Consider the following 57,671-nt stretch of genomic DNA (forward strand, 5'->3'; position numbering starts at 1 on the left):
AGGCGGAACGGCGAATAGTTGGTCATGCCATGGGTCGCGGTCCGCAGATCGCGGTAGCCCTTGGCGCGCACCGACACCTCGGTCTCGTCCAGCACAAACCATTCGAACTCGGCGCCCACCTGGGCCGAATAGCCGAGCGCGTCGGCCTTGGCCAGCACCCGTTTCAGCACCTGGCGCGGGCAGATCGGCAACGGCGTGCCGTCGGCGCGGGTGTGCTCGCCGATGATCAGCCAGCAGTTGTCGTCCCACGGCAGTTGGCGCGCGGTGGCCGGGTCCAGCACCAGGCCCATGTCGGGAAAGCCGGTGTGGAAACCGGTGAAGCTGACCTGCTCATACAACTGGTCCTGGATATCCCAGCCGAAAACGGCGCTGGCGATGGTGCCGCCGCCGTCCAGCATGCTGGCGATCTTTTCGCCGGACAGGTGCTTGCCGCGGCTGACGCCGTCGATATCGGTGACCAGGAAACGGGCATAGGGCTGGCCTGCCAGCGAGTCTTTGGAAAAAGTTGGGTTCATGAATGCTCTCGATGCGATAGGTCCTGCGGATGCGCAGGCGCACGCCACCGGCGCGAACGCCAGTGGCCGGATGGAACAGCAGTAGGGGCGGCGAGAACTTAGGTGACGTCGGGCGGCGCTTCAGGACGTGGCTTGGCCAGGCGCCCCTGTTCGTTCAACAGCATCATGTGGCTGGCCAGCGCGTGATGACAGATCAGGCGGTGGCTCTCGAACAGCTCGGCATGCGCCGGATCGCGCATGATCGATTCGATCAGGATATGGTGGTCGAGGATGGTCATGGTGCGCGCCATGACGCCGCAGTGATCCTTGTCGACATACGGCACCAGGAACTGGATGGCATCGGTCAGCAGGGCTTTCACCTGCAGGTCGATCTCGTGTTCCAGCGCCTTCAGCGCCGGCACCGACGACAGCAGCGTGATCAGCTCGCTCACTCCCGGCACCTGCTGGTACAAGGGCTTGACGGCGGCGTAGACCATGCCGAGATAACGGATCAGATCGGTACAACCGGTTTTGGACGGATGGATGGCGGCCACCGCGTCCTTGACTTGTTGCAGCCACTGGCTGGCCAGCGCGTGCACGACAGCTTCCTTGTTGGGGAAGTATTCGTACAGGCCGCCCACCGACAGGCCCGCCGCCTCGGCGATGCGCTTGGTGGTGAGCTTGCCCAGGCCGCCGCGCGCGATTTCCTGCCCGGCCGCCTTGAGGATGACCTCGATCGTCTTGATGCCGCGCTCCTGCTGCGGAACGCGCCGCTTGGCGGCAGGCTTGACGGCGGCCTTGGCGCTGGCCGGCGCCACCTGGGCGAGGGATTCTTTTTTTTGCATACGTTTCAATGACTGTTCGAATTGCGGCGCAGAGCGCCGATTATGCCACAGCAGTTCAAGCCGCCGGGCCCATGGTGGGAAAGCGTTCGATGAACAGTTTCGACGTGCCGGCCCGCGCGTGGTTGGCGCCGACCCGGAACACCGTCTCGTCGTCGTAGGCGTTGGCGACGATTTGCATGCCGGTCGGCACGCCGAGCTCGGACAGGCCGGTCGGCACCGCCATCACCGGATAACGGTTGAGCAGGTTGAACGGCGGCGTCAGGCACCAGCCCAGGTAGGCGTCGATCTGGTGGCCGTTGATGTCGAGCATGGGCTCGGCCACCGGGTCCTGGTTGGCGGCCAAGTCGGTGGTCAACATCGAGGCGCAGATGAAGGCGCTATAGCCTTTGCCCCACACCTTGTCCTGCATCTCGCGCTGCAAGCGCTGGCCCAGCGCGGCGCTCGGCATGATCGAGGCGCGCGGTCCGCCGGCCTTTTCGTACAGATCGGCGGTGTAGCTGTTGAGCTTGTGCGCCTCGGCGCGCGGGATGTCGCGCATGAACTCGTCCACGAACAGCGCGCGCAAGCCTTCCAGCAGGACGTTGTTGATTTCTTCCAAGTCCCAGTTCAACGTCACTTCCTCGATCACCGCGCCGCGCTCGCGCAGGCCGTCCAGCGCCGCCATCATATTGCTGCGGATATCGTCCGCCAGCGCAGGATGGCCGAACGCCGGGCTGTAGGCGATGCGCATGCCCTTCAGGTCGCCGTATTCGGTCGGCAACGGCGTGAATGGCAACGTGGTGTAGGAGTTCGGATGCGGGCCGCCCAGCACGTTCTGCATCAGCACCAGGTCGTCGAAGGTGCGCGTCATCGGGCCCTCCACCGCCTGCGTCATGTATTCGTCGCCGGGCGCGCAGGCCAGGCGGCCGAATGGCGGCTTGTAGCCGTACACGCCGCACAGCGATGCCGGCAGGCGGATCGAGCCGGCCATGTCGCTGCCGGTGGCCAACGGCGCCACGCCGGCCGCCAGCGCCGCGCCGGAGCCGCCGCTGGAACCGCCGCAGGAATACGCGGTCGCCCAGGGATTTCCGGTCACGCCATACAACTTGCTCCAGGTATGGCCGAGCACGCAGAACTCTGGATTGGAGGCCTGGAAGTACGGAATCGCGCCCGCTTCCAGCAGCTTGTCGACGATGGGATGGTTCTCGGTGGCGATCTTATCGCGGTAAACCAGCGAGGCCAGCGGACGCGGCCAGCCCTTGACGCTGGTCTCTTCCTTGATGATCACCGGCACGCCTTCCAGCGGACGAGCCGTGCCCTCCGCATAACGACGGCGCGCCTCCAGCGCCATCGCGCGGGCCGCGTCCAGGTGCAGGCTGGCGGCGCAGTTCACCGTCTCTTGTTGACGGTGGGCCGCTTCGATCAGCGTTTCCAGGTAGTCGGCCGGGTCCAGCGTTCCGGTGCGGAATTGCGCCAGCAGTTCGGTGGCGGGCAGGTAGTTTGCGTGTTGCATGAAATATCCAGTCTTTATTCGTCAGTTGCAGCCGCTTGGGCCGGGTAAAACGCTGCGTCCGGGCGGGGCAGCCACCAGTCGTGGATGCGCGGCTGGTGATCGAGGATGACCATCTTGCTGCGGCGGAAGGCGTCCAGTCCCTGCCGGCCCAGCTCGCAACCCAGGCCGGACATCTTGCTGCCGCTGAAAGGCAGCGCATCGTTGTCGATCAGCGGGTTGTTGATCCAGACCATGCCCGACTCCAGCCGGTTGGCCGCTTCCATGGCCTCGGCCAGGTCGGTGGTGAAGACCGAGGCGCCCAGGCCGAATTCGGAATCGTTGGCCAGCCGCAGCGCCTCGTCGAAATCGGCCACGCGGCAAATCGCCGCCACCGGGCCGAAGCATTCTTCGCGCATGATGGCCATCTGCGGCGTGACGCCGGTGAGGATGGTCGGCTCGTAGAACCAGCCGGGCGGGCCGTCCGGCGGTATGCGGCCGCCGCAGACGATCTGGGCACCCTGCTCCACCGCCTGCTGCACCAGCCGCGCCACCTTGTCGCGCGCGGCCTGGCTGACCAGCGGGCCGATCTCTGCCCTGCCCATGCCGTCGCCCACGCGCAGCTGCACCGTGCGACGGGCGAACTCGGCGACAAACGCATCGTGGATCTGGTCGACCACGAAGAAACGTTCGGACGAGGTGCACACTTGCCCCGTCAACAGGAAGGCTGAGTTGACGCAACCGGCCGCCGCCACTTCCAGCGGCGCGTGGCGCGAGATGATCATCGGATCGCTGCCGCCAGCTTCCAGCACGCAGGGCTTCATGCGCTCGGCGCAGGCCACGCCGACCGCACGCGCCGCCGCCACGCTGCCGGTGAAAGCCACCGCGTGGGTGCCGTCCGATTGAATCAGCAATTGCGCGGTGTGGGCGTCGCCGGGCAGGCAGGACACCAGGCCGGCCGGCAAGGCGGCGAAGTACTCCATGAAGCGCAGCGTGCACAGCGCGGTCGCCTCGGCCGGCTTGATGATGCAGGCGTTGCCGGCGGCCAGCGAGGCGGCCACGGTCCAGCACAGCAGCAGGATCGGATAGTTGAACGGCAGGATGTGCACGCTGACGCCGTAGGGCTCGTAGCGCATGTGCTGGAATGAGCCGGCCTGGTTGGTGCCGGCCACCTTGCCGCCGTCGTCACGCGCCATTTCGGCGTAGTAGCGGAACACCGAGGCGCAGATCGACAACTCGCCAACTGCGTCAGGATAAGGCTTGCCCATCTCGCGGCAGATCAGCTTGGCGACCTCGCTACGGATGGGGGCGTTTTCCAGCGCGTGGGCGATGGCGTGCAGCAGCGCGGCGCGGCTGGCGGTGTCGGTCTGCTTCCACAGCTTTTGCGCGCGGTTGGCCGAGGCCACCGCCCGCTCGACATCGGCTTCCGCGCACACCGGGTGGCGCCCCACGGACGCCAGCGTGGCCGGATTGACGGCCTGCTTGGCCTGCCCGGTCAGCGGCTCGACATAGCCGCCGTCCAGGTAGACCTGCGCGCGCAGCGGGGTGAAACAGGAAAAATTCACATGCATCTTGGTTCCAATTGATAAAGTTTAGTGTCCCTGCACTGCACGGGCGATGACCTTGGCGCAGCGCTGGCCGGTTTCCACCGCGCCGTTTAGGAAGCCCGAATGCAGCACCGATGCGTGCTCGCCGGCGAAATGGCAATTCCCTTGCCGCACGCCGGCATAGCCGTACCATGTGGTGTAGCTGCCCTTCGGATGCGCGGTGTACGCGCCCTTGGTCCACTGATAGCCGGGCCAGTAGTTCAGCACCACGCGGCCATTCCACAGAGGCTTGATGCCGGGGAAGGTCAGGTTCAGGCCATCCAGCATGTCGACCGCCTTGACGTTGATCGGCTTGTCGTTCATCGCCAGCGCCACAGCGTCGCCCGAGAAGCAGGTCAGGATGCCGGCCGTGCCGGGTTGGGCACGGGTGACTTCCCAACTGATCTGATAGCCGGTGTCGTTGTCGCTCAGGCCGGTGTAGCCCTGCTCGCGCCAGATGCGGCGTTCGAACTGCATCTGGAACTTCGCGTGCATGCCCATGCGGAAGTTACGGATGGTGTCGACCTTGCGCGCGTCGAAACCGGCGCCGCTGTAGTCCACGGCGCTTTGCAGGATGGAGAACGGCAAGGCCAGCACCACGTGGTCGGCCTGCACCTGGACCGTGTTGGCGCCGTTCTTGAAGGTCAGGCTGTAGCTGTTGTCGGCGTTCTTGGCGATGCGGGTCAGCGCATGGTTCTTGACGATCTGCCCGCTATTCAGTGTGGCCGCCATACGGCTGACCAGCTGGTCGTTGCCGCCACGGATGTGGAAACGCTCGTCCGACGCCTTGGGCGCGAAGAAACCCACCAGGTCGAGCGCGCTGGTCTCCGTCGCGGCGATGCCGGACGAGGCGTCCATGAGCAGCTTCAACAGCTTGCCCTGGCGCGAATCGAGGCCGCCGGGGACGTAGGCAGTGATGTAGTCGGTGACCGACATATTGTCCAGCTCCGCACCGCGCACGCTGTGGTTGTCGTAAGTCTGCGGCCAGGGCGCCGCCTTGTTGTCGGCGTCGATCTGCCCGACGAAGGCGTCGAAGTCGACCACTTGCTCATCCCAGGTGTAGCGCGAGCCGTCGATCCAGAAGGTGAGCTCACCGCCCTGCGCTTCGTCGTAGGCGTTCAGGTCATCGAGTGTCAGGCCCAGTTCGGCGGCCAGCAGGCGCAGTTCCATATGGCCGGTGTCGATCAGCTCGCCGCCGTTCTCCGCCACCTGGCCGGGGAAGCTGGTGGTGTTGGACGAGCAACGTCCACCCAGATGGTCCGACCCCTCGTACACCGTGGCGCAGACGCCCGCCTTCTTCAATTCATAGGCGCAGGCCAGGCCGCCCAGGCCGGCGCCGACGATGACCACGCGCACATCGGTGCTATTGCGATGAACGCGGTGTGCCGCCATCAGCGGGCCGCTGGCCAGCATGGCGGCCGAGCCAACGGCCGACAGCTTGAGCAGCGCGCGCCGCTCGCGCAGCATCGCCAGCGCCGCCTCACTCGACAAGCCGTGCCGCTTGCGCAGGCGGGCCACCTCCATGACGGAGGCCAGGATACGCTTCAAAGGAGAATGTGCCATGTTGTCTCTTTCTGATTGTTATGGGTTGGTCTGCTGGAACACGTCGCGGGGAGCTTCCTGGCTGCGTCGCGAAAACAGCCAGTAACCCAAACCGGCCACGAACCAGCAGCCACCCACGGTCAGCGCCGTGGCGTTCAGGTTGATGAGGATAATCAGCACGGCGGACAGCCCGCACAGCGGCACGATCACATGCGCCCACCAGCGGCGTCCGTCATGCCGGCCGAAATGCGTCAGCACCGACAGATGTACGAACAGGAAGCCGACCAGCGCACCAACGCTGATGAAGATCGCCAGGTCGCTGATGTTGTTGCGCATCAGCAGGGCGATGCCCAGCGAAATGGTGGTCGACACGATCATGGCGACATAAGGGTTGCCATGCCGGCGATGCACTTTGGCCAGCACTGACGGCAGGCTGCGGTCGCGGCCCATGGCGAACAGCACCCGCGCCACGCCCACCTGCATCGGCAGCACGTTCGGCACGCCGACCACCAGGATCAGGAACCACGCCAGCGCCAGCGAAGCCTTGTGGCCGCCGATAGAGGCCAGCAGTTCGTAGATCACCGTGGCCGGGTCCTGAATCGGGAAACCCACCAGCAGATTGCCCACCACCCACGAGGTCAGCACGAAGATGCCGCTGGTGATGGCCAGGTTGGTCATGATGGCCTTGCCGACCACGCGGGTGTTGCCATCCTTGACTTCCTCGGCCAAGGTCGACACCGCGTCGAAGCCCAGGTAGGACATCACGCAGATCGAGGTGGCGGCCAGCACGCTGGCGCCGTGGAACTTGCCGGCGTCGATCAGCGGCGCCAGCGTCAGCGCCCCGCTGCCATGGCCGCCGAATAGCGCGAACACACACATCCCGACGATGACCAGCACCGCCGCCAGTTGCAGCACCACCGACAGGAAGCTGACACGCGAGGTCACGCTGATGCCGAACCAGTTCACCGCAAACGTCGCCGCCACCGTCGCCACGATCCAGGTGGCGCGGTCGCCGTGCGGCACCAGCTCCTCCAGGCTCACCGCGCACAGGGCGTAGGTGAAGGCCGGCACCAGCAGGTAGTCCAGCAAGATCATCCAGCCGGCGATGAAGCCGGCGAAGCGGCCCATGGTCTGGCTGGCGAAGCCATACACCGAGCCGGCGCTGGGCATGGCCGAGGTCATCACGGCGTAGCTGCTGGCCGTGAAGTACACGCACAGCGCGCCCAGCAGGTAGGCCAGCATCGGCAGGCCGCCGGACACGGTCCAGACGAAGCCGGCCATGGTCAGCGGCGCCACCGGCGCGGTATAGGCCAGGCCGTAGAACACCAGGTCGCCGTAGCCGAGGGCGCGCTTCAGCTTGCCATTTTGAGTGGCGTCAGACATATCAGCTGGCTCCTAGTGGATGGCGGGCCGTCATGGCCGGATCGGGACGCTTGCCTTGCCACACGCCCGCCTCCACCGCCGCGCCGATGCGGAACACGGTGGTCTCGTCGAAGGTGCGGCCGACCACCTGCACGCCGGTGGGGATGCCGTTGCTGGCGATGCCCGACGGCACGCTCAGCACCGGGTGCCGGCTCAGCAGGTTGAACGGGTAGGTCAGCGCGTCGTTACGCAACACCGCCATGCTGTCGCGCTCGCCTTCGGCCAGGCCGCCGATGGCGCCCATGGTTGGGCAGATCAGCGCGTCGTAGCGGCTCATCACCTCGGCCAGCGAGTCGTACATCCGGCCGGTGGTGACGTCGGCGGCCAGGTACTGCTCGCCCGTCATGCACAGGCCGGCGGCGGCGAAATGGCGGATGTAGTCGCTGGTCTCCAGCTCCTGCTCCAGGATGCGGACGGCGAACGCGCGGCCGGTCTCGTAGCCCAGGCGGTGTTCCAAGGCATCGGCGGCGCTGCGGTCCCAGCCTAGCGACACCTGCTCGACGATGGCGCCCTGCGCGCGCAGCGCCTGCACCACCCGGTCCATCGATTGGCGCACATCGGCGTGGACCTGGCAGAAGTCCAGGTCGTAGGACAACGCGATGCGCAAGCCCTTCACCGGCAGGAAGTCCAGCGGCACCTCCAGCTTGGGGCTGATGGTGGCCGGGTCGCGCACGTGCGGACCGTTCATGATATTGAACATCAGCGCGCAATCGGCCACGGTGCGCGCCATCGGGCCGATGTGGTTCATCGGATGCAGCGCGTAGGCGATCGGCGAAACCGGAACGCGGCCGTAGCTGGGCTTGAGGCCGACCACGCCGCAATAGCTGGCGGGAATGCGGATCGAGCCGCCGATGTCGGAACCGGACGCCAACGCCGTCAAGCCGGCCGCCAGCGCGGCGCCGCTGCCGCCGCTGGAGCCGCCGGGCGTCATCTCGGGATTCCACGGGTTGCGCGTCACGCCGTGGCGCACCGAGCGGGTGAAGCCGGCCATGTAGAACTCCGGCACGTTGGTCTGCGCGTGAATCACGGCGCCGGCGTCGAGCAGGCGCTGGCTGACCGGGGCGTTGACCGTGTCCGGCGTGTTCCCTTGCAGCCAGGAGCCCTTGGTGGTGACCCAGCCGACCAGCGTGTGCTCGTTCTTCAGCGAGACCGGGATACCTTCCAGCGGACGCGGCATGGCGCCACGGCCGCCGTAGGCCTGCTCGGCGTCGCGCGCGGCGGCCTTGGCTTCCTCGCGGCGCTGGGCGCTGAAGGTGTTCAGCACGGGTTCGAGCCGGTCGGCGCGGGCCAGGCAGGCGTCCAGCAGTTCCACCGGCGACAGGTCGCGCGAGCGGAACAGCTGCAGGGCCTCGGTAGCGGGCAGGTAGCAGAGTTCATCGGATTTATGCATGTTCGTGTGTCCTTGTGAGGTCGATCTATTTGTGGTCCGCCGGGGCCGGGCCGCGGGCGGACATCATGGGTGGGGTGCCGCCGGCCAACGGCAAGGCGGCCGACAGCGGCAGGCGACCGGTCCGGTAGCTGGCCTGCACGCTGGCGCCGTCGTCGGCGCTGCGCAGGATCAGGCCGTCCTGGCCCACGGCGAGCACATCGTGTCCGTTGCCGGTGCGCACCACGCTGGTGATCGAGGCGGTGCTGCCGGTGGCGATGCGGGTCCAGCTTAGTCCGGCGTCGCCGCTGCGGTACAGCGCGCCGCGCAGGCCGCCGACCAGCAGTCCGCCGTCCCGCAATGCGGTGCCGGTCCAGAACGAACCTTTGTAGCCGGTGGGCAGGTAGTTCCAGCTGACACCTTGGTCGGCCGAGTGCAGCACATAGCCTTTTTCTGCGGCCGCATACAACGCCCCACCCTGGCCGGCAAACAGGCCCAGCAGGTTCAAGTCGGCGCGACGGGCGCCGGCGGGGGCTTCAAGTTCACGGGTGGTCCAGTGAATGCCGCCGTCGGCGGTGGTCAACACCAGCGACCACAGGCCGACTGCCACGCCGTGCTGCGCATCGAAGAAATGCACGGCGAACAATGGGCGGTCCTGCTCCGGCTGGCTGCGCTGCACTGTCCATTCCTCGCCGCCGTCGCTGGTATGCAGGATCACGCCGGCATGGCCGACCGCCCAACCTTCCTGGTCGCTGGCGAAGGATACGGACGTCAGCGTGACGTCCAGCGGCGCCTTGCCGGCCTGGCGCCATTGCTTGCCCTGGTCGTCCGACAGCAGCACGACGCCATGCGCGCCGACCGCGACGATGCGCTTGCCGGCCCAGGCGGTGGCCAGCATGCCGGCCTGGGCCGCATGGGCAACATTGGCGGCCGCACGCAATCCCACCGGCCAGGCGGTCGGTTCGGCGCCAACGGCGAGCGGCAACAGCGCGGCGGCCCCCAGCAGTCCGACCCAGATATGTTTCAAGTTACGGTTCATAATTCCCCCGTCGGTTCAATGCTGGAGCAGACCCGGCGCGCGGGCCGGAGTCTTGCGTGGAAATAAACGTTCCAACCACACGGCAAAGGCAGGCAGCGCGGTCATGGCCATGATCATGTTGACCATAAACATGAAGGCTAACAGCTTGCCCATGTCGGCCTGGAATTTCAGGGCCGAGAAGGACCAGGTCGCCACACCCACCGCCAGCGTGACGGCGGTGAAGATGGTCGCCGTGCCCACTTCCAGAATGGCCTGCTCCACCGCCTTCACAATCGGCAGTCCGTTCGCCAGGTGCATCTGCAAGCGGTTGTAGATGTAGAACGCGTAGTCGACGCCGATACCCACCGCCAGCACCATCACCGGCAGCGTGGCCACCGTCAGGCCGATGTTGAGCTCCTTCATGAACCAGTAGCCGATGAAGGTGCCCACCGTCAGCGGCAGGCAGCAGGCCAGCACGGCCCGCAAGTCGCGGTAGGTGACCAGCACCAGCAGCACGATGGCTGCATACACCCACAACATCATCGGCAGCTCGCTGCGCTCCAGCGTCTGATTGACCGCCGCCAGCACGCCGGCGTTGCCGGACGCGAGGCGGATGCTGATGCCAGGCGCCGACTGGCTCGCAGCGAACGCTTCGACGGCCGCGATCACGCGATTGATGGAGACGGCCTTGTGGTCGGTCAGGTACAGGTGCACCGCCGTCATGCTGCAATCCTTGCGCATGGTGCCGCGGGTGCGGGCGATCTCGGTGGCCAGCGCCGCGAAGTTGGCCGAGTCCAGCGGGATCGCCTCCATCTTCGGGTTGCCTTCGTTGTAGCCGCGGTTGTACTGTTTCATCTGGTCCGAGAACGAGGCGATCGACAACACGCCCGGCACCGGCTGCATGGCCCAGGTAAAGCGATCCTGGAACAGGCCGATGTTGGAATTGCCGCAGAAGCCCACGCCCTGCCCGTCCGTCGGCGCCGATCCGCCGCCAGCCGCGCCGGCGATGACCTTCGCTTCAAAGATCACGGTCAGCCAGTCGAGGCCGGTGTCATAGTTGCTGGCGATGGAGACGGCATCGCGGTTGAAGCGGGCGTCCGGCCGCAGTTCCGGCGCGCCCGGCTCCACCGTGCCGACCACCCGGCCCTGGCTTTGCCATACAGCCAGGCTGAAGAGGGCGCCTACCACGGCCAGGCAGATCGCCGCGTTGCGCGGCTTGGCCACGCGGGCCAGCACACGCAGCCAGCCGGCCCGCTTTTCGCGCAGCACCATCGCCGCGTCGGCATAGGACTGGTCGATGCGGCAGTAGGAGGCCGCCACCGGCAGCATCACCAGGTTGGTGATGATCTTGAAGCCCACGCCCAGCGAAGCGGCGATCGCCAGTTCGCGCACCATAGGAATCGGAATCATCAGCAGCGTGACGAAGGACACGAGGGCGGTCGCCAGCGCCAGCGTGCCCGGTATCAGCAAGCCGGAGAAGCTGGCGCGGCAAGCGTCCATGCAGCTCTTGCCGAGCGAGACTTCACGCACGATGTAGTTGATCTGCTGAACGCCGTGCGAGACGCCGATGGCAAACACCAGGAACGGCACCAGCACCGCCAGCGGGTCCAGCCCGAAGCCCAGCAGATGCAAGGCGCCGAACTGCCACACCAGCGAACTGAGTGAACAAACTATCGGCAGCAGCGTGAACCGCACTGAGCGGCAATACCAGTACACCGCGCCGGCCGTCAGCAGCAGGGCCAGCCCGAAGAAACGCAGCACCGACTTGGCCGAATCGGCGATCTCGCCCACCTGCTTGGCGAAGCCGATGATCTCGATACTGAAGTTCTGGTCCTCGAACCGCTGGCGCAATTGCTCAAGAATAGCGTTATAGGCGACGTAGTCCAGCTTGTGGCCGTCCTTGTCGGTCTCCAGCAATTCGGCGCTAATCATGGCGCTGTCCTGGCCGCGCGACACCAGCGTGCCGACGAAGCCGCCCTGCACCGCCGCCGCCTGGATGCCAGCGATGGCGGCCGCGTCCAGCCGGTCCGGCGTGATGCTGCCGTCGATCAGCGGATCGGCGCGGAAGCCCTCCTCGGTGATTTCGTTGACGAAGGTGTTGGGCGTCCACAGCGACTGCACGCCCAGCCGCTCCACGTTCGGCAGGAAGGTGACGGCCTGGGTGACCGCGTACAGCCGCTTGAGGCCGGCGGCGCTCCAGATGGTGCCGGTGCGCGCCCGCACCACGATGTTGAGGCGGTTGGCGCCCATCACATCGTCGCGGTAGGTATGGAAGGTCTCGACATACGGATGGTTGGTCGGCATCTGTTTCTCGAAGCCGGCCTCCATCCGCAGGCGCCAACCCAGGCAGCCCATGAGCACGGTCAGCCCCAGCAGCGCAACCATCAACCAGTTGCGCCGCTTGAAGCAGACCGTTACAAAGCGCGCCAATAAACGGGCGGGGGAAAATGTCATTGTTACGTTCCGGTCAGAAGTTGCGCGCAAGGGTCAGGCCGACGAAACTGCGGTCGCGGTAAGGCTGGTCGAACACCGAGTTGCCGCCCATGAAGCGGCCATAGTTGATGGCCGCCTGCCAGTTGGCCGGGTTCTGGATGAAGCTGACCGTGAAGTTGACCGACTGCGCGCCCTTCATGAAGGTCGCCGCGCCGTTGGGCGTGCGGCCGCTGAGTGCGCGGAAGTAGTACACCTCCGGCACCACCTGCCAGCCGGGGATCAGCGTGCCGTCGTAGACCCAGCTGAAGTCGAAGTTCACGCCCGACGAATTGCGCGTGCCCACCGCCTTCGGCATGCCAGCGGCCGAATACTCCTGGCCCCAGCCCCAACCGCCGGCCGACACCAGGTCGTCGCCATACTGGCTTTGCAGGTCCGGGAAGCGGATCGCCACGGCCTCGGCCATGAAGTTGCCGGAATCGGCGTGCAACAGGCCCAGCAGGGTCGATGCGGTGTCAGGCGTCAGGCTGAACATGCCGGTGACGGCCGCCTGCATGCGGGTGGTGTCGACCCAGCATTTTCCGCCTTGCGAGGCGCAGCCGGTGGTGGCCGCGTTGATCGTCACGGCGTCTTTCGGACGGTAGGAGAATTCGCCGCCGACCGCCCAGTTACCGACCGGGAAGTTGGCCGACACGCCGTACAGCTTGCGGTCCTCGCCGTACACCCAGCCCATCGCGCCGTTCGGATTGTTGAAGGTGAACGACGGCGACTTGTCGTGATAGTTGATGGCGTAGGCGCCCAGGTTGAGCTGCGTGCCGGGCGGCTGGTAGCGCAGCGACAAGCCCCACTGGCCACCGTTCCTAGCTTTGGTCTCTTGCAGGAAGTAGTCGTCGTGACCGGCGCCGATGCCGTTGTAGTTCGACCAGAAGCTGCCGGTTGGCGGCATGTAGTTGGCGTTCCAGCCCAGCTGCACATAAGCCTCGGCGTTGAAGCCGTTGCCCAGACCGGCGGCCACGCTGACGATGGGCGCCGGCAGGATGGCTTCCTTCAGCTGCGTGCCAGGCTGCGACAAGCGCATCAGGTCGACAGCGTTGGTGACGTTGATGCCGCCGGGGATGAACAGGCTCTCGCCCCAGCTGATCACCTGGTTGCCGGCGCGGATGCGCAGCATGTGGCCGTCGATGTCGAAGCGCTTGCTGACCCACAGGTCCAGCACACGGGCCTTGAAACGCAGGTCCTTGCGGGCCTCGTCGGACAGGTTGCCGTCCAGGCCGGGCGGCGTGCCAACGCTGGTCCAGCCAGTGGTGTGGGTGGATGTAAAGTCGCGCAGCCAGCTGACCCGGCCCATCGCCGTCATGCCTTCCGGGAAGCTGAGCAGCAGCTCGTGCGAGCCCTTCAGGTAGGTGGTGAAGGCGTCGCCCTTGCCGTAGTTCAGATCGCCCTGGTCGCCGAGGCCGCTCGTTGGCGACAGCTGGCCTTCTGGGCCGCCGGTGTTGCCGGCGCTGACCAGGGTCGGATTCGGACCGCGGGTGCGAATGCCGGTGCCGATGCTGATGGTGGAATCGAAACTGCCCTTGACGTACGCGTTGCTAAAGGTTTCGGCGCGCACGCCCAGGCTGGCGACGGACGTGCCGATCGCGCAGGCCATGATAAATGGCTTGTTCATTGTATGCTCCAGAATGTGGTGGACGGATCAGCGGTCGCTGATGGCGCGCAGGTTTTCCGATGTGTAGAAGGATGCCTTGGTGCGTTCGCCACGGCTTTCCGTCAGCCACTTGACATCGACGCCAGCGCCGACGGTGGTGAAATCGAACACATAGCGGCCTTCCGGCAGGTTGTACTGGCTGAAGGCCAGCACATCGCAGGTGCCCGTCTCGTAGACCGGTACCAGGTAGCCTTCACGGACCTTCCACAGCGCGCCCTGGACGTCATAGTCCTCGGCCAGTACTGCATTCCAGCTGTCTTCATCAAGGTAGTAGGTGCGCTTGGGCGACACGTGGCGCGCGCCCTGCTTCACCGTCGCTTCCACCACCCACACGCGGTGCAGCTCGTAGCGGCGGGCGCTGGCGACCAGCGCGTTGCGGCCGACCACATCGGCGATCTTGGCCTTGAAGTCATATGCGCCGAAGGTGTTGTACGGCACCAGCACTTCTTTCTTGCCGATGATCTTCCAGTCGAAGCGGTCCAGCGTGCCGGTGAACATGGCGGTCTCGTCGAGCAGGTACTGGTTCTCGAAGCCGATTTGCGGCGCATCGTAGGCATAGGCCGGCAGGCGGCGCACGCGGCGTTGGCCGGGGAAGTAGTAGAAGGTTTCGTTGCTCGCGCTGTCGAACAGGATGTTGGCGGCCAGCGCCTGGCCGGCCAGCGCGGCCGGCGACTTGTAGGTGAAGTAGGTGAAGTATTCGACGTTGCCGACATCGCTCAGGTTGAACGAGCCCTTCTTCCCGGTCGGGAAGAAATAGTTCTGCTCGTAGCCGGCCGTGATCCAGTCCTCGCTGCCACGGCGTGGCGACACCATCGTGTAGCCGTTCTGGTATTCGACGCCGACGCCGCGATAGCGCAGCTTCATGTTCATCATCGCTTGCGCGCCGGTGGTCGGCAGCGGGAATGGAATGCCGGGCACGACGGCGGTCTTCAGGCTCCAGCCGTCGGCGCCCATCTTGGCGGTGGCGACGTTCTTGCGGGTGTTGTCGGCGACAAAGTCCGGCACGCCGCAGCTGCGGCGGGTTGGGTAGACTTCCATCTGGAAGCCGGGATTCTGTTTCAGCAGCGCCATCTGGCCGGGCGTCAGCACATCGGCGTGCTGAGCCATGTTGGCGGCGTTGATGGTGTATTGGGAGGCGTCGTTCTTGTACTTCCAGAATTCCTTGCGCGGCTTGCCCCAGGTCCAGCCGTCGGTGGACTGGACTTCATTTTTCCATGCCGGGATGCGGCCGTCCTTGCTGCCTGCCATTTCCGCGCCCAGCGGGGTCAGCGTGGTGCCGAGCTGGCTCGCGTCGGCGGCCATGGCCGCGCCGCTGGCGCCGGCCAGCCACAAGCCGCCGAGTATCAAGCGGCGCATGACGCCGTAAGGTGTTTGCTTAGCCATCTTCTTGTCTCCGATTTGATTATTTTTATGTGCAGACTATAACCGAATAAATATTCAGTTTTCTACACGTTTTTTTGTACAGCGTTGTAAATTGGACTATTTGCTTTCCACTGCCGCCGGCTGGTACCAGTTCCAGTCGGCGTTGGCGTCGAAGCGGGTGATCTGCTTCACCTCCAGATAGGCCTCATACCCGTGCCGCCCCAGCTCGCGGCCGATGCCGGAGGCTTTGTAGCCGCCCCACGGCAGTTGGGTAAAGGTGGGCTGCGAGCAGTTGATCCACACCACGCCTGCCCGCAGTGCTTTCGCCACCCGCTCGCACCGCTCCAGGTCGGCCGACATCACCGCTCCGGCCAGGCCGAAGCGGCTGTCGTTGGCGACGGCGACCGCTTCAGCTTCGGTGTCGAACGGCCGCACGCACAGAACCGGCCCGAACACTTCTTCACGCCAGATCCAGCTGTCGAGCGGGACGTCGGCGAAGATGGTCGGTTGCACGAAATAGCCGCGCATCAGTTGCGGTGGGCTGCAACCGCCGCTGACCAGCCGGGCGCCATCGGCCCGGCCGCGCTCGATACCTTCCAGTACCCGGCGCCGCTGCGCGTCCGACACGATGGGCCCCATCTGCACGCCATCCAGATCGCCGGGGCCGATCAGGATGCGCTGCGCCGCCGCGACCAGCCGCGCCAGCAAGGCCTCGTAGATCGGACGTTCCACCAGCAGGCGCGAGGTGGCGGAGCAAATCTGCCCCTGGTTCCAGAACACGCCGAACTGTATCCACTCGACCGCCTTGTCGAGATCGCAGTCGGCAAACACGATGAACGGCGACTTGCCGCCCAGCTCCAGGCTGACGTTGCGGATGTCCGGCGCGGCCGCCTGCATCACCCGCGTGCCGGTCGCCTGCGAGCCGGTGAAGGCCAGCTTGTCGACGCCGGCATGCATGCTCAACGGGACGCCGGCGTCCGGCCCGGTTCCCGTCAGCAGGTTGAACGCGCCCGCCGGCAGGCCGGCCTCGTGCAGGTAGTGCGCCAGCGCGCCGCAAGTCAGCGGACACAACTCGGACGGCTTGAGCACCACGCAACAACCGGCCGCCAGCGCCGGCGCCACCTTCCACGCCGCCATCAGCAGCGGGAAGTTCCACGGGGTGATGGCGCCCACCACGCCCAGCGGCTCCTTGCGCACCCGGCAATGGAAACGCTCGTCGCCGACATCGTGGGTTGCTTCGCCTTCGGCCTCGACCTGTTCGGCAAGGTCGGCGTAGTAGTCGAAGCAGTAGGCGGCGTCGGCGATGTCGCCGCGCGCTTCCTTCAACGGCTTGCCGTTGTCGCGCATTTCCAGGTTCGCCAGTTCTTCCAGGTCGGTGCGGATGGCGCCAGCCACGCGGCGCAACACGACGGCGCGCTGTGCGGCCGGCATACGTGGCCACGGGCCATGGTCGAAGGCGTGACGGGCGGCGGCCACGGCGGCATCGACATCGGCCTCGGTCGCGGCGGCGGCCAGCGCGAAGCAATCGCCGGTGGCCGGATCGTTCACCGCCAGGAAACCGCCGCGGGCCGGTTCGACCAGGGCGCCGTCGATATAAAGCAGGTTGCGCATCATTGCTCTCCGTCCCCTCAGCCGATGTCGCGCGTCATGGTGATGTCGAACTCGCGCTTCTCCGCTTCGCGGAAATAGCTGACCGCGTTGAAGTACGCTTCCGGCGCGTACACGCCGGGACGGCGCTGCTCGCTCAGCATCAGTTGCACCGCGATCGACGCGTTCATCGACGTGGCCGCGTCCACATAACCTTCGTACATCGCGTTGGGACGGACGATGACCTGGCAACGCGCCATTGCGGGCTTGCCGCCGACGCGGCCACGGCCGACGGCGAAGTGGATCTCGTGACTTTTCTGTTGCGGAATACGCTCCTGGTTCTCGGCGATGTTGCGCTGGATGACGGCGTTGAGCACATCGAGCGGACGCACCGCCACGCCGTTGATATCCACCGTGCGATCGAAGTCGCCGAAGCCGGCCTTGACCAGCCCGACCCACGCCTCATGCTCGCGATTTGGCAGGTGCAGCTTCCAGGTGAATTCCTTGATGCCTTTTTCGCGGATGCCGTCGGCCAGCGGCACGGTCAGCTGCTCGGAATGAATCGAGTACATGAATTCGCAGCGGCCCCACGGCGGCGGCAGGTCGATGGTTTCGGTGCCGGTCTGCGGCGCGCATTCGACGTGGCGGCCGTCGAGGAATTGCAGGCACGGGTGGGCATACTCGGCCAGCACGGTCGACACGCTGTACGGCGGCACCAGTATCGGATTTTCATCGCCGGTCAGGGTCGCGGCCCAGTACAGGTTGATGCTGTCGATCTCGTCGAGCTCGTCGGCCACGGCGCGGCAGATCACGTTCGACATGCCGGGATCGGCGCCCACGCCCAGCACCGCCACCACGCCGGCGTCACGGAAGCGCTGCTGCCATTGCAGCTGCTTGACGGTGTAGGTGCCCAGGCCGCCCAGGTCCACATAGTCGACGCGGGCGCCAAGCGCGGCTTCGAAGATCGCCATCTGGTGCCCGGCCAAGGTCGGCACGGAGTTGACGCAGATGTCGGAACCGGTCAGCGCGCGCGCCAATGCGGCCGGATCGGCCACATCCAGGTCGTGCAAGGTCAGACGGACATCGCCCAGTTCGTCGCGCAGCGCGGTCATGCGGCTGCGGTCGCTGTCGAATACCCGTACTTCGCCGATCTCGACGATGCTGCGGTCGGACAGCAGGTCACGGATGACGCCCTGCCCCATCATGCCGCCGCCGCCCAGGATGGAGATGATTGCCTTCTTTGCCATTGGTAGTGCTCCTTTATCGTTTTCTCTATAAACCGAACAATTAGTCGGCTTTTGAAAAATAGTACCTGAAAAGCGGATCAAGTCCGCAAATACTTTTGTAAAAACTGATCTTTTATTCGCTTTTTTACGACAGCCGCGGCTGCCATTCGAATGGACGAGCGGAAGCACGACCATCGCTGGCCGTGCTTGCTTCTGGAGGGATTACCTTACTGGTTCGACGGGAAGCTAAACACCGCTGCTTCACGCAGGCCGGCGGAAGGCCAGCGCTGGGTGATCGTCTTGCGCCGGGTGTAGAAGCGCACGCCGTCCGGGCCATACGCGCCGAGATCACCGAACAGCGAACGCTTCCAGCCGCCAAAGGAGTGATAGGCCACCGGCACCGGCAACGGCACGTTGACGCCCACCATGCCGACCTGGATGCCGTCGCTGAAGTAGCGCGCCGCCTCGCCGTCGCGGGTGAAGATGCAGGTGCCGTTGCCGTACTCATGCGCGTCGATCAGGTCCATCGCCGCCTGCAGCGAGGACACCCGCACCACGCCCAGCACCGGGCCGAAAATCTCTTCCTGGTAGATGCGCATGTTTGGCGTCACGTGGTCGAACAGACACGGGCCGAGGTAATAGCCGTCCTCGTAACCCTTGGGCAGTTCGATCTCGCGGCCGTCGACCAGCAGCGTCGCGCCTTCGGCCACGCCATTCGCCACATAGGCGCGCACCTTGTCGTAGTGCTGGCGCGTGACCAGCGGCCCCATGTCGCTGCGCGCATCGTCGCCGGGGCCGACGCGCATCTTGGCTATCTCGGTGCGCAGGCCGGTGATCAGGGCCTCGGCCGTGGCATCGCCGACTGCCACCAGCAACGGAATCGCCATGCAACGTTCGCCGCACGAACCGTAGGCCGCGCCCATCAAGGCGCTGACCGCTTGGGGTATGTCGGCGTCGGGCATGACGACAGCGTGATTCTTGGCGCCCCCGAGCGCCTGCATGCGCTTGCCCTGCGCGGTGCCGGTGGCGTAGATGTATTGGGCTATCGGGGTCGAGCCGACGAAGCTGACCGCCTGTACGCGAGTATCCAGCAACAGCGCATCGACCGCCTCCTTGTCGCCATTGACGACGTTGAGCACACCCGGCGGCAAGCCCGCCTCCAGCGCCAGACGGGCGATCAGCAAGGTCGACGACGGATCGCGCTCCGACGGCTTGAGCACGAAGGTGTTGCCGCAAGCGATGGCCAGCGGCCACATCCACAACGGCACCATCGCCGGGAAGTTGAACGGCGTGATGCCGGCCACCACGCCCAGCGGCTGCATCTCGCTCCAGGAATCGATGGACGGGCCGGCGTTCTTGCTGTGCTCGCCCTTCAGCAGCTCCGGCGCATAGCTGGCGTATTCAATGTTCTCAATGCCGCGCTGCAGCTCGCCCATGGCGTCGCTGAGCACTTTGCCGTGTTCGGCCGTGATGAGCTGGCAGATCTCGTCGGCATGCTGTTCCAGCAACTGCTTCAGATTGCTCATGACGCGTGCGCGCTTCAGCGCCGGCGTGTTGCGCCAGGCTGGAAATGCGGCCTGCGCCGAGGCGATGGCGGCTTCGACGGTCTGGCGGTCGGCCAGCAGCACGCGCTTTTCCGCCGCGCCGGTGGCCGGGTTGTAGACGTATTGCGAACGGCCGGTGCCGTAGACGTCCTGGCCGTCGATCAAGTGGCCGATGAGGTTGTTCGTTTCCATATTCGATGTTCCTGAGTTGCTTGCTTCAAGCGGTTTCATGAATGGCTTCGCCTAGCGCGGAAACCAGGCTGTCGATCTCGGCGGGTGTGGAAATGAACGGCGGCGCCAATTGGATGGTGTCGCCGCCGTAGCGCACGTAAAAGCCTTTGCGCCAGCACTTCATAGCGATCTCGTAAGGCCGGCGCGCCGGCTCGCCCGGCAGCGCGGCGATGGTCAGGCCGGCGGCCAGGCCGATGTTGCGGATGTCGGTGACGTGCTTGCTGCCCTTGAGGCTGTGCACGGCGTCTTCGAAACGCGGCGCCAGTCCCTGCACCCGTTCGATCATCTGCTCGCCGACCAGCACATCCAGCGCCGCCAGGCCGGCAGCACAAGCGACCGGGTGCGCCGAGTAGGTGTAGCCATGCGCAAATTCGACCATGTATTCCGGGCCGCCGTTGGCCATGAAGGTGTCGTAGATCTCCTTCGAGGCCAGTACGGCGCCGAGCGGCTGGGAGCCGTTGGTTACTTGCTTGGCAAGGTTCATGATGTCCGGCGTGACGCCGAACGCCTGCGCGGCGGTGTAGGCGCCAACGCGGCCGAAGCCGGTAATGACTTCGTCGAAAATGAGCAGGATGTTGTGGGCGGTGCAAATCTCGCGCAGGCGCTGCAAATAGCCTTGCGGCGGTATCACCACGCCGGCCGAACCGGAGAACGGTTCGACGATGACGGCGGCGATATTCGACGCGTCGTGCAGCGCGATCAGGTCCAGCAACTGGTCCGCCAGCTCGATGCCGTGCTCGGGCAAGCCGCGCGAGAAGGCGTTCTGCTTCAGTTGAGTGTGCGGCAGGTGGTCGGCCTGGATGCCCTGGCCGAACATCTTGCGGTTGCCGGCGATGCCGCCGACGGAAATGCCGCCGAAATTGACGCCGTGGTAGCCCTTCTCGCGGCCGATCAGCACGGTCTTGCTGGCCTGCCCTTTGGCGCGCCAGTAGGCACGCGCCATCTTCAGCGAGGTGTCCGCCGCCTCCGAGCCGGAGCCGGTGAAGAAGACGTAATCGAGTCCGTCGGGTGTCAGCTCCTTCAGGCGGTTGGCCAGCGCGAACGATTGCGGGTGGCCGAACTGGAAGGCCGGCGCGTAGTCCAGCGTCGCCATCTGGCGGCTGACGGCTTCGGTGATTTTTGGATGGCCGTGGCCGAGGCCGCTGCACCACAGACCCGACAGGCCGTCGAAGATGCGGCGGCCGTCGGCGTCGGTGTAGTAGCCGCCTTGCGCGCCGACGATGATGCGCGGGTCGGCCTTGAAATTGCGGTTGCCGGAGAACGGCATCCAGTGTGCCTCCAGCCAAGCGGCGTCGGTGCGGGTATCGCCTTGCTTCATGTTTGTCTCCTGATAAAAAGCGTTGATGGCGTCGATTTTAGGGTAAGATTTCACTTCCATATTTATCAATCTATCAATGCTTAGTTAGCGTTTTATGCAACCAAAGACCAAGGCGGTACTGGGACAGCTGAGCGACATGGATTTTCGCTTGCTACAGGTGTTTAAAAGCGTGGCCGATTGCGGCGGCATGGCTGCGGCCGGGCTGGAGCTCAACATCGGCATCTCCACCGTCAGCCGGCATGTGAAGGATCTGGAAGAGCGGCTGAAGCTGCGCCTGTGCAGCCGTGGCCGGGCCGGCTTTGCGCTGACCGCCGAGGGGGAGCGCATCTACGAAGAGACCCAGCGCCTACTCGCTTCCGCCGACATCTTTCGCGCCAGCGTGGACGACATCCATCGCCGCATGGGCGGCCAGCTGCATGTGGCGGTGTTCGATAAGACGGCCAGCAATCCGGCCTGCAAGATCCGCCAGGCGATTGCCTTGTTTGCCGAATTGGCGCCGGATGTGGCGCTGAACTTCCATGTCGCGACGATCAACATGATCGAACGCGGCGTCATCGACGGCCAGTTCCAGGTCGGGATTATTCCGGCCCACCGCAGTTCGGAGAGCCTGACCTACGATACGCTGTTCGGCGAGACGATGCTGTTGCACTGCGGAGCGGATCACCCGCTGTTTCCGCGGGTCGACGCGGGCCTGGATTGGCACGGCATCCGCAGCTATCAATTCGCGGGTCTGGGCTATCATTCGCCCAACATGGAAATCAGCCAGCAGGTACGGCTGCCGCGCAAGGCAACTGGCTTCGACCAGGAATCGATCGCCACGCTGATCTTGTCCGGCAAGTACCTGGGCTTCTTGCCGGACCATTATGCGCGGGGCTTTGTTGCGGACGGCAAGATGCGCGCCGTGCATCCGGCGCTATTCCGCTATGAGTGCGATTTTGTCGCGATACTGCGCGGCTCGCCCCGTCCGTCGCGCGTTGCGCTCGCGTTCCAGCAATGCCTGCTGGATGCGCACGCTCGTTAAAGTCCGCCCAGGCAGACGTACTTCATCACCAGATAGTCGTCGATGCCGTGGCGCGATCCTTCGCGGCCCAGGCCAGATTGCTTGACGCCGCCGAACGGTGCGATCTCGTTGGAGATCAAGCCGGTGTTGACGCCGACCATGCCGCTCTCCAGCCCCTCCGCCACGCGCCAGATGCGGCCGATGTCGCGCGAATAGAAGTAGCTGGCCAGGCCAAACTCGGTGTCGTTGGCCAGCGCGATGACTTCCTCGTCGGTTTTGAAGCGGAACAGCGGCGCCAGCGGGCCGAAGGTTTCCTCGGTCGCGACGAGCATGTCGCTGGTGACGTCGGCGATCACGGTCGGCTGGAAGAAGCTGTGGCCCAGCGCGTGCCGTTTGCCGCCAGCCAGCAGGCGGCCACCCTTGGCCAGCGCGTCGGCCACATGCTGTTCAACCTTCTGCACCGCCTTCTCGTCAATCAGAGGGCCCTGGGTCACGCCCTCGTCGGCGCCGTTTCCGACCTTGAGCTTGGCCACGGCGGCCACCAGCTTTTCAGCGAACTGTTCGTACACGCCGTCCTGCACGTAGATGCGGTTGGCACAGACGCAGGTCTGGCCGGCGTTGCGGTACTTGGAGGCCAGCGCGCCCTCCACCGCCGCATCCAGATCGGCGTCGTCGAACACGATGAACGGCGCGTTGCCGCCCAGTTCCAGCGACAGCTTCTTGATGGTCTTGGCGCTCTGCTCCATCAGCAAGCGGCCCACCGCCGTCGAGCCGGTGAAGGTCAGCTTGCGCACGGTCGGGTTGGACGTCATTTCGGCGCCGATGTCCTTCGGCGTGCCGGTCACCACGCTGAACACGCCGGCCGGCACTCCTGCGCGCTCGGCCAATACCGCCAGCGCCAGCGCGCAGTACGGTGTCGATTCGGCGGGCTTGAGCACCATCGGACAACCGGCGGCCAGCGCCGGGCCGACTTTGCGGGTGATCATCGCGATTGGGAAATTCCACGGCGTGATGGCGGCGCAGACGCCGATCGGCTCCTTGGTCACCAGCAGGCGCCGGTCGGGCCAAGGCGAGGCCAAAGTCTCGCCGGCGATGCGCTTGGCTTCCTCGCCGAACCATTCGATGAACGAAGCGCCATACGCCACCTCGCCGCGCGACTCGGCCAGCGGCTTGCCCTGTTCGGCCGTCATCAGCTGCGCCAGGTCTTCGGCGTTTTCCAGGATCAGGTCATTCCACTTGCGCAGGACGGCGGCGCGCGCCTTGGCGCTCTTCTTGCGCCAGGCCGGCCAGGCCGCGTTGGCGGCGGCAATGGCGCGCCGCGTTTCGGCTGCGCCCGTCAGCGGCACGGTGCCGAGCTGTTCGCCGGTGGCGGGATTGGTGACGGCCAGCTTGGCGCCGCCATCGGCATCGCTCCACTCGCCATCGATGTAAGCCTGCTGGCGCAGCAGGGATGGATCTTTTAACGTCAATTTCATGCGTTTCTCCTTATGCGCGCAGGGCTGCGTCGAGGATGTCGAGCGCCTCGTCCAGCACCGCGTCGCCTATCGTCAACGGGCACAGGAAACGTATCACCTGGCCGTAGCCGCCGCAGGTCAACAGCAGCAGGCCATTGCTCATCGCGTGCGCCTGGACCTTCTTGGTGAAGGCGGGATTCGGCGCGCCGGTCTGCGGATCGCTGAACTCCACCGCCAGCATCGCGCCGATGCCGCGCACCTCGGCGATCTCCGGCACGTCGGCGCGCGCCGCTTCCAGCCTGTCGCGCAGGCGCTGCGCCACCGTTACCGCGCGTTCGCACAGGCGCTCCTCTTCGATCACGTCCAGCACCGCGTGCGCTGCGGCCACCGCCAGCGGATTGCCGCCGTAGGTGCCGCCCAAGCCGCCCGGCCGCGGCGCGTCCATGATCTCGGCGCGGCCGCACACTGCCGACAGCGGCAGCCCGCCGGCCAGGCTTTTGGCCATCGTCATCAGGTCCGGCACCACGTCGTAATGGTCCATCGCGAACATCTTGCCGGTGCGGGCGAAGCCGGTCTGGATCTCGTCGGCGATCAGCAGGATGCCGTGGGTGTCGCACAGCGCGCGCAAGGCCCGCATGAACTCAGCTGGCGCAACGTAGAAACCGCCCTCGCCCTGCACTGGCTCGATGATGATGGCGGCCACCCGCTTCGGTTCGATATCGGCCTTGAACAGCGTGTTCAAAGCGGCCAGCGACTGCTCCACCGTCACGCCATGCAGCGCGTTGGGGAACGGCACGTGGAACACCTCGGCCGGGAATGGACCGAAGCCGGTCTTGTAGGGTTCAACCTTGCCGGTCAGCGCCATGCCCATCATGGTGCGGCCGTGGAAGCCTCCGCTGAAGGCGATCACGCCCGCGCGGCCGGTGGCGGAACGGGCGATCTTGATCGCGTTCTCGACCGCTTCGGCGCCGGTGCTGAAGAAAGCGGTCTTCTTGGCGTGGGTGCCCGGTGTGATCTGGTTGATCTTCTCGGCCAAGGCCACATACGAAGCATAAGGTACGATCTGATACGCGGTATGGCTGAAACGCTGCAACTGCTCGCTGACGGCGGCCAGTATACGCGGGTGGCTATGGCCCGTGTTGAGCACCGCGATGCCGGCGCCGAAATCGATATAGCGGCGCCCTTCGATATCCCACAGCTCCGCATTCAACGCGCGCTCCGCGTAGAAATCGCACATTACGCCCACGCCGCGCGGGGTGCTCTGGTTCTTGCGCTGCTGCCAATCGCGATTGGTATCCATGCTGCTTCCTGCCATGACGAGTTAAGAGGCCTCCATGGTCGCGCGCTTTGGCACCAGTTCATAGTGCCAATTTCGATTTTCAGATGGTACCAAGATTCCGCCCGCGCTATACTGGGCCATGCGCACCTTCACCGTCTCCGACTACCTGCTGCTCCATCTCGACAAAGCACCCGGCCAACCCCGCAATCAGCGGATCTACCAGCTGCTGCGCCAGCTCATCCTCGACCGCGTGCTGCCGGCCGACACGCGCCTGCCGTCCAGCCGCGACCTGGCGCTGCAGCTGGGTCTCTCGCGCAACACGGTCCTGTATGGCTACGAACAGCTGCTGGCCGAAGGCTATCTGGAGACGCGCGGCAGCGGCGGCACCTACGTGACCGACACCGTGCCGATGCTCGACGGCGCGCCGCCGGCCAGTGCGCGCCGCAAGCCCGTGGCGGCAAATGCGCACAGCGCCCTGTCGCGGCGCGGCCGCAAGCTGGTGGCCCATGCCGGCGCCTCCCAGCAGCAATGGGGAGCTTTCGTGCCCGGCGTGCCGGATGTGACGCAGTTTCCGCACAAGACCTGGAACGCGCTGCAATCGCGCATCTGGCGCAATCCGCCGGTCGCCAGCCTGACCTACGGCCATGGCGGCGGCCATCAGCCCTTGCGCGAGGCGCTGGCCAACTACCTGAAGGTGTCGCGCTCGGTGGACTGCACGCCGGAGCAGATCGTCATCACCGGCGGCATCCACCAGTCGATCGACCTGTGCATGCGCCTGCTCAGCGATCCGGGCGATGCGGCGTGGGTGGAGGACCCCTGCTACTGGGGCGCGCGCAACATGCTGGCGGCGGCGGGCGTGGAGATCCGCCCGGTCGGCCTGGATCAGGAAGGCCTCTGCCCGAAGCCGGGCCAGCTGGCGCGGCCGCCGCGCTTCATTTTCGTGACGCCTTCGCACCAGTATCCGCTGGGGACGGTGATGAGTTTGTCGCGCCGCCGCATGCTGCTGGAGTACGCGCAGCGCCACGGTTGCTGGATCATCGAGGACGACTATGACAGCGAGTTCCGCTACGGCGGCCGGCCGCTCGCTTCGCTGCAAGGCATGGACCGGGGCGAACGCGTGCTGTACATGGGCACCTTCAGCAAGACCATGTTTCCCGGCCTGAGGCTGGGCTACCTGGTGCTGCCGGAAGCGCTGGCGCCGGCCTTCGTGACCGGCATGGAAGAGGTGTACCGCTCCGGCCATGCGCCGCTACAGGCGACGATGGCGGCGTTCATCGAGCGCGGACACTTCAACGCCCACATCCGCCGCATGCGTCTGCTGTATGGAAGCCGGCTGGAGATTCTGCAGCGGGCCATCGCCGCCGAGTTCCCGCCGGAGCAGGTGCACGCGGCCGGCGCCGATGCCGGCCTGCACCTGACTCTGTACCTGCCGCCGGACTGCGACGACCAGGCAGTCGCGCGCACGGCGCAGCAGATGGGCATTGCGGTGCGGCCTTTGTCGGGCTACTACCATCAGCAGTCGCGCAGCCAGTCAGGGCTGGTGCTGGGCTATGCCTGCGTGGAATCGGCACATATCGCGCCGGCGTTCGCGCAGCTGGCGCAGGCGATACGCGCTCATCTTTGAGCGCGCATGCAGATTACAGCGGCTTGAACTTGCCGCTCTCGGTCAACCTGACCTTGGGAGTACCCTCTAGCATGCAGACATAGTCAAGACTCATATCGCAGCCCTGAATCTGATCGACCACTTTGCCGTCCACGATGGAAATGTAGACGCCCGCTGGAACCAGAATCCGGTCGCCGACCACGAAGAACTCCATCATCGGCCGCGAGCAATTGCCTGGCACGTCGCGCAAGCTAAAGACTTCCCTGGTTTTGGACAGCGACAGGTTCAAGTTCTTCAAGAGGAATGCATCGACCTGTTTTTCCGTTGCGCCCTACTTGGTGAGCGGCTGAAAGACCTCCGGGAACAGGTACTGTTCCGGCGCGAACCGGGCGCTGCACCCATCCGACAGAATCACTTCGTCATTGTGAATCCGTAGCATGGCGTGGCGTGGGGCCCGATTGGCCGGCGTGCGACCGGAATAGTCGATCGAACGCTCAACTTTCCAGGCGCCCTCCAAGGGCATGGCGCTGGCGCCTGCGCTCGACAATACGGCACAGATAGATAGCGAAGTCAGCAAGGATCGCATTGGGTTCCCATGGGTGGTTGCGTGTAGCTCCGGTGCGGAAATATTTATTGTATAACAACGCCAAAAAATGCAACTTTCCTGATTTCAACCGGAACCAGAGGCAGCTTGGCTGCAAGGATTGGATAGATTCCTTACGCCAACAAATGCTAAAATGATCATTAGGAAAAAAATAATCTTTCCATATCAACCGCCGGTCCAGCATTCTGGCTGTCAATCTCAAGTAAAAGGAATTCCACGTATGGCAAATGATTTAGACGAAGTCACCGGCCCGGTAGACCATGAGGGACGCGACATCAATGTGATCAACAAACAGATTCCGGTGCAAATTGGCACTGGCTCCCTGGTGTTTGAGATCGCGCTGTGGACTGTCGGGACTATTCCCGGAATCATTTCTCTGGTAACAGACGCGCTGCCAAGGCTGCAGAGCATCGGGCTGCTGGTGGCAGGCATACTCCCAGGTCTGATTTTTTTGTTCATGAAGATCAACGCCTTGGCCTACTTGCGCAAACTGCAGCAAAAAATTCAAGCCGACGCATCGCAAATTGACAACTACCTGGAACAACGGGTCGTCATCCTTAACAACGTGGTTGGCCTGGTGGCTAAAGCGATCGACCTCGACAAGGATGTGATGAAGTCAGTGGCGGCATACCGGAGCGGTCAGAATGGAAGTTCGGACGCTCAACGCAATGCGGCTTCGCAAGAGATCGATGGGATTTTCTCACGCATCAGTATGGCGTGCGAGTCGTATCCAGATCTGCAGGCACACGCCGCTCTTGCCGACGCAATGCGCCAAAACAGTTATCTCCAGAAGGAAATCACCGCTGCGCGCACGCTGTACAACGACACCGTAGCGATGTGGAATCAGGATGTGTTTGCCTGGCCCGCCAAGCAGATCGTTGCAGCCCGCGCTGGCTTTACCACCCGCATTCCGTTTACCGCTTCCGCCGAAACCAAGGCCGCCGCCAGAGGTACGTTCTTTTGATCGATGACGTCCACGAGCCGTTGGAGCAATACGCGGCCGAATTCAAGACCGCTCACATCAACAACACATCGAGCTTCTTTGAAGACCTGGTGCGCCAGTCCGGCGTTGACGAAGATGCCAATGTCAGGACTGTTCAGCAACTGCGACAACTGGAAAAGCAGGCCGGCGGAGCGAGCGCCACCAACAAATGGTGGCGCGTACTACGTGGCCTCGTCATTGCGGCGACCCTGCTGGCAATGCTGTACGTCGCTATGGAATATCCGTGGCCGTGGTTGCTGGCGCCGACGGCGATATTTTTACCTGCGATCTATAGGCTCAATCGGATCATCAACGATTCCTTGGAGCGGTTAAAAGAGCTGGAACAGGCGCGCGACGCGAAACGCGCCGAGGCATGGGGACAAATGGCGCCGTTCAACCGGCTGTTTGACTGGGACATCGCGGCCAGGTTGGTGCAAAAGACAGTGCCACGCCTGGCATTCGACCCGTACTTTTCCAACGGCCGCATGGAAGAGCTTCGCAACAGCTTTGGCTGGTCCGGTGACCTGGGTGGCGATGAGTCCATCATCGTTTCCCACAGCGGCGTGCTCAATGGCAATCCCTTCATTCTGGCGCGCACCTTGACGCATTGGATGGGAAGCAAAACCTATCATGGCTCCTTGAGCATCAGTTGGACCGAACAGGTTCGCGGCGCCGACGGCAAATACCGCACCGAGACACACCACGAGACGCTACGCGCTTCGATTGAGCAGCCGTTTCCAGAATATGCCAATCAAACATTTATCGTTTATGGCAACGAGGCCGCACCCGATCTTCTATTCAGCCGTAGTCCGTCGAAACTCTCTGAGTTGGAAGACGGCTTTTTCGACAGGATGCGGAAAAACCGCGCCATCAAGAAGCTCGAGAAGAAGTCGCGCGACGTAGGAGAGGGCAAGACTTTCACGGTGATGTCCAACCGTGAGTTCGATGCCCTGTTTGATGCAACCGACCGCAACCATGAGGTGCAGTTTCGCCTGTTGTTCACACCACTGGCCCAGCAAGAGATGTTGAAGCTGCTAAAGGACAGCCAGGTCGGCTATGGCGACGATTTCGAATTCAGCAAAAGGAACATGATCAATATCGTGGAGCCTGCGCATATGCGTCAAACCGACATTGGAGGAGAGCCGGAAAAGTTTCACGCCTATGAACTGGCTCACGCGCGTACTTTTTTCAACGCCTACCACAGTGACTTTTTCCGTTCGTTCTATTTTGGAATCGCACCGCTGCTGGCCATCCCGCTGTATCAACAACACCGCTCTCATTCCGATATTTACAAGGACACCTATGCCAGCAAATCGTGCTTCTGGGAGCATGAGGCGATTGCAAACTACCATGGCGAAGCGGCGTTCAAACACCCGGACTGCGTCACCCGGAGCATCCTCAAGACCGCTTCGGAAAGCGCCGCGGATGGATCGCAACGTGTGCGCGTCACGGCCAGTGGATACGGCAGCGTCGAACGTGTGGACCATGTCTCGGTTCGCGGCGGAGATGGCCACAGCCACCGCGTCCCTGTCCACTGGAACGAGTACTACGAAGTGCGGCATGCAGCCGACATGGTGCTGAAGGAACAAACGCCTGCCGGTGATGATGCGGCCACATTACGCAAGGTGTTCGAACAGCGAGGGGTCGAGTACCGGAAGGCCATCGTTCGCCGCTCCATCGTTTCGGCGGTGTTGCCCGGCTAGCGGGAGCGGCACGCAACAAGTCAACGGGCAGGTTCCTGTTTGGGCCGCGCAAACAGGCGCTCGATTTCTTCCAGCGACTTGCCCTTGGTTTCGGGCAGGAAGAATGCGGCGGTCACAAAGTACACGACTGTGCAGGCGGTCCAGAACAGGAACATCACATGGAAGCCATAGTTGCCGACGATAGGCAGGAAGGCGCCGGCGATCAGCGTGCCGGTGCCCTGGTTGATCAGCAGCGCCACTCCCATGCCCACCGAACGTATCCGCGTGGGCATGAGCTCCGACAGCGCCAGCCACACACACACTCCCGGCCCGATCGAGAAGAAGGCGATAAAGCCGCCTATGCACAGGGCCGCCAGCAGGCCGGTCGCGCGACTTGGCGTCGGTCCGACGCTGGCGCGCAGTATCCGCAGCGGCGCTTGCCCGGCCGCCTGCACTTGCACATGCTGGGCCACATGCACATGTCGTGCCGCATTGAGTGCCTCACGCGACGCTGGCGGCAGCGTCGCGATCAGCTGCTGCGCCGGCTCCGCCGCTGCGGCCGTACCGCGTCCGCTCCACGCCAGCTGCGCCTGCTCGATCAGCGTACGTTGTCCGGCCGGCAGCGCCTGCACCACCTCGGCCGCGCGCTTTAATACCGCTTGCGATGCCTCGGTCGGCGTGTAGGCCTCGGCCACCTGCTGGTGCTCGCCATACTGATACAGGACGCTGAGCTGTACCGCCCCTTGCCCGGCCCAGCGGGCATCCGCCAGGTTGAAGTCGAGACGGTTGTCCTTGACCAGCGTCGCCACCTCCGCGCGCACATCAACGCGCTGCGACTCAAAGCGGTGGAACAACAAAGCCAGCAGGCACAGCGACACGATAATGCCGCCTGTCCCCAACTTCAGCAGGAACACCCTGCCCTTGCGTTCGACCAGCACGATCGCCACCACGGTCATCACCGAATTGACGATCTTGATGACCGTACCGTAACCGGCCGCCGCCACAGGATCGAGGCCGGCCTTCTGCAAGATGGTGGTCATGAACTGCAACACCGAGTTGATGCCCGTCGCCTGGTTGCAGCCGAGGATGACGCAGGCCAGGATGAACGGCAGCACATAACGGCGCTCGGTCAGCATCTCCATCACTGCCGCCGCAGACGACGACTTCGGCCGCGCCCGTTCCTCCGCCAGCGCGTTACCGATCTTCGTGAATTCCATCTCGGCCGCCGCCGGCGACAGCAGGCGCGCCAGCGCGGCACGCGCCTGGTCCGGCCGCCCATGGCGCATCAGCCAGCGCGGCGATTCCGACACCAGGCAGCAGCCCAGGAAAAACAGGCCGCCCGGATACATCACTGTCAGGAACATGCTGCGCCAGGCGTGATCGGCCGCGGCGACGATACGCAGTTGATCCGTACCGGCAGCCTGTATCTCCAGTTCCGCATTACCCAGATAGTGGTTGCCGACAAAGGCCGCCAGCACAATCCCGGCGGTCAGCATGAACTGGAACACCGCCACGCCGCGTCCACGTTGAGCGGACGGCAGGCACTCCGCCAGATACAGCGGCACCACCACCGCGATGACGCCACCGCTCATGCCCTGCAGCAGACGCCCCAGCATCAGCGACAGGAACGACTGCGACAGATAGATCACCGCCACGCTGCCGACAAACATCAGCGCACTGACCACCATCATCGGTTTGCGGCCCAGCCAGTCGGCCAGGGCACCCGCCAGCACCGACCCCAGGATGGAACCGGCCAGCACCGCCGCCACCACCAGCGACAGCTGGCTCTCCGACAGGCTGGTGGCGCGGTTCAGATACGGCAGCGCCGGATCGATGATGCCGATATCTATCCCGTACAGCAGTCCGGCAAAACCGCTGACCACCGCCAGCAGCATCTGGTATTTTTTTTGTGTCGTCATGGCGTTTCTTTCAACGTGGCCAATGTGGGCCGTCAGCGGTTCGGTAGTTGACGTCTTGCGCGTCCAGGCGCTGCAAGGAAGACGGCAGGCGTTGCTGGAACTTGCCGTAGTCCTTGAGCGGCTTCGGCGTCCACAGCGCTTCCGCCATCGCCATCAAACGCGGCCAGGCCATGTATTCCACCTCGCGCGGCCCCTGCATGTATTCGGTCCATAACTGGGCCTGGCTGCCCAGCACATGCTTGGCCAGGCCCGGCGGCATAGCGGCGGGCAGCGGCTCGTAGGCGTAGACGTGGTCCAGCGTGTTGACCGCGCGCGCGCCCTGCGGCTCGCGGTAGCCCGGCGTGTCGGCGGGGACCTGGGCGTAATCGAGATAGGTGTCGCGCTCCGGCGTCATCACCACATCGTGGCCGGCGCTGGCGGCTTTCAGACCACCCTCCTCCCCGCGCCAGCTCATCACGGTGGCGCCCTGCGCCAGACCGCCTTCCAGAATTTCATCCCAGCCGATCAGGCGCCGGCCGCGTTCGGCCAGATAGACATCCATCTGGCCGATAAACCAGCTTTGCAGCTGTTGCAGGGCCGGATGCTCGACCGGCTTGCCCTGTGCGTCCCGGTAGTTCTGAATATCTTCCAGCGTGGTGGCGGCGGGCACCAACTTCAGCGTCTTCATGCGCGCCAACGCCGCCGGCGAATGGGCCCATTCGGTTTTCGGACACTCGTCGCCGCCGACGTGGATGTACTGGCCCGGGAACAGCGTCAGCACCTCGTCCATCACCTGCTGCAGAAAGCGCACGGTGCTGTCCTCGGGGCTGAACACCTGGGTGAACACGCCCCATTCACGGCCGACAGGCAGCTTCTTGCCGGGCTGGTTGCCCAGTTCAGGATAGGCGGCGATCGCGGCCAGCGCGTGGCCAGGCATCTCGATCTCCGGCACCACCGTGATGTGGCGGGCGGCGGCATACGCCACCACTTCGCGGATGTCGTCCTGCGTGTAGTAGCCGCCGTGCGGCTGGTTGTCGTAACGCAGGCCGGGCGGGTCGCCGGGACGCGGCGTCAGCTGGGTCTCGCTGCGCCATGCGCCCACCCGGGTCAGCAAGGGGAAGCGCTTGATCTCGATGCGCCAGCCCTGATCGTCGGTCAGGTGCCAGTGGAACACGTTCATCTTGTGCTGCGCCAGCAGCTCGATGTGCTTGAGCACAAAGCTCTTCGGCATGAAATGGCGCGCCGTATCCAGATGGCTGCCGCGCCAGCCAAATCGGGGCTGGTCTTCGATACTGACGGCCGGCAGCTGCCAGCGGCGGCGCACTTCCGCCTTGCGATAGATATCGGCCGGCAGCAGCTGGCGCAGGGACTGCACGCCGTAGAACAGGCCGGCCGGATCGGCAGCGGTGATAGTCACGCCGCGCCCGTCGCTGACCAGGCGATAGCCTTCCTTGCCCAGCGCGGTCGCCTTCTTGTCCAGTTTGAGACGGATGGCATTGGCGCTGTCGCGCGTGACCACCGGCAGCTCAAAGCCGGTGGCCGGACGCAGATAGTCGCGCAGCATCTGGGCCTCGGCCTGCGCCGAGCCGTCGGCAACGATGCCGGTGGCGGACGTCAGCGCAAACTCCCCTGCATTGCGCTGCAGCTGCGCAGGCAACGGAACGATGTCCTGGGCCTGCGCGGCCCCCATCAACCCCAGACAACATGACAACAAAACTTGTAAATGCATACTCACCTCAAACGTAAAATGAAAACACAGGGCTGACTATTCCTCGCGGGTCCAGACCAGCTCAATGGCGGCCGCGTTCCCACGCGGCCGGTAAAGCAAAGAAACGGCATCCAGTTCGGCATGCTCCAGCCTTATCTTGTTCTCGACCAGAAAATAGTCGCTGCGCAAGCCAATCCGCACGCCATCAAGCACCGCGCTGTCGGGTAACATTGCGCGAAGTTCCGCCATGCTGCGGAAGTAAGCCTGGCGACGGCGGTCCGCCAGCTGGCGCGCTTGCGGCAAGGGCAGTCGCGTCACCGCCGCCAGCAGTTCCGGCGCGGCGGCATCCAGATTGAGATCGGCCGGAGCCGGCAACAGCACGATAAAGTCCGCCAACGCCGCCAGTACCGGTGGCGTGTAACCCTGCACGCTGGACAGCTCATCGACGCGCCGCAGCGCCGCGTGACGCCTGCCGCCGCCCTCCCCCGTCTGGCTGGCGGCCAGCGTCTGCGCGGTGCGCAAGGCCAATGCCGGATCAAGCCGCAGGTTGGTAAGCAAGCGTTCATAGATACCGATTTCAGCCAGGTTCAAGGCGCGCCCGCTGGCCAGGTTGGCGAGGTTGTAGCGCGACTGCGCATCGACCAGGCGGCTGGCGATGCTGGCGGGCGTTCCTGCCTGTTCGCCCGGTTCGCGATCGAAAAAACGATCAAGGCGTATCGCGGCCGGCTGCGTATTCCATGCGCCATCCAGCGTCGTCAGGTCGGGAGAGCGTTCACCGTCGTCGCGAAGTATCTGCCGGCTCCAATCCAGGCCGGCGCGCTGCACCCATTGCGTCTGCAGGTGCAGGCGCTGATTTTCCAGCATGCGTACCTGTACCTGCTGACGCCAGAACAGGTTGGCAACGGCGCTTACCGCCAGGGTCGTGATCAATAACGCAGTCACCAGCGCCATGCCGCGCTGCCGCCGGATCCAGCCGCCGCGACTACGCATCAGCCGCCACCCAGCATGAACATGCGCACCAACGGCGCAACACTGCCGGCGGGATGCAGGATCACTTGCAGGCCCGAGGCCTCCGCCGCCGCCGGCCGCACGACGCGTCGCGTACGCACCCGGGCACCACCCGACGCGGCGACCGCCTGCCAGGCGCCGCCGCTCCAGGTCTGCAGCTCTACGGCCGCCACCTGCTGATCCAGCGCGACACTCGCCAATGGCGCCACACCGGATAGCGCGGCCTTCCACAACGCTTGCAGTTGTTCGAGATCGCGCGTGGCAGCCGAGACGCCGCGTGTCAGTTGCGCGCCGTCGACCTGGTACACCACCACCTGCATCTGGTCGGCGCCGCCCTCGCCTGTGACACTGCGCAGCATCACCAATCGGCTCGAAGCTGCCGATAAGGTGGGTCGGCCGTCGAACGCCGCGCTGCGCACCAGCTGCGCGCAATCGGCGCCCAGCTGCGCAAAGGCCAGCTGATGCCCGCGCATGGATTCCAGTTGCGCGGTCAGCGCCACGCGCGAGGCCAGTATGCCGTCCAGCGCGCGCCATCCCATCACCGCCATCAGCGACAACAGCAGCATCGCCACCAACAGTTCAAGCAGCGACATGCCGCGCACGTGCCGCGTATGGCTGCCTGGCCTGGTCACTGGCGTCCCTGTATGCGCTGCCACTCCAGGCCCGGACGGTCGACGCGGAACTGCAGCAACTGCTGATGTTCGACTTCAGTCACATAAACCGTGCGGCCATCCGGCCCGCCAAAACACAGATTGCTGGGACGCTGGCCCGGCAGCTGAATTTCCTGCAGCAGCTTGCCATCCGGCGCCAGCTTGACCACCGTGCCCTTGCCGAAACGGCTCACGTACAAATTGCCATCGACATCGACGCGCATGCCGTCCATGCCGAAATCCTCAAAGCGATGCAGCAAACGCTTGTGCGTCAGCGCCCCATCGGCACCGATGCTGAAAGCCCAGATATTGCGCTGCACGCTTTCATTCACATACAAGGTGCGGCCATCGGGGCTGACCTCGATGCCGTTGGCGGTGCCCATACCGTCCGCCGCCAGGGCAACCTTGCCATCGCGGGCGATGCGCCACACGCGGCCGGTATCGTGCTCCCAATCGGGATCGCTGGCGTACAGCACCCCGTCCACCGTGATGGCCAGGTCGTTGGGCTGCTTCATGCTGGCCTCGTGCGCGTACAGCTGCGGCGCGGCGCCGCCCGGCGCGATGCGGAAGACGTTGTGGCCCACATAGTCGGCCACATACAGCGCGCCCTCGCGATCGAAGCGCAGGCCGTTCGGCACCGAGGCGCCGGGCAGCGTGGCAAACTCGCGCGCCACGCCTTGCGGACTGACGATGCCAATGGTCTGCAGGCGGCCGAAATTGACGGCATAGATATTCCCTGCCGCGTCCACCGCCGGCCCTTCTATGCCGGCGGTGAAACTGCGCTCCGCTGTCAGCGGCGTGACGACAAACAAATCCTCCGCCATGACTGGCGCAGTCCAGAAAAATCCTGCCGACAGCAAAAATGCAATCAACAACCGCATGCAAACCTCCTCAAAAAATTAATGACCTAGTACTTGCAGTTCCTTGATCGAACCGCTCCACGACGAAGCACCGGTGCGTCCCGCCACCCGCACGCCGGTCACGCCGTTGATGCCGGTGCCGCTGAAGGTGTAGGTCACGCCGCCGGCCGATGTGCTGTTCGGATAGGCCGGGCTGACCGCCCATCCCGAGTCTACCCATGTCGTACCGTTCGTGGTGTACTGCAAGCTCAAGCCGGATTCAAAATATCCGTTGCCGTAGGCGTCGATGGCGCCGTTGATGAACTTGGCCGATGAAATGGTCTTAGCCGCCGCGAAGGTGACGCCGGCCGCCTGCCATTTCTGGGTTCCGCCTTCCCCCGCGCCGTTGAGGGTCAAGGTGGTGCTGGTGTTGCCGTCATTGACTGCGGCCGCCGCCGCTTTATTCGTGTTGGCGGTCGAAGTGGTATTAGCGGTCCACACATAACCGGTGCCGGTGGTGGCGATGTTGCTATCTGTTGTACCGCCGCCACCATTGCCCAGGCCAGCGCTCACCGCGCTCCAGAAAGTGCCATCCTCATAGCCCATGGCCCAGACGCTGGTGCCGCCGAGCGCATAGGTGTTCACCAGCGCGGCTTTGGCAGTGATGCTCTGCGCATCGTCATACCAGAGCACCGGCTGCTTGTTACTGGTGCTCCATGCCGTACCGTCTGCCTGCTGCACCACCGTGCCCCAGGTGGCGTACGGCGTCGCCGATGCGGTGTCGCGCTTCTTGGTTGCGCTATGGGCGGCGATGATGTCGTTGTAGCCGGACACGCCGTTGGCGCCCTTCCAGTAGGCGCTGGTGCCGGTGCTGTAATCGTAGCCATAAGTCGGCAGCCCTTGCAGCACCTTCGCCGCCGGCACGCGCGATACGGCGTAGGCCAGCTTGGCCTGCATCCAGTCCAGGCCCACTTCCGGTCCCGGCCAGGTGGCCGAGCTGGATGAGGACCAGCCCGGGCCCACTTCGTCATACGTCATCAGCTGGAAGTAATCCACCGCCGCGCCGATCGCCGCGTAGTCATAGCCGGCCAGATAGGCCGGCTGGCCGTCGCCACTCATCGGCGGAATGCTGATGATGAGTTTTTTGTTCTGATTGTGGAGCGCCGTCGCCAAGGCGCCGATAAAGGTCGACATCTGCGTCTTCATCGCCGGCTGCACCGCTTCCAGGTCGATGTCGATCCCGGCAAAGCCATTGTTCACGGCCAGGTTGACCAAGTTGGCGACGGCGGTCGCGCGGCTGGTGGCGGTGGCGAGGAAACCATTGCTCACGGATGGATCGAAGCCGCCGAAGGAATTGCTGTAGTCCGAGACGGTTGGATACAAGGGCAGGCTTTTGCTCTTGGAGAAAGTGATGATGCTGTTGGTGGTGGCGGTCAGCCCGCTGCTGTCGATGGCGCCACTGGCCAACATGGCATAGGAAGACCCCAGCCCGACCGCCGACAGGCTGCCGTAGTAGGCCTGCAGATTGGTGTAGGACTGCGCGATCTGGCCGTCGGTATAAGCCAGTACGAAAGCCGCGGCGGAAGCATCGGCGCCGACGACGGCGGCAGCCAGGGTGACAGATGCGGCGAGTGCGCGCAGCCGGGTCGAAACAAGTTTTTTAGCAATCACGAAGGTCTCCAGGTTGAGTGTTGAACAGGAAGGACTGGGCGAGTTCGCCCACGGCGGGTCGCGTACGGCCCGCCGTTTGCTGCGTTACCACGGGATCAATCAGACTGTCGGGGCGCTTACCACTCGGTGCCCAGACGGATGCCGACCATGCGCGGGTCGTTGTACGAGGCCACGGTGAAGGTCTGCTGAGGGCCGCCGATACCGGCCCAGTTCTTGGCGCGCACGTCGCCTACATTGCGCACATACAGTTCGGCGTGCCATGGATACTTGGAACCACCCGGCGCGCTCAGACGCAGCGAGGCGTCCACCTGGCTGTAGGCTTGCTGCGCGTCGGACAGGTGCGCTGTATCGAGATTACGCAGCGAGAAGTACATCTTGTCCTGCCAGCGCCACTGGATCCACGGCGTCAGCGACCAGCCCTCGTTGAAATAGAAGTCCTGCGAGAAGCTCAGGTTCATGGTCTTCGGCGGCGAGTACGGCAGATGATTGCCAACCACGTTGTAAGGGCGCAGCTGCGCCAGCGACGGATCGGTGCCGGTGTAGTAGTCCGGGCATGGCGTCACGCCTTGCGCGGCGCGGGCGGTGCAGCCGATGTCATCGCTGTAGGTCGGATAGTCCGCGATCTTCGCGCTCAGCAGCGAGGCCGAATAGCTGATGTGTGCGTCGCGCCATGGACGATACTGCCCTTCCAGCTCCAGCCCCTTGATGTCGGCGCGGCCCACGTTCTGGGTCGACCACCAGCTGATCACCGCGTCGCAGGCCGGATGGTCGGCGTCGCAGGTACGCTTGCTGCGGCCGACGGTATGCTGGCCGGTCACCTGCATATCCTTGTAGCGGCTGTAGAACACCGTGGCCGACAGCGTCAGGCGGTCATCCAGCAGCTTGCCCTTGTAGCCGAATTCCAGATTGGTGACGGTCTCCGGACGATAAGGCAGGAAGGAGTACTGCGGACCGGCGGGACCGGTGGCGCAATCGTAAGGCTTGCCGTTGGCATCAAGCTCGGAGCCGCACAGATTGAAGCGGTCGTTGAAGCCGCCGGCCTTGTAGCCGGTGGACAGCGAGGTGTACAGCATGTTGCGCGAGTTGACCTGCCAGGTCAGGCCCAGGCGACCGGTGGTCTTGCTCCACGATTCCGCATGATTGCTGATCGCCGATGCGGCCGGGTACACGCCGCTGCCATAGTAAGCGCCCATGCCCGGCTTGAGCAGGTTGGAATTGACGCCGGTGTAGCCTGGCGTGCCCGGGCCGCCCGGATTGAGGATGCCGTTGAAGTAGTCCTTGCCATACGATTCCCAGAACTGGCCGTTGTTATCGGCGCGCGAGTCCTTGCTCATGCGGACGCCGGCGGTAAAGTTCCAGGCCGGGGTGAACTGCCAGTCGGACTGCGCGAAGGCCGCCTTGGACTCGGAGCGGCGATCCGGCTGATGGTAGTAGTTGGAGTAAGGGTAGCCGCTCGGTCCCTGATTCAGGAAATCCTGGCCAAAGTCGATATTGTTCTTCTCCTTCATGTAGAACAGGCCGGCCACATAGCGCAGCGTGCCGAAGTTCTGGCGCAGCTGCAGTTCGTGAACGTCGGAGGCGAATTTCGATCCCAGCGTATAAGTGGCGTTGTCCACCACCGGCCAGTGATCGCCGCCCGCCGCCGCAGTGGCGTTGACGTCGGCCTCGATGTTCTGGTAGCCAGCGTCGCTGTCCTGCTGCTGGAAGCGGCGTTGCGTCGCATGGGCGTAGCTGTATTCGATATCGGTCTGTTGATTGACACTCCACACAATGTTGGAGCGCAGCGTTCGGATCGACATGTCGGTGATGCCAGGTACGTTGATGGCCACGTCGTACTTGCCGCCTTTGCAGGCGTATGCCGTACCGGCAGCCTGCGCACAGTCCTTGATCGCCAGGTCGCCAGCGTCGTTGTTCTGGTAATTCTCGTAGGCGACCAGCCACTGCAGATCCTTGTTCACCTTCCACAGGCCGGACAGACGGGCGGCCCACTGATTGCGGTTGCTGTAGTAATCGCTCTTGTCCAGTTGGCGGTTGCGGCGCTGGTCGGTGTCCGCAATGCCGTCGGCCGGGAAGCCTTTGGCTGGCATGTTGACGTCGTACTTGTCTTGCGTCTGATTGATCCAGCCGTCGCGCTTGACGCCCATGGCGGTGAAGCGCAGCGCCAGGTCGTCCGTGACCGGGATGTTCTGCACCAGGTTCAGCTGGCGGTGGTTGTACTTACCCAGATCCAGTTCGGCGCTGCCCTCCTTGCTGCCGATGACAGGCTTGTTGGGAATGATGTTGATGCTGCCGCCGGTGGAGTTACGGCCAAACAGCGTCCCTTGCGGGCCGCGCAAGATCTCCAGCCGGTCCAGGTCAAACAGCAAGGCCAACGCACCCTGTGGACGCGGCGAGTAGATACCGGCGACATGCAGGCCGACCGCCGGGTTGCCGATCTCGGTAAAGTCGGAATTGGAGACGCCGCGTATGGCGATCTGCACGCCGGAGCTGCCGTCCACCGCGCCGCCCAGTTGCAGGTTGGGCACTTCGCCGGACAGCGACCTGACGTTGATCGCGCCTTGGCGGGTCAGGTCTTCCTGCGTTACCGCCGTCACTGCGACCGGTGTTTTCAGCAGCGACGTGCTGTAGCGCGTTGCCGTCACCATGACCTCCTGAATGGTGTCGCTGGACTTGGGCGCGGGGGCCGCTTCCTGGCCGAAGCCCGGCGTCGCCAGTACCGTCAGCGCACCCGCAACTGCGGAACTGGTCAGGGTCTTCCTGCAATTCAAATCAAACATGCTCTTTCCTCTTATTTAAGTGCTTCGCCACGGCGTTGCGACTTGTGTTTGCGTTTATCTGCAGCCGTGTTTCAAACACTAACATCGCCTTCGCGCCCGCAACAAACCCAGGCCCCGCATCACAAAAAAGCTCATAAGCCACTGAATTTATTGAGTATTCTCGCGGACGCATAAAACTGCATTTACACTTCCTTACGCAGCTTTCCGCCCCGGCCTTGGCGCCGCCGGCATCGCTCGAATATTCTGGAAAACTCTTACAATTCATTACACAGGCGCGTACCGCGCTTGCAACACAGAAGCCTAATCACGGCACGTCGGTGCCGGTGGTGGCACGCAGCAACGCGAACCAGTCCTGGCGCTCCAACGTCACGGATGCGGCGACAGCGGCTTCGCGCAACGCTTCCACGCGGCTTGAACCGGTCAACACCACCGGTTGTGATGGATGCCGCAGCAGCCATGCGTAGGCGATGATCCCCGGCGTGACGCCATAGCGCGCGGCCAGTTCCTCCAGCAAGGCCGCGATGGCCGGGTGATCGAACAGACGGCCGCCGGCCAGTGGTGACCAGATCATCGGCCTGCGACGCAGACGCTGCGCCTGGTCAAGCGTGCCGTCGCCAAGCGGAGCAAGGCACAGCGGCGAGAACTCGATCTGGTTGGTGACCAGGGTGACCCGCTCATTCAACAACTCGAACTGCGCGGGGTTGAAATTCGACGCGCCGAAGTGACGCACCTTCCCGGCCGCGCGCAAGACGGAAAAAGCTTCCGCCACTTCGTCGGCATCCATCAGCGGATCAGGCCTGTGGATCAGCAGCAGATCGAGATAGTCCGTGTTCAGCTGGCGCAGGCTTTGTTCAACGCTGGCGACGATGTGCGCGCGGCCGGTGTTGTAGTGCGGGACGCGCGCGCCATACAAGCCGCCATAGATGCCGCATTTGCTGACGATCTCCATGCGCTGGCGCAGATGTGGCGCCGCCGCCAACGCAACGCCGAAGGGTTCTTCGCTGGTGTAGATATCGGCATGGTCGAAACTGGTGATGCCCAGTTCCAGCGCCTGTTCGATCAACGCCAGCCGCTGCTGCGGTGTCTGGCGCCAGCCGGCCATGCGCCAGCAGCCGAAAGTAATGCGTGACAAAGTTGGCCCTTCAGCGCTGAGGGCGATACGTGGAACGGGAGTGGACATGGCGAGTAAGTAGAAGTGATTGAACTAAGGACCTGCGGCGCCTTGCTGCACCATCGGTCCGATCTTGCGGGCGAACGGCCAGCCCTGGCGCTCGTCGGTCGCCAGTTCCCAATTGAAGGCGCCGCGCAAATCAGGGTGCCGGCGCCGCAGTTCGCGCCAGACTGCGGCAACCTGTGCGTCGCTCATGAAGTTGGGCGCGTTGTTGATGCCGAAGCCAACCACCACGTGGGCGGCGCCCAGCAGCTTGACCCACTCGTCGACATTGGCGACCACGTAAGCCGGATCGGCCAGATTGGGACCGTCGTAATACTGCGGTGCGCAGTAGTCGAGCGCACCAGCGCTCAGCATGTCGCGGCAAAAGCGCTGGTCGATGGCACTCCACGGCGCCGGCGGCGCGCTGATGATAAAACCCGGGTACATGTGCTTGAGTTCAAGGCTGATCCAGATCATTTCGGCGGTATCGGGACGCTGGTTGGCCTGAAAAGTGTTCCAGTCCAGTCCATCGATGCCGCCGAACTGGCGGTACAAGTCAGCGATGCTGGCGACGAAGACATTCGACTTGGCGCGGTCGGGAAAACTCATGCCATTGCCGTCGCCGCCGACGGACAAGATAATCTTGCGGCCCTGGGTCTTGCGCGCAAACTGCAGGTCCTCCTTGAAGTGCGCGGCAGCACCCCGCCCATCGCCAGGCGCTTTCCAGTAGACGGCGCCGGTGGTGCCGGGCGCTCCACCGACCGGCCGCGCGGCAAACAGATACACCAGCCCATAATGAGGATCGATGTCGCGCAGGCGTACCGGCGCGTCGTACCAACCCGGGTAGTAACCGGCGAGAACGCGCGCCGGCAAGCCACCGGGCAACGGTCCCTTCATACCCAACGTGGCGCCGACCGCCGCGACAACGGCGGTGACGCAGATGCCGGCGACCAGGTGACGCACATTCACTTGAGCACTTCCTGCATCGCGCGCGACAGCGAGAAGGCCGCATCATCCTGATCCAGCGACCAGGACATCAGGCCGCGCAGTTTTTTTGTGCGGACATAGGCGGCCTTGTCGCGGATCACGCGCGGATCGTCATAGGTCCAGAAGGTGCCTTGATCGAAGGTCCACAGCTGTTTGGTGACCGGATGATAGAAAGTGGTCAGGCCGCGCGCCGCGATGGTCGAATACTGTTCGGCGCCCTCCTCGAAGCCTTGCGCGGCGCCGGTTGCCGGCTGATACAGGCCGTTGTTGGCGGCGCTGACGCCACTCCAGCCGCGCGCGTAGAACGGCACGCCCACAACGATCTTGTCCGCCGGGACGCCGGCTTTCATAAAGCGCTTGACGCCCGCCTCCACGCTGCGCGGGGTGGCATCGGCGCTGGCTGGATCGCTGTACAGATTGGACTGGAAACCAGTCGGCCCCTGTTTGCTCCAGGCCCCGTGGAAATCGTAGGTCATCAGGTTGATCCAGTCCAGCGAGCGGCTGTAGGCGGCGGGATCGGTGTAGCGCATCTTGTCGTCGGTACTGTTGACGGCGGCGGTCAGCAGATAACGCTTGCCGCTGGCTTTACCCAGCGTGTCCAGCTGGCGGTGGAATTCTTCCAGCAGCAGCGTAAAGTTGGCCTTATCGTCCGGCCCCGGATGCTCCCAGTCCAGGTCTATGCCATCAAAGACGCCGGCCGCCGCGCCAGCGCCGCCGTGTCCATCGAGCTTGGGCAGATTGCCGCGCAGGTAGAGATCAATGCAGGACGACACCAGTGCCCTGCGTCCGGCTGGCGTGGCCGCGCCGGCCGGGAAGTGATGCGACCATTCGCCACCACCCAGCGCCACCAGCACCTTCAATGTCGGATGGCGTTTCTTTAACTGCGCCAGCTGGTTGAAGTTACCGGCCAGCGGCTGGCCCGCCTTGTCGGCGCTGCCGTCCACCGATTCGTCGGCAGTGAAACGGCGGGCATAATCCAGCGTTGCGTTCATGCCGTTGGCGACATCCTCGCTATCGCGCCCGCTGTCGCAACGGACACCACCATCGGGCATCTTGTAGACATTTTCAAAGGCATACACCAGGTAAGTGAAGCCGGCGGCGGCGCCTGACTGGTCCAGATGCTTCAGGCGGAAGCCCTTCCCTACACTCCAGCCGGTATAGTAGGAACCCACTTCGGCCGCATGTGCGCCGCCAGCCAACAGGGCCGCCGCGACGGCCAGACAAGATAAACGTGTACGCATAGTCTCCTCAGAGTTTGATATAGATATTTCGGCGATCCATCGCATAGGCGACCAGCCAGCAAGCCAGCATGTACGCCACTGCGAACAACAGCGAGGCGTTGTAAGGCGACGCCCACGATAGAAACAACAACTGGTACACGCTGCGGTACAACGTCTCCCCGGCCACCTGGAGCCGCGCCAGCACAATGACCGCGACGTCGGCCAGCAGGTAGATGAACAACGTGTTCTTGCCGAGCACCTCGAAGAAGTAGGTGCCGAAGCGCAGGCCGGCCATGTCGATGGCGCCTGTCAACACCGCCAGGATGATCAGGTCCCAGCCTACTGTGCAGGCGACGAAGGAACCGGTCCACAGCTTCTTGTTGATCGGCAGCAGCGCATCCCATCCATAGGCCAGCAACAGGCATGCCGCTCCGGCCGCAGCGAGCGTCGCCACCGTGCGCCGGCCTGGTCCTTTGTGCCGCAGCCGCTCGGCTGCCGCGTAGCCAGCCAGCACGTTGACGATGGCGGGCAAGGTACTGAGGATGCCTTCCGGATCAAAGGCGATGCCTTCGCCGTGGTACATATGCGGTGCGCCCAGTACGGCAAGATCGAGCTTGAGCACCGCATTGCCGCCCAGCGAGTAATCACCGTAGAACGCCAATATCCACCAGTAGCCCAGCAAGGCGATCACGCTGAATAGCGCGGCGCCACGCAACCCGCTGTAGCGCACGATCAGCGCCGCAAACAGATAGCACAGGCCGATGCGCTGCAACACGCCCATGACTCGGGTGTTGGCGAACGGCGCCAACGTCAAGTCCGGCGTGAAGAACGGGAACCAGTACAGCAGATAACCGCACAGGAAAATCAGCGCGCCGCGCCTGAACACACGCCCGAGAAAATAGGCCTCGTCATGGACTTCGAACTTCTTCATGCTCAGGCTCATGGCGGCGCCCACCACAAACAGGAAAGATGGGAACACCAGATCGGTCAGCGTAAAGCCATGCCAGACCGCGTGCTCCAGTGGGGCGTAGCTGATTGCGCCACCCGGTGTATTCACAATAATCATCAAGGCCAGCGTCAGGCCGCGAAAGACGTCCAGCGCCAGATAGCGTGGGGAAGCAGGATTCGACATCTCAGAGTTTCAATTTAAGGTTACAGGTGTTCAGCACAGCGACCAGCGCCATGACGACAGATGAGAACAACAGAGCGAAGGCAATGGCGGCGCCGCCGTGCATCAGCACCGGCCACCAGCGCAAGTGCAGGTAGCCCATCAGCGTTGCCAATACCACCGGCAGCAGATAGGTCACCAGGGGATTGGCCGCAGCCGGCTGCACTAGTGCGGTCCAGCGTGTGAACCGGCGCATTTCGATCAGCCAGTACAACAGCACAAACAGCGCGCTGCACAGCGCCGCGCAATACAGCGCCCACGGCGGCGTCGCGCCGATTTTGGAGATCGGGTAGAAGTGATGCAGCAGCCACGCCAACAGCGCCAGGACCAGCGCCAGCACCACACCTGCCGCCAGCCGTGGCGTTCCGCCGGCGCCGCGCGCGCCATCAAAGAACAGCAGCACGCACAAGGCGCCACACAACACGATGGAGGCATGCGTCGCGTGCATGGCTATCACTTCATTGCCATCCATCGCGTGGCTGACCATGAACCACAGCACACAGGCGACGACCGCCAGCGCCAGCACCAGCAGGCGTCCGCGCCCGGCGAGATAAATCAGGCTGGAAGTCAGGTAGGCCCAGCCTATGCAGCCCAGGATGCCCCACCACGACGTCTGCATCCAGCCCTGTCCATCCGGGTCGCTGCGATACATCAGCGCCAGCATCACGATCGCCGCCGCGCCGAACCAGCGCAGCATACGGTTGCTGCGCGTGCCCCATGCCAGCAAAGCGGCAGCGTAAAAGAACAAGGCCCACAGGTGGATCGACATACCCATCGCCGCTTCGTTGTAGCCCTCTTCCGTGTTGACCATGAACAGGCCGATGACGATCAGGCCAAACGCGCGCGTGACAACCTGCCACACGATCTGGCGCGCGCCGCCTTCCACCGCCAGCCGGTGATTCAGGCTGAAGGGAATCGAGGTGCCGACCACGAACAGAAACGCCGGGAACACCACGTCGGCCAGGCTCATGCCGTCGGCGCTGGCGGCCATGTGCTGGATGCCGTAAGGGATGCCGTTGGCCCCGGACAGGCAATTCACGAACAGCATGACGAAAAAAGTCAGGCCGCGCAAAGCATCGATGGCGAAGATCCGCTGGCGCGGCAGAACAGGAAGAGCGGTAGGCATGGAGGCAGTCTTTCAATCAGGACGGACAGACACTAGCATGTGCCTGACAGGCCTCGCAACGTCGCCGCCGTTACGTTCCAAGCCGCTGATTACATTGAATAATTCCAAAATCTGACGGGACCATGCTTACGTTTCTTTACACAAGTGGTCTGCATCGCCCAAGGACCCGTGCGGCGGTCCGGGGCGCGCTCACAAATCATTACGAATTTGTGGCGCCAGGAAGGATGATCGTAGCGACCAGGCCGCCTTCGGCATGGTTTTGCAGCACCAGCACGCCGCCATTCTCTTCGATGATGTCGCGCGCGATGCCCAGCCCCAGCCCAAGGCCGGTGGCGTTCTGGGCGCGGCCATGATCGAGCCGGACGTGCGGTTCGAACAACTGCGCCAGCTTCTCCGCCGGCACGCCAGGCCCATGGTCGCGGATCCGGATATGCACCACACCTTCGTACTCCTCGGTGGAGACATCGGCGCTGCCGCCATAGAACAACGCGTTGTCGAGCAGGTTGCCGATCGCACGCTTGAGCGCCAACGGCCTGGCTTGCACCACCAGGCCGGCCGGCGTGAAGCCGATCTGGTGACCGGCCAGCTGGGCGCTGCGCAGCATGCGGCCGATCAGCGCGTCCAGCCGCACGGGGGTGGTGTTCTCATAGAGGTCGCTGTCCTTCACGGTTTGCAGCGCACCTTTGACCATCATGTCCAGATCGTCCAGATCGTCGTGGAACTCGCCGCGCACCGCTTCATCGTTGAGCAACTCGGAGCGCAACTTGAGGCGCGTGATCGGCGTGCGCAGATCATGCGAGATCGACAGGAACAGGCGTTCGCGGTCCGACACGTAACGCTGCAACTGGGTCTGGGCCTGCTCCAGTTCCTGGGTGCGGGTGCGCACCTGCACCTCCAGTTCTCGCCGGCGCCGCGCGTGCATGCGTTCGCGGGTGCGGTGGCCGCCCCACACCAGCATCAGCACGGACAGCACCACCGCCAGCCGGAACCACCAGCGCTGCCAGTATGGCGGGGCGATCTCGAAGACCAGTGGCGGCGAAGGCTGGCCCCAGACGCCATCCTTGTTGGCGGCCTGCACCTGAAACTCGTAGCGGCCGGGATCGAGATTGGTGTAGGTGGCGACACGCTTGCTGGCATCGCTCCCGGTCCAGTCATGGTCATACCCCGCCAGCCGGTAGCGGAAGCGGTTGCGCTGCGGATCGCTGTAATGCAGCGCGGCGAATTCGAAGCTCAACGCGGCGGCGTCGTGCCCCAGCCGCATGCTGGCGCCATCGATGGGCAGCGGCTTGCCGCCGGCCTGCATGGATGTGACCACGGCCGGCGGCGGATAAGGATTGTCGCGGATGGCCGCAGGATGAAACACGGTCAGTCCATTGACGCCACCGAAGTACATGGTGCCATCGCGCTCGCGGTAAGCCGAGCCGGAAAAGTAGTACCCCTCGATCATGCCATTGCGCGCCGAGTAGTTCTTGAAGGTGGTGGCCGCTGTATCCATGCGCGAGATGCCGTTGGCGGTGCTGAGCCAGAGCGCACCGTCGTCGGCCTGCAGGATGGCGCCGATGGAATCGTCGGCCAGTCCTTCGCGCGTGGTGTAGCGGCGAAAGCGTACGGCCCCGCCGGCATCGCGCGTCATGCGGTTCAGGCCGCCGTTGGTGCCGACCCACAGCGTGCCCTCGCGGTCCAGAAACAGCGACTGCACGCGGTCGCTGCTGAGGCTTGTGGTGTCCGCCCGGTCGTGATGGAAGTGGCGGAAGCTGCTGCCGTCGGCCGCCAGCAGATTGAGTCCGTTGTCGGTGGCGGCCCAGATGGCGCCGCTGGCGTCTTCCACCGTCATGCGCACCCAGTCGTCACTGAGGCTGGCCGGATCGCGCCCGTCATGACGGAAACTGCGGTCCGGCCCGCCCGCATGGTCGATGCGGTGCAGGCCGCCACGGCTGGCGACCCACAGATTGCCGGCGCGGTCGCCGGTGATGTGGGTGATCGAGCCGCTGTTGGGATCGGGACTGCTAAAACTGTGGGCCACGTAGGTGCCGCGCTCGGGGTCGAATCGTCCCAGCTCGGCGCTGCTGCCTATCCAAGTGGCGCCACCCGCGTCGCGGTACAGCGCCAGCACGATCTCCTTGTTGCGCATATGGCGTTGCAGCCTGGCGTCGCCGCGCAGCCGGGTGACCTTGCCGGTGGCCGGGTCGAGCCTGTCGATACCTCCGAAGCCAGCCAGCAACAGCCCGCCCCTGCCGTCGCCGCACAGGCCGTAGATGCGGTTATCGTGCAAGGTGTGCGAATCGCCGGGGATGTGGAAATAGCGGCTGAAGCCTCCGCTGGCCAGGTCGGCGCGGCGCACGCCGGCGGTCCAGCTGCCCACCCATAGTGTGCCGCTGTGATCCTGGAACAGGCTGGAGACCTCGTTGCTGGCACTCTGGTGCGGATCGGCCGGAACCGTGACGAAACGCCGCTGGCTTGCGTCCCAGCGATGCAGGCCATTGGTATTGGTCCCCAGCCACAGCGTGTTGTCGCGATCCTGCACCAGCGCCGTCACCAGTCCCGGCGCCAGTCCATCGGTCGGACCAAACACGTGGCGCGGCATGCCTGGCGCATTCAGCTGCCAGCTGACCAGGCCATCCATGGTCACCAGCCACAACACCTGGCGTTGATCGATGCGCAATTGCTGCACTTCGTTGAGCGGCGCGTTGGGCCTGGCCCGCGTATCGACGCGGAAGTGCCGGAAACCGTTGGCGCCGGCGGCCAGGCGATCCAGCCCCTGCTTCAGGCCGACCCACAGCCCTCCCTCGGCATCCAGCGCCAGCGCATTGACCTGGTCGTTTGCCAGGCTGGCGGGATCGGCCGGATCGTGACGCAGCACCTTGTAGCGTCCCGATTCGGGATTGAAGTGGTGGACGCCATCGCTGGTGCCCAGCCATAGCTGTCCGTAGCCGTCGCTGATGATGGCCTGCACCTGCGCCCGCGCTTCCCGCCCGGGACCATCCTCGGTGGCGGGAAAGCGCGTGAAATCGCCGGTGGCCGGATCGAAGCGCTGCAACCCGCCGCGCGTGCCTACCCACAGGCGATTTTTCTTGTCGACGTGGAGCGCCTGCACCCAGTTGTCGGCCAGGCTGCGCGGATCGTTGGGGATGGTACGGTAGACGGTGACACGGTAACCATCGTAGCGGCTCAAGCCATGCTGGCTGCCGAACCACATATAGCCCTGCTGGTCCTGCACGATGGCGGTGACGGTTTCCTGGGCCAGGCCGTCCTTGACACTCAGTTGCTCGAAGTTGAGCGTATGCGGCACCGCGGCCGCCGCGATGCAATGCAGCAGCCACAAGCAGCAGACCAGCAAGGCATTGCGCAGCATGCCGTCCGGCTCAGGCCGGCACGACGGCGACATCGGCCGAAAACACATAGCCTGCGCCGCGCACGGTCTTGATCAGCGACGGCTGCTTGCCATCGTCGTTCAGGCGCAAACGCAGTTTGCTGATCTGGACGTCCAGCGAGCGGTCAAGCGGACCGGAGTCGCGGCCACGCGTTTGCTCGCACAACACGCTGCGGTCAAGGATATGGCCCGGGTGTTCGACGAAGTACTTCAGCAACTGGTAGTCAAGGCCGGTGAGCGGCACCAGCGCGCCGGCGCTATCGGTGACGGTACGCTCCAGCAGGTCCAGCGTAAAGCCGACAAAACGGTAGTAGCGTGTCACGTTCTGGTTGTCGATGCCGGCGCGGCGTAGCAGCGCCTTGATACGCGCCAGCAATTCGCGCGGGTCGTAGGGTTTGCCGATGTAATCATCCGCCCCCAGTTCCAGGCCGACGATGCGGTCGGATCCATCGGAGATCGCGGTCAGCATGATGATCGGCAGGTTGGAGCGGCGGCGCACTTCCTTGCACAGCACAAAGCCGTCGGTATCGGGCAACATCACATCGAGTATCACCAGCGCCAGCTGGTCGGCCAGGCGCGAGAATTCGGATTGAAAGCTGAGGCCGTCCGGCGCCAGGATCACCTCGTACTGGTGTTTTTCCAGATAGGTTTTCAGCAGGGCACCGGCCTTCTGGTCATCCTCCGCAATCAATATCTTGCGCATACGCTTCCTGTCCGATGAGTTCAATTCAATTCGCGCCCTAGTATAACCACAAGGTAGCGCAAAGAAAAAGCCGGCGCCCGGCGGGGCACCGGCAAAAAAGAACCACATTACCAAGGGGAGGAATTTGTGATTCCGTGTCTGGCATGAAGCCGTCGGCCCATGCCAGCGAATCGATACTAGCACCCGCCAAGCGACACAGCGAATCATACACAAGTTATTGATTTTTATGAATAATCCTATTTTTTCCCGGTAGAGGCATTACATTTCCTTACCAGGACCGCAGCGCCCCGCGCCGACCTCCCCTACTGCTGCGGCCCGGCTCACCATGCCAGACTGGAAAACCTTACAAAACTTAACAAAAAACATCGCGGAATCAATCAGCGCGCGCGGCGCATGTTGCACATTTCACCAGTCCCGTGCGGCCGATGGTCCAACCGCACTCCTTCGCCGCAACCGCCGCCCGCTTGGCCCACTCGTCCATCGGATCGTTGGCGACTTCTTCGAATTCAAAGAACGCGCGGCAATCATGGGATTCGCACACCAGCATAAATTCGCAGAACAGCATTTCTTCGAGCAGGTCGTTCAACATTGCGATGGCTTTCTAAAAAATTGTTTGATGTGGCCGGCAATTCTGCTTATGCCAAGCCGGAAAAACCGTTCCACACCTGAAGGTACAGGGGAGGCAGGTCGGCATGAATGGTCTGTCACACAATTTCATAATCGACCTTGAAATAGCCATGGGCAACAGCGTTGCGCATCTGGCAGACAGATGACAAGGCTAATTCTGGATGCTTGCCAGCGCACTCAGGATAGTACTTGTGAACGTTATAACTGGCTTCGCCGAGGATTTCCAACCAGAATATCCAGATCGCTTTCCTCCGTATCACAACCTTGCGCGACGGCGCCAAAGACGCGCGGATTGCACGCACGATGCCCTTCCACGATACGGCGAATTGCGGCTCGATGCGTTTGAAAGGCGGCGGACGGTTTCATGACTTAAACGATAGTCCACTGGATGGCGTTGGCATGACAAGTTGTAGCACTGGCAGAGTTCCCAATTGGGATTGCGGCAAATCATACACCGGGTCGGTGATTTTCATAATTGCGGTCCCAGGGAGGCTCTGCAGTCATGGGGCGCTGCAAAATGCGGCACAAAAAATACAAAAGGAGAACAACCCCATGCGATCATGGATACTGGCCCTGCTGTTCCCGGCCTCGACCGGAACGGCTCGACGGCGAACCGATCCGCAACGTCAGCCAGCCCACGCTGACCGTGTATCCGGCGTCCCTGGACCGGACGGCCCGCACCGCCGTCATCATCGGCCCTGGCGGCGGTTACGAATTCCTGCCCTTCGCGCGCGAAGGCGATCAGTACGCACAATGCCTGGCCGGCCAAGGCACCGCATCGAACCGGCCGCAGCGCGCCGAAGAATGGCTGCGCGACCGCAAGCTGGTCCCCTAGCGATCCAACCCCACACGAATACAGGAAGACACCTGGTCAAGCATCCTCCCGCGCAGCTGCGCCGCAAGGCCCTGGCTGTCTCGATTTCCCTGCTCGCGCTCGGCGCCGCGACAAGCGCCCAGGCTGCGCCCATCGCCACGCTGGACCGCAACGGCGCCTGGGTCTCGGGACGGCGACAGCTTCGCCTCGCCTGCGCTGAGCCTGCACGTGGCGCCGGCGCCGCGCGTGCCGACCATCGGCGAGAAGTATTTCGCGCCGCAACCGACGCCGGTGGCGCTGCAAGTGAAGAACGCCAAAGGCGAGCTGGAGCTCGACATGACAGGTTGGGAGATGGCGCCGCAAACCATCAACACCGAAAAGACCTACCAGACCGGCGCCTCGTTCAGCGCGCCGGCGGACGAGCACTACGACGGCAGGGGCCAGAACCAGGAATCGACCGGTGCGCTGGACCTGCGCGGCCGCGTCATCGACTGCGAGCACTGGTACGACGCGCCGCACGTCGCCGACCACGGCGTCCGGCGACTGCTTGGTGTCGCCCTCCCTGCGCGGCGCATCCGGCACAAGAGACGGAGCCCTTGCCACATTTCGTTAAGCCGGTTGGTGATTTACATAGTGCCGGCCGCAACAGCACGTTCGCCTTCAGTAAGGTTCAAACTGAATACCCGCTTTACGTAGCTGGGACACCAGCAAGCTCTTCCACGGCCCCTCCGGCGACCACACCCGCGCGACCGATTCGTAGGCCAGCTCGGGCTTTTCGTGAAGGACGATGGCCCGATACAGGAAGGTCATGCTGGAGGCACGCATATTGACCTGGCAATGGACCAGGACTTTGCGATCACGCAGCCGCTCCATGGCGGCGACGAAGGCCTGGAAGTCAGCTTCGGTAGGATTTCCAAAGCCGATGGGTATGTTGATGAACTCAAGCCCCTGCCGGCGAACGATCTCCGCTTCGCCGGCAATGGCGTCCGACACGGTTGGCGGCGCCAGGTAGATGACGGCGCCAAACCCCTGCGCGGCGAGGCCGGCCAGCGCCTTGGCGCCAGGCTGGCCCGAGGTGACGAGCCGGGGCGAGATCTCGACCGCGTTCGGCGCCTCGATCACCGAATCCGTCGCAGACGCCGTGCCCCACGCCAGCAACCCGGTGAGCAGCGTGAGCACCGCCACTGCGCGCCTCGTCTTAACCACGGTATGGTCCCTTGACTTCGCCCCAGCCCCACTTGGGCATGGGTGCATCGTGATCTGCTTGCGCCCCCGGCTGCGAGTTGATGACCGCCAGGCGCGAACCCCACTCGAGATAGCCAACCAGCGCCGAGCGGAACTCCGGGTCGTCAGGCATGCCCAGCTCATCGGCAGTTTCAAGCAGCAGCGTGACCCAGCGGCGCCGCTGCTCCTGGACGAGATGGCGGTTGAGATGCTGCTGAATCATATGTGGATGTCCCCCATACTGCTCGGAGTAGGTGGCGGGCCCGCCCAGCACCTCGGCAAGAAAGGCGGCAACGTGCGCTGGATGATCGTCGCCCATATGGGCAAACACAGGGGCCAGCAAGGTGTCGCGCCTGACATGCTCGTAGAAGCGCGAGGTCAGACGACGCAGGGCATCTATGCCACCCACCCATTCGTACAGCGTAGGAATGTTTTCGGACATGCGTAACCTTTCTTTGAAAAATAGCCGTTAAGATCGCGGCTAGAAAACTGGCATCCTTTAGCGCGAGCCCATGAACCACCATTTTTATGATAGCACCGTCGGGCCGTCCATCAATGGCTCGCCCCTCCCTCGCTAGGCCAGCCGATCCATCACAGGTTTGCGGTATCGCCGGCTCATGCGCAGGCGCCGCGTGCTCTCAAGGACGATTGCATATTCGCCGTCCGGGCACAGTTCCAGCGCACGGACGCGGTCGAGATTGACGATGGCCGAGCGGTGTATCCGGCAAAAGCCAAACGGCGCCAGCAGCACCTCCAGTTCGGCCAGGCTGCGACGCAACATATGAGCGCGCTCGCCGGCATGCAGCGTCGAATAATAATCGCTCGCCTCGATCCAGTCGACGTCCGCGTACTTGACCACGTCGAGCACGTTGCCATTCCGGACCATGAACCGCTGGCTGGCGCCGGGAATCCGGATACGCTCCTTGACCCGCTCCAGCACGCGCTGGAAGCGCTGGTCGTCGAATGGCTTCATCAAGTAGTCGAGCGCCCCCACCTCGAAAGCGCGCAAGGCGAATTGGTGGTGGGCGGTGACGAAGACGATGGCAAACGGCAGCACCGGTCCCAGGCGGTCCAGCATTTCGAAGCCGTCGCATTCGGGCATTTCCACGTCCAGGAACACCAGGTCCGGCTTGCACGCCGCAATCGCGGCCATGGCATCCTCGGCGGAACCGCATTGGCCGACCAGCTGTATCCCGGCGTCATGCGCCAACAGCGCGGCGATATTGCTGCGCGCGAGCGGTTCGTCGTCGACAATCAGGGCGCGCAGCGCATTGGCGTTTTGGTCCATCAATCCTCACGGTATGGCAGTGTAATGGTGGCCAGCACGCCAAGGTCGTCCCGGTTCTCGAGAGCGAACGTCTGCGCGCCGCCGTACAGGGCGGCCAGGCGCTGCCGGGTATTGGCCAGGCCTACGCCCACCCCACACTCCGGCGGCAGAAGCGGACCGTCGTTATACACGGTCAAGGTCAGGACCGGGCCCGTGCGCGCAGCACCGATACGCAACGCGCCACCCCTGGTGCGCTTGCCGATGCCGTGCTTGATGGCGTTTTCCACCAACGGTTGCAGGATGAAGTCAGGCACCTGGGCCGCCAGCAACTGCTCGGGGATGTCGATATCGTAGCGCATGCGCTCGGCGAAACGCATCTGCTGCAGCGCCAGGTACTTGCGCAGGAATGCAAGCTCTTCTCCCAGCGCAACGTATTGGCGGTCGGAGTGGTCGGTGACCCGCCGCAACAGGTCACCGAGCGCCGCGATCATCGCGATCGCATCGTTGCCCCGCTGCTCGCGTATCAGCCCGGTGACCGCGTTGAGGCAGTTGAACACGAAATGCGGCTCCAGCTGAAGTTTGAGCGTGGCCAGCTGCGCCTGCGCCAGCACTTCCGCCATGCGCGCGCTCGCGGCCTGCTGCTGCGCCAGGCGATTGTGGGTCTCAAGCGTCAGGTTCAGCGCCACGATAGCGCCATACAGTATGCCTCCTACGACGAGCATGCCATAGAATTTCGGATACCAGAGCACCGAGAACGCGGTCGGACCGGCGGGGTTGGCCAAGGGATTGGTCAGGTGTTCAAGCAGCGAGGCCCACGTGGCCCAGGCCAGGCTGATGACGACGCAGGTCATGGCATGCGCCAACCACGGCAGCGCCGACCTGGACGGCAGGCGCCAGCGCTGCAGCAAGATGAGCACGGCGGGCGTGAACACCGGCCACACGGCCCAGGTCGCCGCCGTCACAACAAACAGCGTGATCCACAGGTGGTGCATGCCCATCGCCCGCATGCTGATCACCGTTTGGGTCGCATCGACCAGGGCGATGGCCAGCCAGACCACGGCGATCTGCACCCATAGTTTGCTTATAAGATTTGCGCTCTTCATGGCCGCCATCATAAGCGAACCGGGGGCGCGCTGGATGGGTATGCAGCCAATCCACACCAGGCTGCAGCCAAGCGCCTCGCGCGGGCGTCCCGGCGATGGGAAACTGATCGCCTCTCAACCAAGCGCAAGGACTACCATGAACCACCTCCCTATGGCCAGCATGATGACGATGGCAGCGCTGGCGCTGTGCGCCGCGATGACGCCTGCCGGCGCGGCCGACATGGCAGCGCAGAAAAAACCGGTCTACGTCTGCCAGATGGCCAGCCACGCCCACATGGCCGGCCAACCGGTCGCCGAGTATGACAAGCCGGGGATCTGTCCCACCGACGGCATGGAATTGATCGACAAATCCCAGCGCCTGCGCGTGGCCGTGTTGATCTTCAACGGTGTGCAGGACATCGACTATTCCGGCCCGATGGAAGTGTTCGGCCAATCCGGCGCCACCATCTTTACGGTTGCCGGCAGCACCAACAGCGTACAGTCGGCCTGGGGCTTGAAGATGACGCCCGATTACGATATCGAGCACGCGCCACAGGCCGATATTGTGGTCGTCCCCGGCGGCGACGTGAGAAGCGTCATCCGCAATCCCAAGGCACTCGACTGGATACGCGCGCGCGCCGTCGACAGCCGGGCCGTGCTGTCGGTTTGCACCGGCGCCTTCATCATGGGCAAGGCCGGCCTGCTCGATGGGCAATCGGCGACCACGATCGTCGGCGCGACCGAACAACTGGCGACGATGTTCCCAAGGGCGAAGGTGGTCAGCGACAGGCGCTATGTCGACAACGGCAAGATCGTCACCACCGGCGGCCTGTCCTCGGGCATCGATGGCGCCTTGCACATGGTTTACCGCGAGCTGGGGCCCTTGCGTGCCGAAAGCGTCGCCCGTGGCATGGAATACGAGTGGCGCGAGGAAGGCAAGCTCGCCTTTGGCCAGCTGGCCGCCTATCAAATGCCCGACGTGGCCGAGTTCGTGCCCAAGGGCGCAATGTGGGAACGCCTGACCGACACCGGCGATGTCAGCCAATGGGAAGTGGGCGGACGCATCGAACTGGCAGCCGGCCCGTCGGATTTCCTCGATCAGAGCGCGACCAAGATGCGCGCGGCCGGTTGGCTCGACCTGCCCGCCGCCGGCAAGCTTGGCCGCGGCTTCACCAAGACCAGCAAAGGCAGGACCTGGCAGGTGGCCATGGCAATCCAGAACGCCGACGGGCCGGCCGTTTATAAGCTGACAATCAAAATCAAGCAGGTCGGCGCATAGAAAGACCCGTGGCGACTCAGCGCATGCGGCGCGCGATGCCGGCGCATGAATGCGCTAGAATACCAGCTGTTTTTAACGATGCAGGCGCTTGCTTGCCAGACCCTGTGACCGATGAAAAAAATGGCGCTCGCCGCCCTGTTCCTGCCAACGCGCTCTGGCCCCGACGCCTGACGGCCGGCACGCTCGTGCTGGCGCTGCACGCCGGCGGCGCGCTGGCGCAAGCGCCGCAACCGCCGAAGGCGCCGCCATCGGCGGCCACGACGGAGCTGCCACCTACGTCCGCAGAGACCGTGACGGCGCAGCGCGGTGACCTGCAACAGACGGTTGAGGCCGCCGGAAAATTGCAATTCCATCAGTTCGCGGACGTGGACATCCCTGTGGCCGGCCAGATAAAAGAGGTCCTGTTTGCCGTCGGCGACACGGTGCAAAAAGGCAAGGTGGTGATGGAAATATCCCCTGCGGTCCAGGCCAACCAGATGGCAAGCAATCGCACCCAAATGGCGCGCCTGCAGGCCGAGCTGGCAGACCAGCAGGCGCAGACGGACTTTGCCGAACTACAGTTCAAGCGCCAGACCCAACTCAAGGCACAGAATGCCACCCGCGAAGAAAGCTTTGAATCGAGCCGCATGAGTCTGTCTTCGGCCCGCGCCCGGCTGGGCTCCATCAACGCGCAGATCCAGCAACTCGAAGCGACACTGAAATCCGACGAAGAGAGCCGCCAGCACACGCAGGTCCTGGCGCCGATTTCCGGCACCGTCGTCGCCGTGAATGCGCGCCCCGGACAAACGGCGAGCGCCGGGCAGGCGGCCGTGCCCTTGATGCGCATCGCCGACCTGACGCAAATGACGGTACAGGCACGCGTGGCGGAGATCGATGTGACGCGCCTGCGACGCGGCATGGCGGCCAATTTCAAGACGCCCGGCTATCCGGGCCGCATCTGGTCGGGCAAGCTGCGCAAGGTCATTCCCGTGCCGGCCGAAGGCTCGGGCGAACAGGGCAAGCAGACTTTTTACAATGTCCTGTTCGAGGTCAACAATCCGGAACAGGAACTGATGAGTGGCATGACCACCCAGGTGCAATTTATCGTCGCGCAGACCAGGGACGCGGTGCTGTTGCCGCTCAATTTGCTGGGCACGAGCGATGCGAGGGGTTTGTATGAGGTCAAGGTGTTGAACGCCAACCGGCAGGTCGAGGCGCGCCAGCTGAAAATTGGTGTGCGCAATCAACAGCAGGCACAAGTGCTGTCGGGCCTGGAAGCGGGCGAGCAATTGCTGGTCGATCCGGCCGCAGCGCCGCGCTGATGGGAACGCCATGAAACGCCGCGCTCCCTTTTTCGCGCCGACGCTGTGTCT

47 protein-coding genes (2 of these 47 running past the window's edge) are annotated in these 57,671 nt (G+C 64.0%); 9 read left to right on the plus strand and 38 right to left on the minus strand.

Translation table 11 applies throughout. The features are described 5' to 3' along the window. The 15 genes from KVP70_RS00915 to aptA all read right to left on the minus strand — a co-directional run. A protein-coding gene (locus KVP70_RS00915) for a glutamine synthetase family protein (protein WP_217940147.1) crosses the window boundary here: on the minus strand, nucleotides 1-515 show its start. 832 nt of this gene lie to the left of the window's left edge; the window shows 515 of its 1,347 coding nt (coding positions 1-515); the start codon lies at nucleotides 513-515; its stop codon lies off the left edge, out of view. 98 nt (nucleotides 516-613) lie between these two features. After that, entirely contained in the window at nucleotides 614-1,339 is a 726-nt protein-coding gene (locus KVP70_RS00920; protein ID WP_217940148.1) for a TetR/AcrR family transcriptional regulator, read from the minus strand. A 55-nt stretch (nucleotides 1,340-1,394) separates the two neighbouring features. Next, nucleotides 1,395-2,831, minus strand: a complete 1,437-nt coding sequence (locus KVP70_RS00925; protein ID WP_217940149.1) for an amidase — start codon at nucleotides 2,829-2,831, stop codon at nucleotides 1,395-1,397. A 14-nt stretch (nucleotides 2,832-2,845) separates the two neighbouring features. Next, nucleotides 2,846-4,378, minus strand: a complete 1,533-nt coding sequence (locus tag KVP70_RS00930; protein WP_217940150.1) for an aldehyde dehydrogenase family protein — start codon at nucleotides 4,376-4,378, stop codon at nucleotides 2,846-2,848. Between the two features lie 21 nt (nucleotides 4,379-4,399). Then, complete coding sequence (locus tag KVP70_RS00935; RefSeq protein ID WP_217940151.1) at nucleotides 4,400-5,956, minus strand: flavin monoamine oxidase family protein; 1,557 nt, start codon at nucleotides 5,954-5,956, stop codon at nucleotides 4,400-4,402. Nucleotides 5,957-5,974: 18 nt separating this feature from the next. Continuing rightward, on the minus strand, nucleotides 5,975-7,318 hold the full coding sequence (locus KVP70_RS00940; protein ID WP_217940152.1) for an APC family permease: 1,344 nt from the start codon (nucleotides 7,316-7,318) through the stop codon (nucleotides 5,975-5,977). Nucleotide 7,319: 1 nt separating this feature from the next. Continuing rightward, the gene (locus KVP70_RS00945; protein WP_217940153.1) at nucleotides 7,320-8,747 is read right to left on the minus strand and encodes an amidase; all 1,428 of its coding nucleotides are present in this window, start codon (nucleotides 8,745-8,747) and stop codon (nucleotides 7,320-7,322) included. 25 nt (nucleotides 8,748-8,772) lie between these two features. Next, entirely contained in the window at nucleotides 8,773-9,762 is a 990-nt protein-coding gene (locus KVP70_RS00950; RefSeq protein ID WP_217940154.1) for a YCF48-related protein, read from the minus strand. Nucleotides 9,763-9,777: 15 nt separating this feature from the next. Further along, nucleotides 9,778-12,195 carry an efflux RND transporter permease subunit gene (locus tag KVP70_RS00955; protein ID WP_217940155.1) on the minus strand — a complete coding sequence of 806 codons (2,418 nt, stop codon included), beginning with the start codon at nucleotides 12,193-12,195 and terminating at the stop codon, nucleotides 9,778-9,780. A gap of 13 nt (nucleotides 12,196-12,208) precedes the next feature. Further along, nucleotides 12,209-13,837 (minus strand): DUF1302 domain-containing protein, encoded by a 1,629-nt coding sequence (locus KVP70_RS00960; RefSeq protein WP_217940156.1) that lies wholly within the window; start codon nucleotides 13,835-13,837, stop codon nucleotides 12,209-12,211. Nucleotides 13,838-13,864: 27 nt separating this feature from the next. Continuing rightward, the gene (locus tag KVP70_RS00965) at nucleotides 13,865-15,259 is read right to left on the minus strand and encodes a DUF1329 domain-containing protein (protein ID WP_416053839.1); all 1,395 of its coding nucleotides are present in this window, start codon (nucleotides 15,257-15,259) and stop codon (nucleotides 13,865-13,867) included. Nucleotides 15,260-15,355: 96 nt separating this feature from the next. Next, nucleotides 15,356-16,849, minus strand: coding sequence for an aldehyde dehydrogenase family protein (locus KVP70_RS00970; RefSeq protein ID WP_217940495.1), 1,494 nt, complete (start codon nucleotides 16,847-16,849; stop codon nucleotides 15,356-15,358). Nucleotides 16,850-16,866: 17 nt separating this feature from the next. Then, nucleotides 16,867-18,072, minus strand: a complete 1,206-nt coding sequence (locus KVP70_RS00975; RefSeq protein WP_217940157.1) for a saccharopine dehydrogenase family protein — start codon at nucleotides 18,070-18,072, stop codon at nucleotides 16,867-16,869. A gap of 206 nt (nucleotides 18,073-18,278) precedes the next feature. Then, on the minus strand, nucleotides 18,279-19,787 hold the full coding sequence (locus KVP70_RS00980) for a CoA-acylating methylmalonate-semialdehyde dehydrogenase (RefSeq protein ID WP_217940158.1): 1,509 nt from the start codon (nucleotides 19,785-19,787) through the stop codon (nucleotides 18,279-18,281). A gap of 25 nt (nucleotides 19,788-19,812) precedes the next feature. Then, the gene (gene aptA, locus KVP70_RS00985; protein WP_217940159.1) at nucleotides 19,813-21,144 is read right to left on the minus strand and encodes an omega-aminotransferase AptA; all 1,332 of its coding nucleotides are present in this window, start codon (nucleotides 21,142-21,144) and stop codon (nucleotides 19,813-19,815) included. Nucleotides 21,145-21,238: 94 nt separating this feature from the next. Here aptA and KVP70_RS00990 point away from each other — a divergent pair, with 94 nt between their 5' ends. Further along, nucleotides 21,239-22,165, plus strand: a complete 927-nt coding sequence (locus tag KVP70_RS00990; RefSeq protein ID WP_217940160.1) for a LysR family transcriptional regulator — start codon at nucleotides 21,239-21,241, stop codon at nucleotides 22,163-22,165. Here the strand turns inward: KVP70_RS00990 and KVP70_RS00995 are convergent. Then, a complete protein-coding gene (locus KVP70_RS00995; RefSeq protein ID WP_217940161.1) occupies nucleotides 22,162-23,619 on the minus strand; it encodes an NAD-dependent succinate-semialdehyde dehydrogenase in 1,458 nt (485 codons plus the stop codon). The two genes, KVP70_RS00990 and KVP70_RS00995, sit on opposite strands and share 4 nt — an antisense overlap. A 10-nt stretch (nucleotides 23,620-23,629) precedes the next feature. Beyond that, a complete protein-coding gene (gabT, locus tag KVP70_RS01000; RefSeq protein WP_217940162.1) occupies nucleotides 23,630-24,898 on the minus strand; it encodes a 4-aminobutyrate--2-oxoglutarate transaminase in 1,269 nt (422 codons plus the stop codon). Between the two features lie 118 nt (nucleotides 24,899-25,016). Between gabT and pdxR the strand changes: the two genes are divergently transcribed. Beyond that, the gene (gene pdxR, locus KVP70_RS01005) at nucleotides 25,017-26,501 is read left to right on the plus strand and encodes a MocR-like pyridoxine biosynthesis transcription factor PdxR (RefSeq protein WP_217940163.1); all 1,485 of its coding nucleotides are present in this window, start codon (nucleotides 25,017-25,019) and stop codon (nucleotides 26,499-26,501) included. A gap of 13 nt (nucleotides 26,502-26,514) precedes the next feature. Here the strand turns inward: pdxR and KVP70_RS01010 are convergent, their stop codons facing one another. Further along, a complete protein-coding gene (locus KVP70_RS01010; RefSeq protein WP_217940164.1) occupies nucleotides 26,515-26,769 on the minus strand; it encodes a hypothetical protein in 255 nt (84 codons plus the stop codon). A 535-nt stretch (nucleotides 26,770-27,304) separates the two neighbouring features. Between KVP70_RS01010 and KVP70_RS01015 the strand changes: the two genes are divergently transcribed. Both KVP70_RS01015 and KVP70_RS01020 read left to right on the plus strand, forming a co-directional pair. Then, nucleotides 27,305-28,048 (plus strand): LemA family protein, encoded by a 744-nt coding sequence (locus tag KVP70_RS01015; RefSeq protein ID WP_217940165.1) that lies wholly within the window; start codon nucleotides 27,305-27,307, stop codon nucleotides 28,046-28,048. Next, nucleotides 28,045-29,769, plus strand: coding sequence for an MAG1210 family protein (locus KVP70_RS01020; protein WP_217940166.1), 1,725 nt, complete (start codon nucleotides 28,045-28,047; stop codon nucleotides 29,767-29,769). The genes KVP70_RS01015 and KVP70_RS01020 overlap by 4 nt, the downstream gene beginning before the upstream one ends. Nucleotides 29,770-29,789: 20 nt before the next feature. Here the strand turns inward: KVP70_RS01020 and KVP70_RS34075 are convergent, their stop codons facing one another. The 16 genes from KVP70_RS34075 to KVP70_RS34570 all read right to left on the minus strand — a co-directional run bounded on the left by KVP70_RS34075 (nucleotide 29,790) and on the right by KVP70_RS34570 (nucleotide 50,955). After that, nucleotides 29,790-31,667: an MFS transporter gene (locus KVP70_RS34075; protein ID WP_229224501.1), complete on the minus strand. Its 1,878-nt coding sequence runs from the start codon at nucleotides 31,665-31,667 to the stop codon at nucleotides 29,790-29,792. 10 nt (nucleotides 31,668-31,677) lie between these two features. Beyond that, the gene (locus KVP70_RS01030) at nucleotides 31,678-33,375 is read right to left on the minus strand and encodes a beta-N-acetylhexosaminidase (RefSeq protein WP_217940167.1); all 1,698 of its coding nucleotides are present in this window, start codon (nucleotides 33,373-33,375) and stop codon (nucleotides 31,678-31,680) included. Nucleotides 33,376-33,411: 36 nt separating this feature from the next. Then, on the minus strand, nucleotides 33,412-34,305 hold the full coding sequence (gspK, locus tag KVP70_RS01035; RefSeq protein ID WP_217940168.1) for a type II secretion system minor pseudopilin GspK: 894 nt from the start codon (nucleotides 34,303-34,305) through the stop codon (nucleotides 33,412-33,414). A 38-nt stretch (nucleotides 34,306-34,343) separates the two neighbouring features. Beyond that, on the minus strand, nucleotides 34,344-35,018 hold the full coding sequence (locus KVP70_RS01040; RefSeq protein ID WP_332844196.1) for a prepilin-type N-terminal cleavage/methylation domain-containing protein: 675 nt from the start codon (nucleotides 35,016-35,018) through the stop codon (nucleotides 34,344-34,346). Beyond that, complete coding sequence (locus KVP70_RS01045; RefSeq protein WP_217940170.1) at nucleotides 34,991-35,893, minus strand: SMP-30/gluconolactonase/LRE family protein; 903 nt, start codon at nucleotides 35,891-35,893, stop codon at nucleotides 34,991-34,993. The genes KVP70_RS01040 and KVP70_RS01045 overlap by 28 nt, the downstream gene beginning before the upstream one ends. Before the next feature lie 18 nt (nucleotides 35,894-35,911). Continuing rightward, on the minus strand, nucleotides 35,912-37,522 hold the full coding sequence (locus KVP70_RS01050) for a glycosyl hydrolase family 18 protein (RefSeq protein WP_217940171.1): 1,611 nt from the start codon (nucleotides 37,520-37,522) through the stop codon (nucleotides 35,912-35,914). A gap of 116 nt (nucleotides 37,523-37,638) precedes the next feature. Continuing rightward, nucleotides 37,639-40,299: a TonB-dependent receptor gene (locus tag KVP70_RS01055; protein ID WP_217940172.1), complete on the minus strand. Its 2,661-nt coding sequence runs from the start codon at nucleotides 40,297-40,299 to the stop codon at nucleotides 37,639-37,641. A 304-nt stretch (nucleotides 40,300-40,603) separates the two neighbouring features. Then, nucleotides 40,604-41,431, minus strand: coding sequence for an aldo/keto reductase (locus KVP70_RS01060; RefSeq protein WP_307730246.1), 828 nt, complete (start codon nucleotides 41,429-41,431; stop codon nucleotides 40,604-40,606). 72 nt (nucleotides 41,432-41,503) lie between these two features. After that, the gene (locus tag KVP70_RS01065; RefSeq protein WP_262311678.1) at nucleotides 41,504-42,421 is read right to left on the minus strand and encodes a glycoside hydrolase family 18 protein; all 918 of its coding nucleotides are present in this window, start codon (nucleotides 42,419-42,421) and stop codon (nucleotides 41,504-41,506) included. Beyond that, nucleotides 42,418-43,680: a glycoside hydrolase family 18 protein gene (locus KVP70_RS01070; RefSeq protein ID WP_217940174.1), complete on the minus strand. Its 1,263-nt coding sequence runs from the start codon at nucleotides 43,678-43,680 to the stop codon at nucleotides 42,418-42,420. Before KVP70_RS01070 ends, KVP70_RS01065 begins: the two co-directional genes overlap by 4 nt. Nucleotides 43,681-43,687: 7 nt before the next feature. Next, nucleotides 43,688-44,791 carry an acyltransferase family protein gene (locus KVP70_RS01075; protein WP_217940175.1) on the minus strand — a complete coding sequence of 368 codons (1,104 nt, stop codon included), beginning with the start codon at nucleotides 44,789-44,791 and terminating at the stop codon, nucleotides 43,688-43,690. A gap of 1 nt (nucleotide 44,792) precedes the next feature. Next, nucleotides 44,793-45,953: a DUF5009 domain-containing protein gene (locus tag KVP70_RS01080; RefSeq protein ID WP_217940176.1), complete on the minus strand. Its 1,161-nt coding sequence runs from the start codon at nucleotides 45,951-45,953 to the stop codon at nucleotides 44,793-44,795. 199 nt (nucleotides 45,954-46,152) lie between these two features. Then, nucleotides 46,153-49,305: a ligand-binding sensor domain-containing protein gene (locus KVP70_RS01085; protein WP_217940177.1), complete on the minus strand. Its 3,153-nt coding sequence runs from the start codon at nucleotides 49,303-49,305 to the stop codon at nucleotides 46,153-46,155. A gap of 10 nt (nucleotides 49,306-49,315) precedes the next feature. After that, nucleotides 49,316-50,026 (minus strand): response regulator, encoded by a 711-nt coding sequence (locus KVP70_RS01090; protein ID WP_217940178.1) that lies wholly within the window; start codon nucleotides 50,024-50,026, stop codon nucleotides 49,316-49,318. Between the two features lie 373 nt (nucleotides 50,027-50,399). Then, nucleotides 50,400-50,615, minus strand: coding sequence for a hypothetical protein (locus KVP70_RS01095; protein WP_217940179.1), 216 nt, complete (start codon nucleotides 50,613-50,615; stop codon nucleotides 50,400-50,402). Between the two features lie 115 nt (nucleotides 50,616-50,730). Then, nucleotides 50,731-50,955: a HepT-like ribonuclease domain-containing protein gene (locus tag KVP70_RS34570; protein WP_217940180.1), complete on the minus strand. Its 225-nt coding sequence runs from the start codon at nucleotides 50,953-50,955 to the stop codon at nucleotides 50,731-50,733. A gap of 215 nt (nucleotides 50,956-51,170) precedes the next feature. Between KVP70_RS34570 and KVP70_RS01105 the strand changes: the two genes are divergently transcribed. Further along, on the plus strand, nucleotides 51,171-51,488 hold the full coding sequence (locus KVP70_RS01105; RefSeq protein ID WP_217940181.1) for a hypothetical protein: 318 nt from the start codon (nucleotides 51,171-51,173) through the stop codon (nucleotides 51,486-51,488). Between the two features lie 225 nt (nucleotides 51,489-51,713). Next, a complete protein-coding gene (locus KVP70_RS34095) occupies nucleotides 51,714-52,163 on the plus strand; it encodes a hypothetical protein (protein ID WP_229224502.1) in 450 nt (149 codons plus the stop codon). Here KVP70_RS34095 and KVP70_RS01115 read toward each other — a convergent pair. The 4 genes from KVP70_RS01115 to KVP70_RS01130 all read right to left on the minus strand — a co-directional run bounded on the left by KVP70_RS01115 (nucleotide 52,128) and on the right by KVP70_RS01130 (nucleotide 55,061). Continuing rightward, entirely contained in the window at nucleotides 52,128-52,652 is a 525-nt protein-coding gene (locus tag KVP70_RS01115) for a protein tyrosine phosphatase family protein (RefSeq protein ID WP_217940182.1), read from the minus strand. The two genes, KVP70_RS34095 and KVP70_RS01115, sit on opposite strands and share 36 nt — an antisense overlap. A 13-nt stretch (nucleotides 52,653-52,665) precedes the next feature. Continuing rightward, nucleotides 52,666-53,133 (minus strand): group II truncated hemoglobin, encoded by a 468-nt coding sequence (locus KVP70_RS01120; protein ID WP_217940183.1) that lies wholly within the window; start codon nucleotides 53,131-53,133, stop codon nucleotides 52,666-52,668. A 132-nt stretch (nucleotides 53,134-53,265) separates the two neighbouring features. Continuing rightward, entirely contained in the window at nucleotides 53,266-53,979 is a 714-nt protein-coding gene (locus tag KVP70_RS01125; RefSeq protein WP_217940184.1) for a LytR/AlgR family response regulator transcription factor, read from the minus strand. Further along, nucleotides 53,979-55,061 carry a sensor histidine kinase gene (locus KVP70_RS01130; RefSeq protein WP_217940185.1) on the minus strand — a complete coding sequence of 361 codons (1,083 nt, stop codon included), beginning with the start codon at nucleotides 55,059-55,061 and terminating at the stop codon, nucleotides 53,979-53,981. The genes KVP70_RS01125 and KVP70_RS01130 overlap by 1 nt, the downstream gene beginning before the upstream one ends. A gap of 136 nt (nucleotides 55,062-55,197) precedes the next feature. On the opposite strand from KVP70_RS01130, the gene KVP70_RS01135 reads away from it, so the two are divergent. The 3 genes in view from KVP70_RS01135 to KVP70_RS01145 are tightly spaced (at most 10 nt apart) and all read left to right on the plus strand, a layout consistent with a single transcriptional unit that may run on beyond the window. Beyond that, a complete protein-coding gene (locus tag KVP70_RS01135) occupies nucleotides 55,198-56,319 on the plus strand; it encodes a DJ-1/PfpI family protein (RefSeq protein ID WP_217940186.1) in 1,122 nt (373 codons plus the stop codon). A gap of 8 nt (nucleotides 56,320-56,327) precedes the next feature. Beyond that, a complete protein-coding gene (locus KVP70_RS01140; protein ID WP_262311677.1) occupies nucleotides 56,328-57,620 on the plus strand; it encodes an efflux RND transporter periplasmic adaptor subunit in 1,293 nt (430 codons plus the stop codon). 10 nt (nucleotides 57,621-57,630) lie between these two features. Beyond that, a protein-coding gene (locus tag KVP70_RS01145) for an efflux transporter outer membrane subunit (RefSeq protein ID WP_217940187.1) crosses the window boundary here: on the plus strand, nucleotides 57,631-57,671 show its 5' end (the start). 1,354 nt of this gene lie beyond the right edge of the window; only the first 41 of its 1,395 coding nucleotides appear in the window; the start codon lies at nucleotides 57,631-57,633; the stop codon falls past the right edge of the window.

This window comes from Duganella violaceipulchra (assembly GCF_019166075.1).
GTDB lineage: Bacteria > Pseudomonadota > Gammaproteobacteria > Burkholderiales > Burkholderiaceae_D > Rugamonas > Rugamonas violaceipulchra.

Excerpts from the sequence above, each read along its gene's own strand:
- KVP70_RS00920 (WP_217940148.1), bottom strand. The coding sequence starts at position 1,339 with ATGCAAAAAAAAGAATCCCTCGCCCAGGTGGCGCCGGCCAGCGCCAAG.
- KVP70_RS00925 (WP_217940149.1), bottom strand. The coding sequence starts at position 2,831 with ATGCAACACGCAAACTACCTGCCCGCCACCGAACTGCTGGCGCAATTC.
- KVP70_RS00930 (WP_217940150.1), bottom strand. The coding sequence starts at position 4,378 with ATGCATGTGAATTTTTCCTGTTTCACCCCGCTGCGCGCGCAGGTCTAC.
- KVP70_RS00935 (WP_217940151.1), bottom strand. The coding sequence starts at position 5,956 with ATGGCACATTCTCCTTTGAAGCGTATCCTGGCCTCCGTCATGGAGGTG.
- KVP70_RS00940 (WP_217940152.1), bottom strand. The coding sequence starts at position 7,318 with ATGTCTGACGCCACTCAAAATGGCAAGCTGAAGCGCGCCCTCGGCTAC.
- KVP70_RS00945 (WP_217940153.1), bottom strand. The coding sequence starts at position 8,747 with ATGCATAAATCCGATGAACTCTGCTACCTGCCCGCTACCGAGGCCCTG.
- KVP70_RS00950 (WP_217940154.1), bottom strand. The coding sequence starts at position 9,762 with ATGAACCGTAACTTGAAACATATCTGGGTCGGACTGCTGGGGGCCGCC.
- KVP70_RS00955 (WP_217940155.1), bottom strand. The coding sequence starts at position 12,195 with ATGACATTTTCCCCCGCCCGTTTATTGGCGCGCTTTGTAACGGTCTGC.
- KVP70_RS00960 (WP_217940156.1), bottom strand. The coding sequence starts at position 13,837 with ATGAACAAGCCATTTATCATGGCCTGCGCGATCGGCACGTCCGTCGCC.
- KVP70_RS00965 (WP_416053839.1), bottom strand. The coding sequence starts at position 15,259 with ATGGCTAAGCAAACACCTTACGGCGTCATGCGCCGCTTGATACTCGGC.
- KVP70_RS00970 (WP_217940495.1), bottom strand. The coding sequence starts at position 16,849 with ATGCGCAACCTGCTTTATATCGACGGCGCCCTGGTCGAACCGGCCCGC.
- KVP70_RS00975 (WP_217940157.1), bottom strand. The coding sequence starts at position 18,072 with ATGGCAAAGAAGGCAATCATCTCCATCCTGGGCGGCGGCGGCATGATG.
- KVP70_RS00980 (WP_217940158.1), bottom strand. The coding sequence starts at position 19,787 with ATGGAAACGAACAACCTCATCGGCCACTTGATCGACGGCCAGGACGTC.
- aptA (WP_217940159.1), bottom strand. The coding sequence starts at position 21,144 with ATGAAGCAAGGCGATACCCGCACCGACGCCGCTTGGCTGGAGGCACAC.
- KVP70_RS00990 (WP_217940160.1), top strand. The coding sequence starts at position 21,239 with ATGCAACCAAAGACCAAGGCGGTACTGGGACAGCTGAGCGACATGGAT.
- KVP70_RS00995 (WP_217940161.1), bottom strand. The coding sequence starts at position 23,619 with ATGAAATTGACGTTAAAAGATCCATCCCTGCTGCGCCAGCAGGCTTAC.
- gabT (WP_217940162.1), bottom strand. The coding sequence starts at position 24,898 with ATGGATACCAATCGCGATTGGCAGCAGCGCAAGAACCAGAGCACCCCG.
- pdxR (WP_217940163.1), top strand. The coding sequence starts at position 25,017 with ATGCGCACCTTCACCGTCTCCGACTACCTGCTGCTCCATCTCGACAAA.
- KVP70_RS01015 (WP_217940165.1), top strand. The coding sequence starts at position 27,305 with ATGGCAAATGATTTAGACGAAGTCACCGGCCCGGTAGACCATGAGGGA.
- KVP70_RS34075 (WP_229224501.1), bottom strand. The coding sequence starts at position 31,667 with ATGACGACACAAAAAAAATACCAGATGCTGCTGGCGGTGGTCAGCGGT.
- KVP70_RS01030 (WP_217940167.1), bottom strand. The coding sequence starts at position 33,375 with ATGCATTTACAAGTTTTGTTGTCATGTTGTCTGGGGTTGATGGGGGCC.
- gspK (WP_217940168.1), bottom strand. The coding sequence starts at position 34,305 with ATGGCGCTGGTGACTGCGTTATTGATCACGACCCTGGCGGTAAGCGCC.
- KVP70_RS01045 (WP_217940170.1), bottom strand. The coding sequence starts at position 35,893 with ATGCGGTTGTTGATTGCATTTTTGCTGTCGGCAGGATTTTTCTGGACT.
- KVP70_RS01055 (WP_217940172.1), bottom strand. The coding sequence starts at position 40,299 with ATGTTTGATTTGAATTGCAGGAAGACCCTGACCAGTTCCGCAGTTGCG.
- KVP70_RS01070 (WP_217940174.1), bottom strand. The coding sequence starts at position 43,680 with ATGCGTACACGTTTATCTTGTCTGGCCGTCGCGGCGGCCCTGTTGGCT.
- KVP70_RS01075 (WP_217940175.1), bottom strand. The coding sequence starts at position 44,791 with ATGTCGAATCCTGCTTCCCCACGCTATCTGGCGCTGGACGTCTTTCGC.
- KVP70_RS01080 (WP_217940176.1), bottom strand. The coding sequence starts at position 45,953 with ATGCCTACCGCTCTTCCTGTTCTGCCGCGCCAGCGGATCTTCGCCATC.
- KVP70_RS01085 (WP_217940177.1), bottom strand. The coding sequence starts at position 49,305 with ATGCTGCGCAATGCCTTGCTGGTCTGCTGCTTGTGGCTGCTGCATTGC.
- KVP70_RS01090 (WP_217940178.1), bottom strand. The coding sequence starts at position 50,026 with ATGCGCAAGATATTGATTGCGGAGGATGACCAGAAGGCCGGTGCCCTG.
- KVP70_RS01095 (WP_217940179.1), bottom strand. The coding sequence starts at position 50,615 with ATGTTGAACGACCTGCTCGAAGAAATGCTGTTCTGCGAATTTATGCTG.
- KVP70_RS01105 (WP_217940181.1), top strand. The coding sequence starts at position 51,171 with ATGCGGCACAAAAAATACAAAAGGAGAACAACCCCATGCGATCATGGA.
- KVP70_RS01120 (WP_217940183.1), bottom strand. The coding sequence starts at position 53,133 with ATGTCCGAAAACATTCCTACGCTGTACGAATGGGTGGGTGGCATAGAT.
- KVP70_RS01125 (WP_217940184.1), bottom strand. The coding sequence starts at position 53,979 with ATGGACCAAAACGCCAATGCGCTGCGCGCCCTGATTGTCGACGACGAA.
- KVP70_RS01130 (WP_217940185.1), bottom strand. The coding sequence starts at position 55,061 with ATGAAGAGCGCAAATCTTATAAGCAAACTATGGGTGCAGATCGCCGTG.
- KVP70_RS01135 (WP_217940186.1), top strand. The coding sequence starts at position 55,198 with ATGAACCACCTCCCTATGGCCAGCATGATGACGATGGCAGCGCTGGCG.